Raw genomic sequence first — 55,037 nt, 5'->3', positions numbered from 1 at the left:
GCCGTCGACGAAGACGCGGCCGTCGGCGTCCAGGTGCCCGAGGTCGCCGGTCGCGAGCAGGCCGTCCCGGATCTCCTTGCCGGCACCGTTCGTGTAGCCCTCGAACAGCATCTCGTTGCCGACGAACAGGCGGCCCGGCTCACCCGGCGGCAGCCGGTTCCCGTCGGGGCCGAGGACGGCCACCCGCGTGCCGTGCGGCGGCCGACCGGCCGTGCCGGGTGCGGCCCGCAGGTCGGCCGGGGTGGCGATCGACGCCCAGGAGGCCTCGGTCGAGCCGTACAGGTTGTACAGGACGTCGCCGTGACGGTCCATGAATCTGGTGGCCAGACCGCCGGGCAGCGCCGATCCGCTGACCGCCACCACCGACAGCGGGGGCAGATCGCCGGGTGGGAGGTCCACGAGGCCCTGCAGCATGACCGGTACCGCGATCAGCGCCGAGCAGCGTTCCCGGGTCATCGTCGCGAGGGCGGCGGCCGGCTCGAAGCGGCGGCGCAGCACGACGGTCGCCCGCAGCGCGAGGGCGATCTGCAGCCCGGCGAGGCCCCACGTGTGGAAGAGCGGTGCCGCGATCATCATGCGCACGCCGGCCCGCAGTGGGATCCGGTCGATGATGGCGGCGAGCGGCCCGAATCCGCCCGGTGTCGGCCGTCGGGCGCCCTTCGGCAGGCCGGTCGTGCCCGACGTCAGCACGATCGTCCGGCCGGGGCGCGGTGGCGGGGCGGGCGCGCGGGAGAGGGCGGGCAGGGAGGCGCCCGGCGAGGCGGGGCGCGGCGGCGGGGCGGGCGCGTGGGAGAGGGCGGCCGGGGTGGCGCCGGGTGAGGCGGGGCGCGGTGGCCGGGCCGAGCCCGGCGGCGGAGCGGTGCTGGGTGGTGGCGTGGGTGCGGGGACGAGGTCGTCGAGGCAGACGGTGGGGGCGCCGGTGGGGGTGAAGTCGCGCGAGTGCAGGATCAGCCTCAGGCCTTGGTCGCGGACCACCGCGGACAGCTGGGGCGCCGACAGGCCGGTGTTCAGCAGCACCGGGTCGGCGCCGGCCGACGTCACCCCGACCATGGCCGCGACCATCGCCGCCGAGTTGCGGGACAGCAGGCCGACCCGGTCGCCCGCCTCGACGTCCAGAACCCCGGCCAGGTGCTGTGCGAGGTCGAGGAGCTGGGCGTACGTCAGGAAGCCGTCATCGTCGATGACCGCGACCCGATCGGGGTTTCGGGCCGCGGCCTGCCGCAGCTCGCCGGCGAGGCCGAAGCCCCAGCGCCGCAGGGAGAGCAGCTGGCGGAACACACGGGCCGGTGGTCCGGGGTCGAGGAGTCCCCGGCGGGCCAGTGTGGTCGCCTCGAAAATCAACGGATCTGCATGCCCGAGATGGCGCGGGCGATGACCAGGCGCTGGATTTCCGAAGTGCCCTCGAAGATGGTGTAGATCTTCGCGTCCCGGAACATTCGCTCGACCGGGTGTTCGCGCAGGTAGCCGGCGCCGCCGAGGATCTGGATCGCCTTTTCGGTGACCGCCACGGCGACCTCGCCCGCCTTCAGTTTGCTCATCGAGCCCTCGCCGGCGCCGAACGTCTTCTCGTTGCGGCCCATCCACGCGGCCCGCCACACGAGGAGTCGCGCCGCGTCGATCTCCATGCGCATGTCGGCCAGGGCGAACGCGATCGCCTGGTTCTCGATGATCGGGCGGCCGAACTGGACGCGGTTCTTCGCGTATTCGAGAGCGTATTCGTAGGCGGCGCGGGCGATGCCGATCGCCTGGGCGCCGACCGCGGGGCGGGAGAGTTCGAAGGTGCGCATCGCGGCCTGCGACGTGGCCCGCTTGCCTTCCCGGGCGCGGGCCAGCCGCTCGTCGAGGGCGTGCTTGCCGCCGAGCAGGCAGCGGCCGGGCACGCGTACGTCGTCGAGGAACACGTCGGCGGTGTGCGAGGCGCGCAGGCCGAGCTTCTTCAGTTTCTTGGGGCTGACCAGCCCGGGCGTGCCCGGCGGGACCACGAACGCGGCCTGCCCGCGGGAGCCCAGCGAAGGGTCGACCGAGGCGGTGACCACGTGGACGTTCGCTATGCCGCCGTTGGTGGCGTAGGCCTTCTGCCCGGAGATCACCCACTCGTCGGCGGCCTCGTCGTAGACCGCCCGCGTCCGCATCGACGCCACGTCGGAACCGGCCGACGGCTCGGTCGAGCAGAACGCACCCACCTGGGGGGACGCCTCGTCACCGAAGCACTGCGGCACCCATTCGACCATCTGCTCGGGGGTGCCCGAACCGTAGATCGCGGCCACCGACAGCGCGGTCCCGCCGAGGGCCATGCCGATGCCGCCGTCGCCCCAGAACAGCTCCTCGTTGACCAGCGGCAGCGACAACCCGGTCGGGTCGGACCACGCGTTGATGAGGAACTCGAAGCCGTACAGCCCGATCTTGGCGGCCTCCTGCAGGATGGGCCAGGGCGTCTCCTCGCGCTCGTCCCATTCGCTGGCGGCCGGGCGGATCACCCCGTCGGCGAACCCGTGCACCCACTGCTGCAGCTCGCGCTGCTCGTCGTTGAGGTCGAGCCAGAACTCCATGCGTCTCCCGCCTTCACCGCGCCGTACTCGCCGGTAACGTTACGGGTGCGTAACTTGGCCCGCAAGGTGTGGTTTCCGCGATCGCAGGCCGAATTCCCAGCCACCGTTTGCTTCGACGGCGGTGAATTCCACACGCGACGGGAGAAGCACCGGAGCCTTGAAGGTCACGTCCATCGTGTACCGATCCGGCAGTCGCCCCTCGAGCGCGGCCATGCACCGGGCGGCAGTCCACATGCCGTGCGCGATCCGCTGCGGAAAGCCGAAGAGCCGCGCGCCGATCCGCGACGTGTGAATCGGATTGCGGTCACCGGAGACGGCGGCATATTGCGCACCGACGGTGGTCGGCACCCGCCAGATCGCGGTGGCCGGCGGAGGCGCCTGGTCACGCTGGTCGCGCCGCTCACCCCGGCGTTCGATTTTGAGGTACGTCGAGACACCGTCCCAGACATCCTCGCCGTCGACCGTGGCCGTGGCGACGATGTCCAACTGGCGGCCGCGCTCATGGTCGCGGAGGTGGGCCGCCCGCACGGTGAGATCGAGCCGCTCGTCGGCGCGGACCGGCCGGCGCAGCGTGATGCGGTTGGCGATGTGGACCATGCCGACGATCGGGAACGGGAAGTCGGCCGCCGACATGAGGTGCATCGCCAGCGGAAAAGCGAGCACGTGCGGATAGGTGGCCGGAAGCGTGTCGGAAAGGCGGAACTCGCAGATCCGGGTGTACGCGGCGAGGTGATCGCGGTCAATGGTCTGTGAGCGACTGACCACTGCACGGTCGGGCAGCGTACGCGGCCGGCGCCGGCCCGGCAGCATGCCGGCGGCGGCCCTCAGATAGGGATTACCGGTGACCTCTTCGGTCGTCATGTTCACGCTCCGAGAAGGCTCTGGCCGCAGACCCGGACCACGTTCCCGGTGACCGCGGCCGAACCGGGCGACGCGAACCAGGCGATCGTCTCCGCCACGTCGACCGGCAGGCCGCCCTGGGCGAGGCTGTTCATGCGGCGGCCGGCCTCCCGCAGCGCGACCGGCATCTTCGCGGTCATCGCCGTCTCGATGAAGCCGGGCGCCACCGCGTTGATCGTGATGCCTCTGCTCAGGAGCGCCGGCGCCATCGACTGGACGAGCCCGATCACGCCGGCCTTGCTGGTCGCGTAGTTGGTCTGCCCCCGATTGCCGGCGATGCCGGCGATCGAGGCGACGCCGATCAGACGCCCGCCCGCGCGGATCAGATCGCGTTCCAGGAGTACGCGGTTGATCCGCTCCTGGCTCGACAGGTTGACGTCGAGCACCGCGTCCCACCAGCCCGGATCCATCTTGGCGATGGTCCGGTCCCGCGTGATGCCGGCGTTGTGCACGATGATGTCGACGCCGTCGCCGAGGTAGGCGGCCAGCCGCTCGCCGGCGTCCGACGCGGTCAGATCGAGCTGGAGGGCCCGGCCCCGCACGTCGTTGGCGACCCCGGCCAGCGCGTCACCGGCCGCCGGGACGTCGAGCGCGATCACGTCGGCGCCGTCGCGGGCCAGCACCCGGGCGATGGCCGCACCGATGCCCCGGGCCGCCCCGGTGACCAGGGCCGTCTTGCCGTCGAGGGGCTTCGACCAGTCGGGCGTGCCGGCTCCCGGGCCGGCCTTGATCCGGATGACCTGACCGGAGACGTAGGCGGAGCGGGCGCTGAGCAGGAAGCGCAGGGTCGACTCGAGGTTGTTCTCGCCGCTGTTCGACACGTACACGAGCTGGGCGGTGCTGCCCCGGCCGAACTCCTTGCCGGCGCTGCGGGTGAAGCCCTCGAGGGCCCGCTGGGCGGTGGCCTCGGCCGGCGTGGTGGCCTCCTCGGGCGGTGTGCCGAGGACGATCACCCGGCCGCCGCTCCGCATCGCCCGCGCGTTGGGGTGGAAGAAGTCGTAGAGGCCTCTCAACCCCGCCGAGCCGGTGATGCCCGTGGCGTCGAAGATCAGCGCCGCGTAGGGGCCGCCGGCCGCGTCGGCGAGTTCGACGCCGGCGTGGGTGAGGGTCTCGCGGAGCGTCTTGGCCAGACGCCCGTCGCTCGACCCGACCAGCACCGGCCCGTCCGCCACCGGGTCACCGGCGTGGTAACGCCGCAGCCGCGGCGGGTCGGGCAGGCCGAGCCGCTTGATCAGGACCCGGCCCGGACCGGAGTGGGCGAAACTCGCGTATCGATCGGCCATGAGCCGGAGCCTACTCGCCGGTAGCCAAACGGTAGAGGGTCAGCGCGGCCAGCGACGGCGCATCGACGATCGCGCCGCTCCGGAGCATCGCGTCGATCTCGGCGTCGGTGAAGGCGCGATGCACCATGTCCTGCTCGGTCACCTCCCGGTCCGGGAGCCCTTCGGACAGGCCGGTCGCCAGGTAGACGTCGAAACCCTGGGTCGAATAGCCGTACGCCTCGAAGAGATGCCCGAGGTGCGTCATCCCGGTGGCCCGGAGCCCGGTCTCCTCGGCCAGTTCCTGCCGGGCGAGGCCCTCCGGGTCGCCGCTCCGCCCCGAGCTGCCCTGCGGGAACTCCCAGGCCCGGCGTCCGATCGGGTAGCGGAACTGTTCCACCAGCCAGAACCCGTCCGGCCGGCGGGGGAGCACGAGCGCGAAGTCGGCCTTCTCGACGACGCCGTAGATGCCCGGGCTGCCGTCGGGCCGCCGGACCGCGTCCTCCCGCACCGTCATCCAGGGATTCTGATAGACGACCCGACTGCTCACTCGCTCCACGGGACAGAATCCTGCCATGGAGCCGCTGTCGTTTTCGTCCAAGACGGCCGCCGCGGCCGCGATCTAGCGTGGAGCCGGCAGCTTGGCCAGCATGAGGAGACGGCACAATGCGTGACCTGGTCTACACCGGTTTCATGTCGCTCGACGGCGTGGTGGACTCGCCTGGCGGCGGGCCGGGGGAGGGGCACCGCAGCGGCGGGTGGGTGTTCAAGGACCTCGAGTTCGTTCCGGAAGCCTGGTCGCTGAAGGGGGAGGAACTCGCCGGCACCACGGCGCTGATGTTCGGCCGCCGCAGCTACGAGGCGTTCGCGGCGGTCTGGCCCGGCTCGGAGGACCACGCCGACTATCGGGAACTGCCCAAGTACGTGGTGTCGTCCACGCTCTCCGACGACGCCCTCGTCGACGGGTGGGGGCCGACCACGATCCTGCGCTCGACCGCGGACGTCGCCGCGCTCAAGGAGGGCGAGGGCGGGGCCATCTTCATTCACGGGAGCGCGGAGCTGGCTCGGCGGCTGTCCGACGCGGGCCTGATCGACCAGTACAACCTGCTCGTCTTCCCGGTGCTGCTCGGTGCCGGGAAGAGCCTGTTCGGCCGGGCCGACCGGGACAAGCACATGCTGACGCTGCGGGAGTCGGAGAGCTACCCGAACGGGATTCTGAAGCTGGTTTATGCCGTCAAGCGCTGATCGAGGTCGAGGGCGATCGCGCCGCCGCCGCCCTCGCGCAGTTGCCCGGCGGTGCGTCCGACGTACGAGCGCAATGCCCGGGCGAGGTGCGGCTCGTCGAAGTAGCCGAGTTTGGCAACGACGTCGGCGGCCGTATCGCCGGCCGCGAGCCGCTGCGCCGCCGTGCGGGCGCGCTCGATCTGCCGGACGGCGCCCTGCGTCAGTCCGGTCGCGGCACGGAACCGGCGTTCGATCGTGCGTCCCGAGACGGCCGGGTGGTGACCCCGCAGCACCTCGGCCGGGAGCAGGTCACGAACCACGGTCCCGTCCCGGACGAGCCTTTCGACCAGCGCCTCGGCGTCGTCCGGGGCGGGGATCTCCCGAGGTCATCGTCGTGACCTGCTCGCTGGTGCACGTCCACACCGTGTCGACCCACGGCGAATCCGATCCGCGCGTCTCGAACCGGAGTCCCACGGGGCGAAGGATACGTTGCTTCCTAATCCTGCAGGGGTGTGCGGCGGGGGCGGACGATGCGGTGGGTGATGCGCCAGCCGGCCGGGGTTCTCCGGACCGTGTCGTCGTAGGTGACGCTGCCGGCTGTGCCGTCGGCCATGACGCCGAGACCTTTGGAGAGGGCGTGGACCGTGCCGTCCCCGGTCTCCTCGAGGACGATGTTGGTGACGTGGTGGGCGACCGGCTGGGAGTCGAGCCGGGCGTAGGCGGCCTCGCGGGCGCCGGCGAGACCGATCTGCACGCCGGCGCCGAAGGCGCTCACGTCGTAGACCACGTCGTCGGTGAACAGGGACGCGGCGCTCTCGAAGTCACCGCGGTCCATCAGGTGGCCGTGCCAATTGATGAGGTCGGAGATGGCGAACCGGTCGTCGGCGGTCAGGGCCACGGGGTTCCTCCCGATCGGAAGGTCGATGTCCAATGTAAGACGCACCGTTGCTCATGTACCGGTCGCCGCCGCTCGAAGGGAATCATCATGTCCGACGCCTTTCACCAGCGCCTGCACCACCGGACGCCTGGTGACCTGGTCTCCGACACCGCGCAGACCGCCGGCATGCAGCGTAAGGAGGCGATCAGCGGCCGGACCGTCGGTGCCCGGAACCTCTGGATGGGACAGACGCACGTGCCGGCGTCGACCGCCTCGGCCAATCATCATCACGGCGAGTCGGAGACGGCGATCTACGTGGTTTCCGGTCATCCGACCTTCGTCTTCCTCGACACCGACGGCGAGGAGCCGGTCGAGAGGCGCATCGAGGCAGGCCCGGGTGACTATGTGTTCGTCCCGCCGTTCGTGCCGCACCGCGAGGAGAACCGGGACCCCGACGGCGAGGCGGTCGTGGTCATCGCCCGGACCACCCAGGAGGCGATCGTCGTCAACCTGGACAGCCTTGCCCCGCCGGAGAATCGCTAGCCGCCGCAGAGGACGACGAGGCAGCTGTCCACGCGCACGTCGTCGATGACCGGGCCCCAGCCGACCGGCCGGGTGGTGCTCGCGAACTCGAGGCGCAGTTGCCGGGAGAGGGCGACCACGTAGAAGGTCCGGGTGGTGAACCCCATCCGGCTCAACGAGGTCAGCCTCGTGTCGGAGGTGAACCGGTGGACGGGCCGGCCGTTGACGCGTACCTCGCCGGTCTTGATCAGCGGCGCCGCGGCCGGGTTGCCGGCCAGGGCGAAGGTGATGCGGTACGTGGTCAGCGGCCGGGTGGTGACGGTGGTGGCGACCGCGCCGTTCGCGTCGCCGTCGAGGTCGAGGCTCTGCCGGCCCTCGGGGGTCTGCCACAGGCCGGCGGTGGAGAGGTCGACGTTTCCGGCGGTCACGGTCCACGGGCCGATGTGTGAGCCGGCGGGGAGGCGCTGGAGCTGGCCGCTCACCTTCGGGGACTCGAAGCCGTCGTGGAAGACCGGACCCGCGGCCGAGGCCGGGGCGGGCAGCACGAGGGTGGCCGCCAGTCCGGCGGTCAGGAACGGCTTCACAGGGAGTCCTCGGGCAGTCGGATCATCGGCATGAGATTAGCGGCTTTTGTCGGAATGGCCGAGCGTTGCCGAGCGGGCGCGCCGCGAGAAAGCTGAGTAGGCTACCGGTGAGTAGCAAAATCAGGGAGGCAACGATGGAACGACGCGTCGGCGTGCTCGGGGGCAACCGGATTCCCTTCGCCCGATCCAACGGGCGCTACACCCAGGCCTCCAACCACGACATGCTGACCGCCGCCCTGGACGGCCTGATCGCGCGGTTCGGGCTGGCCGGCCGGCAGATGGGCGAGGTCGTGGCCGGTGCGGTGCTCAAGCACTCCCGCGACTTCAACCTCACCCGCGAGGTCGTCCTCGGCTCGCGCCTCGACCCGCGCACCCCGGCCTACGACATCCAGCAGGCCTGCGGCACCGGGCTCGAAGCGGCGATCCTGGTCGCCAACAAGATCGCGCTGGGCCAGATCGAGGCCGGCATCGCCGGTGGAACGGACACGACCTCGGACGCTCCGCTGCAGGTGAACGAGGAGATGCGGCGTACGCTCCTGGAGCTCAACCGGGCCCGCTCGCTGGCCGACCGTCTGAAGGCGGCGGCGAAGCTGCGGCCGTGGCAGTCGTTCCAGCCGGAGATCCCGCGCAATGCCGAGCCGCGCACCGGCCTGTCGATGGGTGACCACGCCGCGATCACCGCCCGTCAGTGGGGGATCGCGCGCGAGGCGCAGGACGAACTGGCCCTCGCCTCGCACCAGCGCCTCGCCGCCGCCTACGACCGCGGGTTCTTCGACGACCTGGTCACGCCCTATCTGGGCCTGACCCGCGACCAGAATCTGCGGGCCGACACCTCGCTCGAGAAGCTGAGCACCCTGAAGACCGTCTACGGACGTGAGCAGGCCACGATGACGGCCGGTAACTCCTCGCCCCTCACCGACGGTGCCTCCACGGTGCTGCTCGCCTCCGAGGAGTGGGCGGCGGAACAGAAGATTCCCGTGCAGGCCTGGCTGGTCGACTGCGAGGTCGCGGCGGTCGACTTCGTGCACGGCGACGAGGGCCTGCTGATGGCGCCGGCCTACGCGGTGCCGCGGATGCTTGCCCGGCGCGGGCTCACCCTGCAGGATTTCGACTACTACGAGATCCACGAGGCGTTCGCGTCCCAGGTGCTGTCGACACTCAAGGCGTGGGAGTCGGCCGAATTCTGCAAGGAGCGCCTCGGCCTCGACCAGGCCCTCGGGTCGATCGACCGGGACAAACTCAACGTCAACGGATCGTCGCTGGCCGCCGGGCACCCGTTCGCCGCCACGGGTGGCCGCATCGTCGCCACGCTGGCGAAACTGCTGGCCGAAAAGGGCCAGGGGCGCGGCCTGATCTCGATCTGCGCGGCCGGCGGTCAGGGAGTCGTAGCGATCCTGGAACGCTGAGCCGAGCGCTGGGCCGAGCGCTGGGCCGAGCGCTGGGCCGAACTCTGGAACGCGCGCCGGTAGTCGTGCGGGTTCGTCCCGACGACCCGCTTGAACCGGTCGCGGAACGCGGTCGGCGAACCGAACCCGACCTGGCCGCCGATCCGGTCCACCGGGTGCGTCGTGGTCTCGAGCAGGTGCTGCGCCCGGCGGATGCGCGCCCGGTGCAGCCACTGCAGCGGGGTCGTGCCGGTCTGCTCGCGGAACCGCCGGTTGAGCGTGCGCGTGCTCATCCCGGCCCGGGCGGCGATCTCGGCCAGCGTCAGGTCCCGGTCCGAACTTTCCTCCAGCCACACCAGCAGCGGCTCGAAGACCGATCCGCGCGGCAGCGAGGGCGCGGACGGTGCGATGAACTGCGCCTGCCCGCCCTCCCTCTCCAGCGGCATCACCGACAGCCGTGCGGCGTCGGCCGCCATCGCGGACCCGAAATCCCGCCGGATCAGGTGCAGGCACAGGTCGAGCCCGGCCGCCGCGCCGGCCGACGTCAGGAACTGGCCGTTGTCCACGTAGAGCACGTCCGGGTCGATCACGACCTCCGGATGCATCGCCCGGAAAAGCTCGGCCCCGGCCCAGTGCGTGGTCGCCCGCTTGCCGTCCAGCAGTCCGGTCGCCGCCAGAACGAACGCGCCGGCACAGATCGACGCTAGCCGGGTGCCGCGCCGCGCGGCACTGCGCAGTTGCGCCACAACCCTTTCCGGTACGCCGCGAGCCGGGTCATGGCACCCCGGGAGCACGATGGTGTCCGCATCGTCCAGGGCTTCCAGCCCGTGGGCGACCTTCACCGTGAACAGTCCGGCATCGACCTCGGGGCGGGGCGCGCACACGCGTACGTCATAGGGCCGTGACCCATCGGGTAGCCGCACCCGGGTGAAGACCTCGAGCGGCGTCGCGAGGTCGAAAGCGACGACGCCGTCGAGCGCAAGAACCGTGACCCGATGCATCCTCGGACTCTAACCGATCTCTTGGCCAGAATCCGTTAGGGTATGGCATTTCAGCCACTTCCTCGGTGGTTCGGCCCCTTCTAGCCTCATGATCCGTGACAAAAGTCCTTCTCTCGCTCCACGTGCTGGCCGCGATCGTCGCCATCGGACCGGTCACCGTGGCCGCCAGCATGTTCCCGGCCGCGCTGCGCCGCTCCGACCGCCCGGCGATGGCGACCCTCCACCGCATCTGCCGGGTCTACGCCGCGCTCGGCATCCTGGTGCCGGTCCTCGGGCTGGCGACCGCCGGCGCCATGGGCGTGCTCGGCTCGGCCTGGCTGCTGACCTCGCTGTTCCTGACCATCGGCGCCGCGGTCGTCCTCGGCTTCCTGGTGCTCCCGGCTCAGGCCGCCGCGCTGGCCGCGCCCGCGGAGTCGCTGCCGGCCCGGCTGGGGATGACCGCCGGTCTGTTCAACCTGATGTGGGCGGTCGTCGTCGTGCTGATGGTCGTCCGCCCCGGCTCGACGACGGGGGCGTGAGGACCGTGCTGCTGCGCATCGCCGCCCGGGTCGAGGCCGCATCGCTGGTGATCCTGCTGGCCAACCTCGCGACCGTTCACATTCCATGGATAGCAACCCTCGTCGGCCCGCTCCACGGCTGCGCCTACCTGCTCGTGATCGGCACGGTCCTGCAGACCACCCGCCTTCGCTGCGCGCGGTGGCTCTCGCTGGTGCCGGGAATCGGCGGACTGCTGGCCGAGCGGAGCATCCGCCCCCGGGCGCGGCTATCCGAACACTGACCAGCACACCTCGTTGCGGAGGCGCTGATCGTCGAGGACCAGCTCACGGATCTCCGCCGGCAGCCGGGACCGCTGCCAGTCCCGCTCCCGGCGGCCGGCCTCGTCGCCGCCGGCCGCGCGGGCCGCGCGGATCGCGTACGCCGCGGCGCCCAGGTCGTGCGCCGCCACGTGCGGCACCGCGCCGGCCTGCCCGGCCGAGTGAGCCGCCTCTCTGGCGGGGCCGGTGACCTCCCGCGCGGCGGCGTTCGCGGCGAAGGCGGCATCGCGGGCCTTCATCATCTTTACCTCGCCCCGCACCCAGCCCCGGGCCATCTCGACCGCGGTGCGGGGCCGGTCGTCATCCGGCCGGACCTGCTCGAAGAAGGCGAGCACGTGCTCGGTGCACTCGGCCGCCCAGAGGGCCATCAGCTGATGGTCGTGATCCGACAGCGTGCCACCCCGCCGGACCGTCACCAGCCGCAGATCGCGCTCCTTGCTGAAGATCACCGCTGCCCCCTCCCGCCGGTCGCGAGCCAGTCTTCCAGGTGCCCGTCCACCTAGCCCAGCAGCTCCCAGCGCCGCCGTCCCTGCACGCCACGCCGCATGCATCGCACCAGCGTGCGCACGCTGATGCCGCCCACCGGAGCGGACAAAGCGGCGTCGTCCGTTGCGCGGCGGGGCGGCAGGACCAGCGAGAGCCGCGACCGTGGAGGCTCCAGCATGGACAGGCGGGCGTCGATGAAGTCGGCGATCAGCCGGCCGGGTCGCGATCGACGGTCAGGGGGCGCCGACCTGTTCGAGGCGTGCGCGGTTCGGCAGGCGGCGGGTCGGTGGGCGGGTGGCCCAGGAGATCAGGGTCAACGCGAGGAACGCGGCCGGGGCGACGGTGTTCGACGGGGACTGGTGCATCGCCACGTGCGAGGCGATGGCTCCGACGAGGTTGATGGTGATGCCCGCGTACGCCCACTCCTTGAGGCGCGGCAGTGCCGGGACCACGATGATGACCGCGGCGATCAGCTTCGCCGTGCCCATGATCGTGGCGAGGTAGGGCGGGTAGCCGAGGTCGATCATCACCGGGTAGAAGGGTGGCGTGCGGAGCAGGTCGGCGAGGCCGCCGCCGGCGCATTCGGCGGTGATCAGGGCGGTGGTGGTCCAGTAGAGGCGGGTCATGGGACCCTCCGATCAAAGCGGCTATCGACACGCTACCGTTTCGATAGGGGGTGGGCAATGCCGATCACGAGGGGTGCGGGCGCCCGGCGGCGGGTGCTCGACGCCGCGCTGGAGGTGCTCGGCGCCGACGGCCTGGCCGGGTTCACCATTCAGGCCGTGGCGCGCCGGGCCGGTGCCAGCAAGGCGACGCTCTATCGGCACTGGCCGACGACCGGGGCGCTGCTGGTCGACGCGATGGACGCGACGTTCCGGCCCTTTCCGGTCCCCGACTCGGGCAGCGTCACCGAAGACGTCCGTGAGCTGCTGAACGCCTTCGTCGCCCTGTTGAAGAACACCCCGTTCCCGCGGCTGATGGCCGCCTTCATCGACGCCGCCGAACGGGAACCGGCCCTGGGCGAGATGCACGCCGACCTGACCCGGCGGCGCCGCGAACCGCTGCTGGCCGTCCTCGACCGTGCCCAGCGCCGCGGTGAACTGTCCGACCGTCTCGACCTCGAACTGACCACCGACCTGCTGACCGCGCCGTTGTTCTACCGGCGTTTCGTCGCTCACCACCCGATCCCGCCGGCTCTGGTCGACGACGTGATCGGCCAGATTCTGGGCCCGCACCGGGTCGGCTGACACCGGTTCCGGTACCGGTACCGATGTCCTTTCGGGCAGTTCCGGTTCCGGAACCGAAGCGAGATGTCCGTACCGGTGGAGATTGGCCGCATCCGATGCGCGGGCGCACCTTGACATGGCCACCTCTCTATTGCTTTCTGTGATCCGGATCGTTGCATCCCTGTTACGGAAAGGCTTTCCGCATGTCGAAAATAGTCCGGCGCCCCCGTCGCCGGCTGCTCGCCATCGGCCTTGCGGTCGTCACCGTCGGCGCGCTCACCGCGACGACCGGAACGGCCGCCTCAGCAGCACCGGCGACACACCAGGCACCGGCTCCTAACCTGGGCGCCAACGTCACGATCTTCGACCCGAGCATGCCGGTCGCCGACATCCAGGCCAAGCTGGACGCGACGTACGCCAAGCAGGTCGACAACGAGATGGGCACCGAGCGCTACGCGTTCCTGTTCAAGCCCGGCACCTACGGCACCGACGACCACCCGCTGCAGATCAAGGTCGGCTACTACACCGAGATCTCCGGCCTCGGCGCGTCGCCCGACGACGTGGTGATCAACGGCAAGATCGAGGTCTACAACCGCTGCCTCGACAACAACGGCACCAGCAACTGCCTCGCGCTGGTCAACTTCTGGCGGACCACGTCCAACCTGTCGCTGCACGTCAACGGCAAGGGCCAGGACGGCTGCCGGGCCGGCGCCAACTTCTACGCGGTCTCTCAGGCCTCGTCGCTGCGCCGCGTCGACATCAGCGGCGGCGGCCTGACCTTCATGGACTACTGCACCGCCGGCCCGCAGTACGCCAGCGGCGGCTTCGTGGCCGACTCCAAGCTGCCCGCCACCACCAACGGCTCGCAGCAGCAGTGGCTCACCCGCAACAGCACGGTCGCCAGCTGGTCCAACGCGGTCTGGAACCAGGTCTTCTCGGGTGTGCAGGGCGCGCCCAGCGAGAGCGACTTCCCGAAGACGCCGTACACGACGTTGCCGACCACCCCGGTCAGCCGCGAGAAGCCCTACCTGTACGTGGACGACAAGGGCGCCTGGAACGTGCGGGTGCCCAGCGCCCAGCGCAACTCCTCCGGCGTCAGCTGGGCCAACGGCATCACCCCGGGCAAGAGCCTGTCGCTGAGCAGCTTCTACGTCGCGAAGCCGTCCGACCCGGACTGGCTGATCGAGGCGAACCTGCTGCTCGGCAAGAACCTCCTGCTCACGCCGGGCGTCTACAACATCGGTCACTCGCTGGACGTGCTCTGGCCCAACCAGGTCGTGCTCGGCATCGGCCAGGCCACGCTCACCTCGGTGAACGGCGCCACCCCGCTCAAGGTCGGCAACACGCAGGGCGCGATCGTGGCCGGCGTGACCATCGACGCGGGCACCAAGGCGTCGGCCAACCTGCTGCAGGTCGGCACCAAGGGCGGGTTCGATCTGACCTCGAAGAGCAACCCGACGCTGCTGGCCGACGTGTACTTCCGGGTCGGTGGACCGCACATCGGCAAGGTGGCCGGGGCGGCCCTCGAGGTCAACAGCAACAACGTGATCATCGACCACACCTGGGTGTGGCGGGCCGACCACGGCAACGAGGGCTTCGTCGGCGGGGACCCGCAGGGCGACGCCCAGCGGTGGGTGACCAACACCGCGCCTTACGGCGCGATCATCAATGGCGACAACGTGACCGCGACCGGCCTGTTCGTCGAGCACTTCCAGAAGTACAACACCACCTGGAACGGCAACAACGGCACGACGATCTTCTATCAGAACGAGCTGCCGTACGACCCGCCGACGCAGGCCGACTGGACGAACGGCAAGACGCTCGGCTACGCCGGCTACAAGGTGGGCGACAAGGTCAAGACCCATAACCTGTACGGCGCGGGCGTCTACGTCTTCAACCAGCTCAACCCGTCGATCCACACGGCGAACGGCTTCGAGGTCCCGACGCGTCCGGGCGTCAAGCTGCACCACATCATGACGGTGAACCTGTCCGCGGGCACGATCGACCACGTGGTCGACGGCGTCGGCGGCCCGGCCTCCGTCGAGGCGGGCGTGGGCGTGCCGGTCTTCGTGACCGACTACCCGACCCCGTAGCCCGACCTGTAACGAAGTGCGGCCGGGGCCTCGGACGAGGCCCCGGCCTTTTCAGGCAGCCGCTGCGGTGACCGATGACATCAGGAACGCCTCGAACTCGGTAGCCGGCAGCGGCTTGCTGATGTAGTAGCCCTGCACCGCCGGGCAGTCGGCGGAACGCAGCGTGTTCCAGTCTTCCTCCTCCTCGACGCCCTCGGCGGTCACCGACATCCCGAGCGACCGGGCCAGCCACAGCACCGCCGAGATGATCGACGACTTGCGCGGGTCGGTGGCCAGGCCGGCCACGAACGACCGGTCCAGCTTCACGACATCGGCCGGCACCGACTGGAGCCAGGTCAGCGAGCTGTACCCGGTGCCGAAGTCGTCGAGCGCGATCCGCATCCCGAGCGCCTTGATCATCCGCAGGCGGTCCTGTACGTCGACCGCGGACGAGAGCAGCGCGGTCTCGGTGATCTCGAGGACGAGCCGGGACGGGTCGAGGTCCGGGTACCCGGCGAGCAGTTCGGCCACCATCGGCACGAAGCCGGGTTCGGCCAGCTGGCGGGGGCTCACGTTGACCGACACGTACCCGAGCGCGTCGCCCCACTCCATCAGGTGGGCCAACGCGCGCCGCAGTACGTGTTCGCCCAGGGCCACCACGAGCCCGGTCTCCTCGGCCGCCGCGATGAAGTGGCCGGGGGCGAGGATCTCGCCCTCCGGCGTACGCATACGGACCAGGGCCTCGGCACCGACGATCCGCCGGTCGGCGGTCGACACCACGGGCTGGAACCATACCGGCAGCGTCTCGATCGTGTCGCCGGCGAGCGCCTCGCGCAGGCGCGCCTCGGCGACGACCCGCCGCCGTACGCTCACCCGCATCTCGTCGTTGAACACCTCGACCCGGCTGCCGCCGGAGCGCTTGGCCGCGTACATCGCGGTGTCGGCCGCGAGCACGGCCTCCTCGGCCTGGCCGGCGCCGCGGGCGACGGTGAGCCCGATGCTGACCGCGACCTGCATCCGGCTGCCGGCGATGTCCATCGGCTCGGCGAACGCGGACACCAGCGCCTCGGCGACGTCCGATCCGCTCTCCAGGGCGCCGGGGAGCGCGACCACGAACTCGTCGCCGCCCGGGCGGGCGACGAGAGCGCCGTCGGGCACGGTTGCCGAGAGGCGGCTTGCGAGCGTACGCAGAACCTCGTCGCCGGCCCCGTGGCCGGACCCGTCATTGATGGTCTTGAAGCGGTCGACGTCTAGGTAGAGCAGGCAGGCCGGTCCGTGGTGCCCGGCGAGCAGCGCGGCCAGGTCCTGTTCGAATCCGGCCCGCGACAGCAGACCGGTGAGCGAGTCGTGGCGCACCTGGTGGCGCAGTTCCTCGGCGTGCCGGCGGTTGCTGGTGACGTCGAGGCAGTGCACGAAGATCAGGCGCAGCCGGCCCTCGCGGTCGTGCAGGGCCGTGCTGTGCACCTCGATCCAGATGGTGGCGCCGTCGGAGTGCCGCCGGAACCGCCTCGTCACGGTGATCGGCTCGGCGCTGCGCAGCAGCAGGTCGAAGAGGGGTTCGGCGTCCGTGTCGAGCGGGGTGATCGGCACGTCGGCGACGGTGAAGCCGGTCGGCAGGCCGCCGGTCAGGCCGAGCCAATCCCGGTAGGCCTCGTTGCTGCGCAGGACGACCCCGTCCGGGGCGATCATGGCCATCGGCACCGGCGTCTCGTCGAACGCGACGGTCAGCTGGGCGTTGCTCTCGTTGAGGTCCTCCTCGGCCCGGCGCTCCTCGTTCTCGGTCAGGCGCCAGCCGATGACCTGGAACCCCGCCGCGAGCAGTACCGCGGCGCCGTGCAGGAACGCCCACATCCAGGGGTGGACCAGCGCGCTGTGGTGGTCGTACGTGTGGTCGCCGTGCGTGACGCCGAAGATCGCGTGCTGCGTGGTGGTGGCGAGCAGGAACATGCCGAACGGGGTCCAGTCGCGGTAGAGCGCCAGGGCGGCCACCGCGATGAAGTACGAGAAGTGCGCCTCGGTGAGCCCGTTGCACATGGTCACGAAGCCGGCGCATGCGATGGTGAAGCCGAGTGCGACGAACATCGACGGCAGGCGGCGGGGGCGCAACGAGACCGCCGCGACCACGCAGCTCAGTACCGCGAGGATGGTGAGCAGCCAGTCGGTGGCCAGGGCGTGCCGGAAGACCCCGAACGCGGTCAGCAGCGGCACGGTGGCGGCGAGCAGCAGAGTCAGCAGGCGGTGGCGGCCGGCCCAGGCGTCGTCGCGCAGTCCGCCGCCGGCCGGTATCCACCCTCGTATGGCGCTCAACCTGGTCAGCACACAATGAAGATCGGCCGGGCCGGGCGGGTCGGCCAAGGATTCGCGGGAAATTCCTGCGTTGTTGTAAGACGGTTGCCGGATCCCGGCAGATCCTGTAAGAAGTTTCACAGCGCATTGACCAGCTTGAAACAATCCCCGCTTTCAAGGAGCGCCATGAGAAGACTGCGAACCGTCCTCGCCGCCTCCCTCGTCGCCGTCGGCGGCGTGGCCGTGATCGCCACCGGCACGCCCTCCGACGCTGCCGCAACGCTCAACAACAGCGATGTCACCGCCAACCTCTGGGAGTGGAACTGGACGTCGATCGCCCAGGCCTGCACCCAGCAGCTCGGGCCGGCCGGCTACGGAGCGGTGCAGGTCGCGCCGCCCGAGGAATCCATCACGCTGGCGAGCACGTCGGACGGCGCCCACCCGTGGTGGGAGGTCTACCAGCCGGTGTCGTACAACCTCACCAGCCGCATGGGCAACCGCTCGCAGTTCTCGAGCATGGTCACCGCATGTCACAACGCGGGCGTGCGCGTCTACGCCGACGCGGTCATCAACCACACCGCCGGCTCCAACAACACCGCCTCGACCGGCTACGGCGGCTCGACGTTCAGCTCCACCGGCTACAGCTATCCCGCCGTGCCGTACTCGTACGACGACTTCCACCACCCGAACGACGGCTACTGCAACGACGCCGACGGCCAGATCGACGACTGGAACAACGCGGCCGAGGTGCAGAACTGCGAGCTTTCCTCGCTCTCGGACCTGAAGACCCAGAGTTCCTCCGTACGCGCAAAGATCGCCGGCTACCTCAACAGCCTGATCGACCTGGGCGTCGACGGGTTCCGGGTCGACGCGGCCAAGCACATCCCGCAGGCCGACTTCTCGGCGATCCGGTCGCTGCTGCACAACACCACCGCCTCGGGCACAGCGCCGTACATCGCCCAGGAGATCATGCCGGGCGGCAGCGGAACGCTCGCGCCCTCGGCGTTCACGTCCAACGGTGACGTCATCGGCTTCTCCTACGCCGACGGCCTCAAGGCCCAGTTCACCAACGGCACCCTCAACAACCTCTCCGGGATCCCCGGCTGGTCGCTCGACGCGACCAGCTCTCAGACGTACGCAATGGTGGCGAACCACGACACCGAGCGCGACGGGTCGACGCTGCGTTACCAGGACGGCAGCAGGTACCTGCTGGCCAACTACTTCCTGCTCGCCTACCCGTACGGCAAGCCGGTCCTCTACGACGGCTTCACGTTCTCGACCTCGGCGACCGGGCAGACCCCGCCGTCCGACGGCAGCGGCTTCGTCAGCAACACCAGCTGCTCCACCGGCGCCTGGCAGTGCAACACCCAGTCGACCGCGATGAAGGGCATGGTCGCCTGGCACAACGCGGCCCGCTCGGTCACGACCGTCTCCGACTTCACCGCCACCAACGCCGGCGTGATCGGCTTCCACCGCGGCTCGCTGGGCTGGATCGGGCTCAACGACACCTCCTCGGCGTCGACCGCCTCCTACGCGACCGGCCTCGCCGACGGCACCTACTGCGACCGCATCACCGGCGGCGTGTCCGGCAGCAGCTGTGCGGGCACCGCGGTGACGGTCTCGGGCGGCCGGGCCACGGTCACGATCCCGGCCGGCGGTGCGGTGGCGATCGACGTGAACGCCCGCGGCACGGGGGGCGGCTCGACGTGCACCACCGTGGCGGTCAGCTTCAACGCGACGGTGACCACGGTCTTCGGCGAGAACGTCTACGTGCTGGGCAACCAGGCGGCGCTCAGCAACTGGGACACGTCCGGCGGCGTGGCGCTCTCCTCCGCCGCGTACCCGGTCTGGAAGGGCTCGGCCGTGCTGCCGGCCAACACGAACGTCGAATACAAGTACGTGAAGAAGAACGGCTCGACCGTCACCTGGGAATCCGGCGGTAACCGCACCGTCAACACCGGCAGCGCCTGCACCCTGACCCTCAACGACGCCTGGAAGTGACGCGCTTCCCCCGGACGATGACGGCTCGTGGCCGGTCGAGCCGGCTCAGATCCGTCCGGGGATCCGCGTCGAACACCACCGCGTCGGCCGGAGCACCGTCGATCAGGCCGGGCAGCCCGAGGTAGGACCGGGCCGACCAGGATGCGGCCGCGAGCGCCTGGTGCGGCGACAGGCCGGCGGCCACCAGCGCGCGGATCTCCAGGGCGATGCCACCGTGCGGCCGGGTGTCCGTGCCGGCCAGCACGGTCACCCCGGCCTCGGCGGCGGCCGCGGTCAGCCGGGCGTGAGCCCGGGCTCCGGGCACGAACCAGCTCCTGCGGGCGCGTTCCGGATCAGCGTTGATCTCGTGCAGGGCATCGGTGATCACCGACAGCGTCGGGGTCAGCGCGATGCCCTGCTCGGCCATCCGCGGCAACAGGTCCGGACTCAGGCCCATCCCGTGCTCCACGGAGTCGACGCCGGCCTCGATCGCGACCGACCCGCCGGCCGCCCGCTGGGAGTGCACGGCGAGGCGCCCGCCGGCCGCGTGCACCCGCTCGACCGCGTCCCGGAGCACCTCGACCGGCACGACCGCGCCGTCGCGACCCCAGTCGATCACCACCTTGGCCCACCCGGTGCGACCGGCCTGTTCGGCCGCCACCGCGGGCAGGTCGGCCAGTTCGGGGCGCCGGCCCCACCCGTCCATGAACTGCCCCGGCTGAGCGAGCCACGGGCCGGCGTGGACGGCTCGCGGGCTGTCGTCCGCACGGCCGAACCAGTCGGGCGGGTCACCGGCGAGACCGGGCGCCCGGATCAGCGTGACACCGGCATCCAGATGAGCCCGGAGATCGTCCCGCAGGATGCCGTCGTCCAGCGGCCGGCCGGGCATCTCGGCCCCGGGGTGGGTATGCGCATCGACCAGGCCGGGCAGGATCCAGCCCTCGGCGACCAGTTCGCTGCCGGCGACCGGATCCGACGTCCACCGATCACCGTCGGCGTAGAGATCGACCGGTTCGCCGTCCGGAAGAGCCCGGCCCCGGACGCGCAGCACTGTCACCCGACGATCTAAGCAGGCGGGCCGGCGCGGGCCGCAACCACGGCGGCCGCCAGCCGGCGGGCCGCCTCGGCCAGGTCGCGCCCGGGCAGGCGGGAGAAGCTCAGCCGGGCCCGGTCGTCGCCGCCCGAGCCGTCGACCCAGAAATGCGGCCCGGGGGTGAAGGAGACGCCGTGCCGCTCGGCGACGGGGAGGAGAAGTTGGGCGGACGTCGGCAGGCGAAGCCAGACGAACCAGCCGCCGGCCGGGGACTCGACCGGTAAGCCGTACTCGCCGAGCGCGCCGACCAGGGCGTCACGCTGGGCGGCGTACTCCTGCCGGAGCCGGGCGACGTGCCGGCCGTAGAGGCCGTCGGCACCGAACATCGCCATGGTCATCGCGGTGGTGTGGTTGACGCCGCCGCCGCTGTGCACGTAGCCGAGGCGGGAGAGCCGGTCGACCAGGTCCGGCGAGCCGGTGAGCCAGCCCAGCCGCAGGCCCGGCGCGACCGTCTTGGCGAACGAGCCCAGCCGCACCACGCCGTGCCCGCCCGCCAGTGACCACAGCGACGGCGGGGCGGGGAAGTCGTAGGCCAGGTCGCGGTAGGTGTCGTCCTCGACCACCGTCACCCGCCCGCTCCGGGCCAGGTCGGCGAGCGACCGGCGGCGCTCCGGGGGCAGGCTGCGGCCGGTCGGGTTGGCGAAGGTCGGCACCAGGTAGAGCAGGGGAGCGGTCAGGCCCAGATCGGGCAGTTCGTGCGGCAGCAGACCGTGTTCGTCGGCCGGGGCCCGCACCAGCGTGACGCCCCGGTCGGCGAGGATCGGGAACGCCAGGTGGTAGGACGGCGAATCGACGAGCACCACGTCGCCGGGGCGGGTCAGGACCTCGGTCGCCAGGGCCAGCCCGTGTGACGCCCCGGCGGTGACGAAGACCTGGTCGGGCGTGGTGTCGCCGGCCCGCTCACAGAGCCAGTCGATCAACGGCGCCGGCCCGGCCGCATTGCCGTAGGTGAGGGCCTGCCATCCGTACGCCGAAAGCGCGCGCCCGCAAGCCCGGGCCCAGCCGTCGCCCGGAAGGAGATCGGCCCGCGGATGCCCCCAGCCCAGGTCGAGCAGGGGCCGGTCCTCGAACTGGACGATGGGCACGCTGACCATCGTAGAAGTGATTCATAGGAACCTCATATCCTCCGCTTCTTGGCGCTCGCAGCAATACCGCCGATGGTTGAAGGCGTGACCATCACTGCCGCCCGGCCCGCGCTCCGGATCAAGACCGCACCGCGGTGGTACCCGGATGCGGCCGCCAGCGCGGCCGGGGTGAGCCTGCTCCTGGTGGCCGCCCTCTGGCTCAGCAACGGCGGCTGGCAGCAGCTCGCCACCGACCCGCTCGACTCGACCGGCCGCCTGACCGGGCTGTTCTCCGCCGACCTGCTCCTGCTGCAGGTGCTGCTGATGGCCCGGATCCCGGTGGCCGAGCGCGCCTTCGGCCAGGACCGGCTCGCGCGGTGGCACCGGTGGACCGGGTTCACGTCGTTCTGGCTGATGGTCGCCCACATCGTGCTGATCACCCTGGGCTACGCGGCCGGCCGCAACGCGTTCGGCGAACTCTGGGACCTGATCCTTGACTACCCGGGGATGCTGCTGGCGACCGGCGGCACGATCGCGCTGATCATGGTCGTGGTCACCTCGATCAGGAGAGCCCGCCGCCGGCTGCGTTACGAGTCATGGCACCTGCTGCACCTCTACGCCTACCTGGGCGTCGGCCTCGCCCTGCCGCATCAGCTGTGGACCGGCAGCGACTTCCTGGCCTCGCCGGCCGCGACGGTCTACTGGTGGACGCTGTGGGCGGTGGCCGCCGCGGCGGTCCTCGGCTACCGGGTCGGGATGCCGTTGTGGCGCAACCTTCGGCATGGTCTGACGGTCGACAACGTCGTCCACGAGGGCGCCGGCCTGACGTCCATCTATCTGCGGGGCCGCCGGCTGGACCGCCTGCCGGTTCGGGCCGGCCAGTTCTTCCAGTGGCGTTTCCTCGACGGACCGGGCTGGACGCGTTCGCATCCGTACTCGCTGTCCGCGACCCCGCACGGCCACCTCCTGCGGATCACCGTGAAGGACCTCGGCGACGGGAGCTCCCGCGTCGCCGGGCTGCGGCCCGGCGTCCGGGCACTCATCGAAGGGCCGTACGGGGTGATGACCGGCGATTCCTGCACCGGTGGGCCGGTGGTGATGCTGGCCTGCGGGATCGGCATCACGCCGTTGCTCGCGTTGCTCGGCGAACTCCCGTACGCGCCGGGCCAGGCCACCCTGGTCTATCGCGCCCGGTCCGAGTCGGAGATCGCGTTCCGCGACGAACTGGAATGGTTCGCCCACCAGCGCGGCGTGCAGATCATCCATCTACTCGGCGGCCGCGCGTCCCGCCCGTCGTGGCTGCCCGCCCAGTACGCCGACCACGCCGACGCCGACGCGCTGAAGCAGGTCGCACCGCAGGTCGCCCAGGCGCACGTCTACGTGTGCGGGCCGGAGGCCTGGACCGCCGCCGCCGGTGCGGCCGCACGCGCCGCGGGCGTCCCCGACGAGCGTCTCCACACCGAACAGTTCTCCTGGTAGAAGGTCTGACCTGATGCGACGTATCACCCTCTGGCTGTTTTCCACCGTGGCCGCGGTCGTGCTGCTCTTCAGCTACCGCACCAGTACCGGCGGCGGCGCGGCCCCCGCGGTCGCGGCCGTAGCCCCGGCCACCCCGGCCACCTCGCCCACGGCAGGCACCTCGGGCGGCGACGGCAGTTCGGGCGGCTCGGCCACCGGCGGGAGCGACAACTCCGGCGCGACGCCGTCGCCGAGCGCCAGTGCCGGCGCTCAGAGCAGCGGCAGCAGCAAGGCGGCGAAGACCTACACCGGCTCGACGGCCGGCACCCGCTGGGGCGACGTGCAGGTCACCATCACGGTCGCCAACGGCAAGATCACCGACGTGCAGGTGCCGGTCTATCCGAACGGCAACGGCCGCGACCAGGAGATCAACGCCTTCGCCCTGCCGCAGCTCACGCAGGAGACCCTCCAGGCCCAGAGCGCCGACATCCAGACCGTCTCCGGCGCCACCGTCACCAGCGACGGCTATCTGCAGTCACTCCAGTCCGCGCTGGACGCCGCGGGCCTCTAGACGCCGCGAACCGGTCGAGGGCCGCCGCGCAGGCCTCGGCGGCGTACCCGTGGCCCCAGGCCCCGGGCCGGAACAGGTAACCCAGATCGACCTCCGGCCGGCCGCGACCGGGAGGCCCGAGGTCACGCCGCTCGAGCATCACCGCACCGATCATCGTTCCGCCGAGGTCGACGACGAAGACGCCGGGGCGGCGTCCGGGAACCTCGGGCATGCGATCGAGTTCGTCCGGCGGCCGCGGACCACCGAGGTAGGTGTTCACCTCCGGCGAGGCGGACAGCTCGACGAATGCCGCCCGGTCGCGCGCCTCCGACTCGCGCAGCACGAGACGTCCGGTCCGGATCGGGTCGGGCGGCCAACTGACAGACATCAGCGCACATTAATCGGCCGCCGCAAGGTGCAGGGCGCCCCGGAGCAGAGCCAGCGCCTGCGGTGCCGCCGTCGCCTCATCGAGCGGGTGCGCCGGGTCGGAGAGCATCAGGCTGGCCGTGACCAGCGAGCCGTCGGACGCCTGGGCCAGATAGTTGAGGGTCAGCACACCCGGTTCGGAGCCGCCCTTGAACCAGACCGTCGGGAAGCCGGCGGCCGGCATGCCGATGCCGCCGTCGTTGCGGGTCATCGCGGTGCCGACCTGCGGATCGTGGAAGGCCCAGAGGCCGGCCATCGCGCGGCACATGTCGAGCGGCGAGCCGAACCACTCCAGCTCGTCGATCATGCGGGGCTGGGCCCAGGCGCCGAGCGAGGTGAGCGGCACCCGGTCGAGAGCGGTCAGGGCCGGGCCGCGCAGGCGCGGCGACATGGCCGCGTACGCGGTGGCCACCAGCGGATAATGCCAGCTCCGCAGCACGAACAGTTCCCGCGTCGTGAGCACCGGGGCGTTGCCGGTCGCATGGTTGCCGAACAGCCCGAACTGCTCGCCGACGCGATCGCGCCCGACCTCGTGCAGCAGATGGTCGGCGGCCGTGTTGTCGCTGATCGAGATCATGTAGTCGGCGTACTGGGCCAGCGTGTAGACCTTGCCGTCCGGCTGATCCTGCAGCACGCCCGAGGGCAGCGATTTCCACGCCGGGTTCAGCGCCAGCGGTGTGTTCCACGACAGGTTGCCCGCGCCGATCGTGCGGGCGAGGGCTCCCAGCACGTACAGCTTGAAGGCCGAGCCGAGCGGCCGGGCCGTGCCCGGATCGACGCCGTGCACGAGCCTGCACCCGGAGGCGGTGACGCGGGCGGCGGCGAAGGAAACCCGGGGCGCGAGTTTCTTGAGCGCGGAGTCAAGTTGCGCCCACGAGGTGGGCGCCGGAAGGTACGGGGTGAGCGTGAACCCGGAAAGCAGCCCGCCGGCGTCGACGACCAGAGTGGCGAGCAGCCCGCCGGCCGAGGCCGCGGTGACCACCCGGCGCAACGTGTCCGCCGTCCGCGACACGACCGGCCCCGCCGTGAACGCCCCCAACGGCTGCACGACCTTGTTGAACCCGTCCGCCCCGCCGACCGCGGCCAGCATCGTGGCGTCCAGATGCTGCCCGAGTTCGGAGTCGGTGGCCGGAAGCCGGGACGTGACGTCGACCAACCAGGCGAACTGACTGTCGGCCGTGGCCACCGGCGCGGCCGGCGCCGGTGCCGGGGCCAGACCGAGTACCAGCGCGGCGACCGCGCCGGACGTGATGATGCGGCGGAACATGGGAACCCCCTCAGGCCGGGCGGATGAACGGGCCCGCAACCGTCCCTTCACGACGGAAGCTGACCTGGGCCACGGCCGTGCCGGCCTCGAAGTGCATCAGGACGTCGACCACGGTCAGGTCGCCGGCCGCGTGGGCGACCGGCTCACCGAAGCGTTCGAACGCGCCCACACTGCCGACGACCATCGCCCACACCGAGGCCAGCCGCTCGGTGTCGAGCTCACGCCGCATGATCTCGTCGAAGTCTTCACGCACCCGCTCGAACCGGGCCGCCGCGTACTCGCTGAGCAACGCCAGCGCGCGGTCGGCGGCGTCCGGCAGGCCGGCGGTCATCGCCTGCCCCGTACGCGGGTCGACCGGCTTGCCGAACCGCTGGAACGCAGCCTGCCGGGTGGTGCCCACGACCTCTCCGATCTCCTGCCACGTGCGGCCCTCGGCGCGGGCCCGCTCGACCGCGGCGCGCAGAAGGTCCTGGGCCTCGAGCACCTGCCGGTGCGCGGCCCCTACCTCCCCGAGCGTCCCGCCGGGCGCCGCCGATGTCAAGTCATCCTTGACAGCCGACCGCTGTCGGCGGGCCGCGCTCCGGCAGGTCGAATTGCAATACTCCTGGTGGCGGCCTACCCCCTCGCGGGGAGGGAGAGGTCGGCCACAGTAGCGACACCGCATAGCACGTAATCCTAATACGTGCGGCACGAAACGCCCAGCACGAATCCTCGACGACACCCTTGTGTTGCCGGAGTGGGCAAAGTCGGATGCCCGAGTCGCTCAAACCGCCGGGAGATTCTTTACAACCTGATCCGGCGGGACCGCGTCGAAGAGGCAGAGGGCGACCAACGAGGGCAGGTAACCGGATGGCGGGCGGGTCGGACAGTGAATACCTGGCATACGTCAATGGGCGGGTCACGGCGCTGCGGCGCACCGCCTACCTGTTGTGCGGCGACGCGCACGAGGCGGACGACATCGTGCAGGAGACGCTCACCAAGCTTTACGTACGGTGGCCGCGCCGGCACAGCGTCGACAACCTCGACGCCTACGTGAACACCATGCTGGTTCGGAACTTCGTCGACGGGCGCCGGCGCGGTTGGTGGAAGGTCGCGCTGACCAGCCACGTACCGGACCGTGCGGGGGCGGCCGAGCAGCCGATGGAGGAGCGTTCGGTGGTTCGCGCCGCCCTGGCCGAGCTGCCGCCGCGGCAGCAGGCCGTTCTGGTGCTGCGGTTCCTGTGCGATCAGCCGGTCCGCGAGGTGGCGGAGCTCCTCAACTGCTCCGAGGGCACGGTGAAGAGCCAGACCTCGGTCGGCCTCACGCACTTGAGGAAATTGCTCGGAGCCGACGCCGCCGGGCTGATTGCTACCCGTCCCGCGATGCGGGGCGCGCGATGAAGGGTGGGAACAGCATGACCGACAACGACCGAGAGGTTCACCTCTTGGAGTCGCTGCGCACCGAACCGGTCGCGCCGTCCAGGATCAACGTGCAGCGGGCGATGGCCGAGGGGCTGCGCCGCCGTCGCGTACGGCAGTGGTCGCGCACCGCGGCGATCGCCGCGGTGACCGTGGCCGCGGCCGTCGGGGGAACGGTTGCGGTGCGGGCGGCGGGCGCCAAGCCCGGGCCGCGGACCCCCGCCGCGTCGGTTCCGAAGCCGGCCGAGCCGAAGGACTGCACGATTCACCGGCTGCCCACCGGCGGGTTCAGCAAGGCGATCGTCACCGCCGGTGACGCGAGCGGGCACTACCTTGCCGGCCGCGTCTACCCACCCGGCCGCCATCCGAAGACGGTGGTCTGGAAGGACAGCCGGCTGCAGGCGGGCAACACGGTGCCGGGCGAGGACGCCGACATCTACGCCATCAACAGCACGGGCGTCGGGGTCGGTTCGTCGTACGCCGGCGACAACGAGTACCCGTACGTCGTCGAGAACGGCACCGCGACCCGGCTGAAGGGCGGCACCGGCTCGGCGGTGGGCATCAACGACGACGGCGTCATCATCGGCGGGCTCGGCAAGGACGGGGAGACGGCACCGGTCCGCTGGTCGCCCGCCGGCGCGGAACCCACGAGGTTGCCGCTGCCGTCGGGTGCCACCGGCGGCAAGGTCGTGGCCATCGGCGACGACGGCACCCTGGTGGGCAGCGTCGAGTTCAGCAAGAACCAGAAGGGCTACCTGTGGAACCCTGACGGCACCGGCCGCATCCTGCCGCCGGCCACGGTCAACGGCCAGACCGGCGAGTTCACGCCGTCCTCGATGAGTGCGGGCACGGCGTACGGAACCGTGTCGATCAATCTGCCCGGCGGCGGCGAACGCGTCACGTCGGTGCGCCTCCGCATCGCCTCGAACACCTACGAGAGCCTGCCGGTCAGCGCGGGCGACTCGGCGTTCGGCGCGACGAACGGCTGGGTCCTCGGCACGGACGCGGAAATGGGCCCCACGGCGTCCGCCCTCGTTCCGGTCATCGCCGTCGGCGGCCACACGGTGAAGCTGCCGCTGGACCACGACGCACACCACTACCTCGTGAGGAGCTTCAGCGCGGACGGCCACACCGCCGGCGGCTACAGCTCCGACAGCAGCTACCAGGAGAACGCGCCGGTGCTGAACCGGGCCTTCATGTGGACATGCCACTGACCGGTTGCCCCTGCCGGTCAGGACGGAGGAGGCGACGTGCCGGCCCGGCACGTCGCCTCCTCCATGTACGGCTCAGATCTCGCCGGTTCCCGCCGCGGGGGCATGAGGATTCCGCCATTCCTCGGGAAGTCGTTGCCCGGGCCCCGGCTGTATCCGGAGATGGCAGTCCCGTCCAGCGACTTCGCCCCGCCTGCTGTGCTCGAGTTCTGCTGCCCGGCGGTGACCACGACCGGTGCGGCTGTGCCGCCCAGGCTCGGCGCGCCGGCACCGGCGGGCACCTTCGCGGCGTGGATGTACACGTACGGGTCGCCGTTGGACAGGTTGCTGTCGACGTTGCGCTCCACGCGAGGTAGGTGTCGCTGGTGGCCTACTCCGGCCAGACCACGGCGGGGCCGGTGAGGTCGGCGGCGCTCAGTGCGCTGGGTTTGGCCGGCAGGTGAGCCCGTACCAGTTCGATCTGGCCGTTGCCGCTCTGACCGCCGTCGCCGAAGAAGAACCGGGTGTAGGAGACGGCCGCGGTACGCGTCGTCGGGTCGTACGCGAGCCACTCCTTGTCCGGCTGCGCGAGGTCCGGCGGCGGGTTCTCCGGGTCGTTGATCAGGCCGGGACCTGGTTGTTCGCGCCCACCGTGGCCACCTCGACGGCGGCCTCCAGCAGCTGCGGAGCCTTCGTGCACGCTCGACGGGCCGCGGGGCTTGCCGCCGGGTCTGTCCGGTGCGAGGGTCATCGATGTCTCAACGTCGACGCCCGGGGAGTGAGCATGCGCTCGATTCCATTCGTCGCCGGATCCGCCGGCCTTGCCGCCGCGCTGGTCCTGACCCTGAGCCCGCCGGTCAGCGCGGCCCGGCCCAGCCACGCCGCCGTCCTGGCGCTGAGCCAGGCGTCCCGCCAGGACGTACCGGCCGCGCCCGGCTCCGAGCCGGACACCCTGGTCGAGCCGGACGCCGCGGTGTCGCCCCGCGATCCCCGCGTCGCCGTGGTCGTCGCGCACGACGGCCGGTACTCCGACGGGGGTGCGGTCGGCATCACCCACGCCTGGACCCGCGACGGTGGCCGCAGCTGGCGGCACGCGCCGGTGCCGTACCTCACGACCGCGGCCGGGGGAGCCTGGGACCGCGCATCCGACCCGGTCCTCGGCTTCGGTCCGGCCGGCGACCTCTATCTCTCCACCATCGCGTTCAACAGCAGCGCGACCGACTGCCGCAGCGTGGTGCTGGTGTCCCGGTCCACTGACGGCGGTGCCACCTTCGGCCGCCCGTCGGTCGCACAGTCCACCGACGACTGCGAGGTCTTCAACGACAAGAACTGGCTCGCCGTCGACACCGGCGCCCGCTCGCCGCACCGGGGACGGGTCTACCAATTCTGGAGCTACTTCGTCGGCGACTTCGCCCAGCAGCGGGTGCGCTGGTCCGACGACCACGGCCGGACCTGGAGCGCCGCCGTGGTGATCACGCCCGGCGACCAGGAAGAGACGCAGGACTCGCAGGCCCTGATCCGGCCCGACGGCACGATCACCGATCTCTACCTCGACTACACCGGCACCGACCGGAGGCCGGACCGGGAACGGGAAGGTGCCGACCTGCGGGCCGCGGTGACGGCCACCGAGCCGGGCGTGCCGCTGCGGGCCCGCACCTCGTACGACGGCGGCCGTACCTGGTCGGGGGCGGTCACCGTGACCTCCGACGTGGGCGGGGACGTGCCCGACGTACGCTGCTGCCTGCCCTCGGCGGTGGTGGACCCGGCCACCGGCCTTTTGCACGCGGTGTGGTCGTCCACCGACCTGTCCGTGCTGCGGATCTCGTCCTCGAGCGACGGCGTGCACTGGAGCGCGCCGGTCACCGTAGACACCGAACGTACGGCCACCTCCCAGGTGATCAACGCCGACGTGGCGGCGTACGGCGGGAAGGTCCTCGTCTCCTACGGCCTGCGAGACACCTCGGTCGCCGCCGGCCGGTACGTGTGGCAGCGGGCCGCCGTGTCGCACGACGGCGCGCGTACGTTCCCCGACCAGCTCCGGCTGGGGCCGCCCTCCGACCTGCAGTACGCCGCGCAGGCGGGCGCCGCCTTCCCGGGCGACTACATCGGCACCGCGGCCGCGCCCGGCCGGTTCTACGCGGCCTGGGCGTTCTCCTCGCCGCCGCCCGGCGGCGGCACCTACCACCAGGTCGTCCTGGCCGCCGCGATCCGGCCGTAAACGCGAACCACCCCGGGAGGCGCCGCTGGACACGGCTCCTCCCGGGTAAGCGGCCCGGATGGCCGGAGTAGTTCCCACCGCCGGAGCGGACCACCGCAGCGCTCGCGGCGCGAGTAGCGCCTGTTGCAAGGATCTCGCGGATTGCGAACCGGCTTCCGCGTTCGGCCGGAGCTTCCTACTCCGACGATGCAGGATCTCGGAAGAACACGTAAGAACACCTGGCACGGCCTGCAGTTGGTGCTACCGAGGGGCGAGCAAGAGGTGAATGAGCCGAGACTTCGGATCAAGATCGGTGCCGACGAGCGGAGTAGCTTTACCGCGATGTTCGAGCCCAGACGCATGACCTATGTCCTTGAGGCTGGCACACATTCATGTACGCCAGTGCCGGGGCACTCCGTACCGAAGAGTTAGGCCGGTCGAAGCGTTACCCTGCGTCTCACTTGGATCGTTGCCGGTGCCACCCGCACAGGAGCAGAAGCCTGCCGTGTCGCTGAACCTTCGCACCTCCGCCCGCGCCATCATCCTCGACGAGAATGATCGCGTCCTGCTATGCCGATTCGTCTTCCCCCATCCGGCGGTGCCGAACGGAGCACAGGTCGTCTGGGCTGCCCCAGGTGGCGGCATAGAACGAGGCGAGGACGGGCTGTCCGCGCTTCGCCGCGAGCTGCGAGAGGAAACCGGCTTGGTCACCGCCATCGATCCGCCGCACGTCTGGCATCAAGTAGTGGTTACCGCGGATCATGCGCCCGGCTTCGACGGCATAGTCAACGACTACTTCCTCATCCGCTCTACCCACTTCCAGCCGCGAGGCGAGTTCACCGATGACCAACTCGCCGCTGAGCACATCGCCGCCTTTCGATGGTGGCAGCTTTCTGAAATCACAAATTACACCGGACCTGACCTGTTTTCGCCCCGTGACCTTGCCACGCCTCTGACCGACCTACTCGCGTTCGGAGTACCCGCCGAACCGGTCACACTCGGCTTATGAAGATCAGTGACCCGCTGCGCGCAAGGCGCTGCAGGCAGCCGTCGACAATACCGATCTTCTGCTTGACCTTCTGGGTTCAGTCGATCTTTAGCAAGGCGGGCATCGACGCGCAGTGCGGGAGAGCCGGACAAGCGCTTGACGGAGTCGGTATCCGGGTCTGATCGTCGCGAACCACGGTGCGTTCGACCTCGAAGTCGGCGGGTCCAAGTGGTGGCGATCGACGAGCATGTCGCATCTCCTAGGCCGACGGCGTCGTCGCTGAAGATCACCGCGTGGGTGTCGAAACGGAACGGACGCTGGCGTCGCCGAGTTCTCGGATGCGGTCGGTGGGTTCCAGCGGCGGAACGACACCGTCCCGCCGCGGCGAGGCCCGCAGGGGACGGGCCGCGTGTCAGTCGGTGGGTTCCTCGTCGATGCTCAGCGGGGAGGCGCCGGGCTTGGCGATCTGGGCGATGGCCTCGTTCAGCTCATCCTCGGCGTATTCGCCCTCGGGCAGCCGGTCGAGCACGGCCATGTCGTCGGACGGCAACCCGGCCGCGACCGCCCGGCGGTAGATCTCGTCCCGGTCGATCCGCTCCTGTGCGGCGTAAAGCTCGTCGACCAGCTCGGGAAGTGCCTCGGTAGTCGCCATGATCCTCTCCTCCAGCGTGCTCGCAGCCCCTGTTGTGCTGACTGATCTTGCTTACCCGGCCCGCCGCCGTTCATGTCACCCTTGCGGCTGAAGACACCATCGGTGCCGCGGCTCGGTCACTCCTCGAAGGACTCCAGCAAGGGCTCCGGCGTCCCCTGCGGCACTCGATGATCTCGTATGCTTCGCCACGAAAGTCGCACAGGCTTGACTGAACGGGGAGGACAAGTTCACATGCGATGGAAGATCCCTGCCGGCGTCACGTTGGCGCTGGCCCTGCTGATTCCGGCGGCACCAGCGGTGGCTCAAACCGGAACGCCGAGGGTGGAAACGGCATCGTGCCCGACGGTCGTCGTTTACACGGATGTCCGCCAGCTTGTCACCATCGACCTTGACACGGCGTCCGACCGGGCTGTGCGGGTGTTGGCCGGTCAGATTTTGACCGCGGCGAATGCGAATTCGCTGACCACGTTGCCGGGTGCTATTCAGACGCAGCTGGGCGCTACGCCGGATGAGCTGCGTACGTTCCTGAAGACGAAGGTGCTGACGGTCTGGTCGATGGATCTGCGGGTTGCGGTGGGCCGGACGCTGACCAATGCCGGTGCCCACGTGCAGGCGGCCGCGCAGCAGGTCCTCGGCACCGCGACCATCGACGCCTATCTGGCCTACCTGAACGACGGTCTGTACATCGCGCGCGCGTCGGACTCCGGGCCGGTCATGGTGTACACGGATGTCCGCCAGCTTGTCACCATCGACCTTGACACGGCGTCCGATCGGGCTGTGCGGGTGTTGGCGGGTCAGATTTTGACCGCGGCGAATGCGAATTCGCTGACCACGTTGCCGGGCGCTATTCAGACGCAGCTGGGCGCTACGCCGGATGAGCTGCGTACGTTCCTGAAGACGAAGGTGCTGACGGTCTGGTCGATGGATCTGCGGGTTGCGGTGGGCCGGACGCTGACCAATGCCGGTGCCCACGTGCAGGCGGCCGCGCAGCAGGTCCTCGGCACCGCGACCATCGACGCCTATCTGGCCTACCTGAACCACGGCCTGTACATCGCCCGCGCGTCCGACTGCGCGATCTGATCAACGGCACGCCGCCCAAGGTCGACTGCTCCTGATCCGGGTGTGGTCGACCCTGGGTGATTCCTACTCCCAGCGCTGGAACGCCCCGCCGTTGCATTCCAGGGCGTAGACCTTTCCGTCGGTGTTGCTGTCCAGGCACTTGCCCGTCGCTACGTTGATCCACTGCTGGCCGATGTGCTGCCAGTGCTGAAAGTTGCCGGCGTTGCAATTAAGCGTGTAGACGCGGCCCTCGGTGTTGCTGTCGAGGCAGAGCTGGGTCGCGTAGTCGCGTAGTCGCGGCGACGACACGTCCGCGCTTGTCCACACCTGGAAATTCCCGCTATTGCAGCCCGAGGTGTAGACCTGCCCGCTGGTGTTGCTGTCCAAGCATCGTTGAGTGGCTACGTCACGCCACCGGTGATTTGTTGCAGCCTGTGCCGGGCCACTCAGTCCGAACACGGTGACACCGGCCGCGGTGACAACGGTGGCTGCGACGCTGACGGCAGACTTTGCTTTGCTCACGTACGTGTTCTCCTCTGGTATGGCCCTGACGGTGGCCCGGCCAAGATTGATTCTTCGGGTACGAGGCTCGCCGGGGGGCGAAATTTCGGACGATTCCCCATCCCGTGGCGACGCTGTCACCGGTACGGGTTCGATTTCCGCTCGGCCGGCCGCGCCTGCAGGCGCGGCGCGGGTGACCATCGCGTCGGCGAAAGAACATTGGTCGCCAGATGACCCCGGGGCCGCGGAGATTTGCGCCGCCGCGATGTGGCAGTGGTCGCGGCACCGATGCCGACGTTGCTTCATGATGCTTCGGTGAGCAACCTGGCTGTCCGGCCCCTGACCATCCGAGCCCGGCGTCCCGAGGACGTCGACCAATGTGTGGAAGTGTTGCGTGCGGTACGCCTGGCCAACGGCTATCCGATGAAGTGGCCGTCGGATCCCCGGGCGTGGCTGGAACACCCGCAGCTCGACCAGGCGTGGGTCGCTGAGAGCTCACCGGGTGTCATCGTCGGGCACGTCGCCGTACAGAGCGGCCGGGAGGTCACCCGGTTGTTTGTCGCGCCGGCGGCCCGGCGCCTGCGGGTCGGCAGTGCTCTGCTGGACCACGTGACCGTGTGGGCGGGCGGCCGGCTGATCCTGAACGTCATCGACAAGCGGAATTCGCCTGCGGTCGCGTTCTATGAGGGCACGGGCTGGCGGTACACGCACACGACGACCGCTGACTGGACCGGACCGCGCGGGGAAGCGGTGCGAATGCGGCACTACGTCCGATAGAGCGACCGCAGGGCGTTGATTTCGGGTCTGTCCGCCGAGTCTTTCTGCGGCATAATCCGGCCGATGCGGGGGAGAATGAAGTGGATCGGGCTCGGCGCGACAGTCGTGGTGCTGGGCCTCGTGGCGGCGGGCAGGGGACGGTACGAGCAGCACGTCCACCGTCAGCCGGACTGGCAGATCCACCACACGGCGGTGCCCGACGCGGCGAAGAAGGTCGACGACGTGCTCGCGCAGTTCGGGCGTGACCATCTCTACAAGGCCGGCGACTACCTGCATTCGGCGGGCCAGCACCCCGACGTGCAGATTCTCTCGGTCACCGGGCAGACCCACTGGCAGACCGGGGTGACCCTGGTGCTGAAGGTGACGGGTCACGGCGTGGCTCGCGGCTTCGATCACGTGGTGATCCAGCAGCGCGACGTACCGATCTGCTTCCGCCTGCGGATGGGCCCGAAGGAGGACAGCCGCGACGACGACATCAACTGCCCGGCGGGAGCGCCGCTGCCGGTTCCCGGAGACCCGTCCCTGCAGGGCGTCGACGAGCGCCTCCGGAGCGTGCTGAACCCGGTCGGCCCGAACGAGGCCGCCGTCCGAGCCGCGGTGGCCGGACTGAAACTCGACCCGGCCATCCACCAGGATTTCACCGCTCAGGACGGCGCCGTCGGGGTTGCGCTGCGCGCCGGCCAGTACGACTGCGTCGTCGCCCGCGTCACTGCCCCGGGGAACGTGACGCTCTGGCGGCCGTCGCACACCCAGCTGGCCCCGGGGGAGTTGGGCTGCTCGGCCGGGCTGGCATTGAGCGGCGAGTTCAACACCTCCCCCCACTGATCGGTTTCCGCGTTCGCCGGACGACATCGAAGGCCTCCGCAATGCGCCGGGCCGTCATGGGCCATAGGCGCGGGCGTGGAGGCCGTACAGCCTGTCTCGAGGAGACCACTGGCTGGAGGCTAGCGGTGAGGACCATGCCGGTGACCGCGCTTCGTCCGGAATGGGAACGGCTGCGGCTGGCAAGCTGCTGGCCGAGGGGTACGCCGTGTATGCGGTGGCCCGGCGGACAGACCGAATGCAAGGGACGGTGATCAGGCCCTATTGTGACGGCCAGACCGAGCAGGGCGACGACGAACGAGGCAGCCGCCTGAGCGTAGAACGCGGCGGTGACTTTGGGCGCTGCGGAGATGTCCATGGCGCTCATGCTCGGACCGCGGGGGAGGAACCGCCTGAGTGCCGGTACTCATCCCCGGGCGGGGCGGCGGGCGGCCAGGTCGGCCAGCCAGTCGCGGCTGGCGGTGGCTATGCGCGGTGGTACGCCCAGTTCGTCGAGCAGGTCGGCGGCGGCCGCCATCTCCTCGCGGCGCCGGACCGCGTGCGTTTCCGAGCCGGTGACGAGACGGTCGAGCGTGGCCGCGTTGCTGTTCTCCAGCTCGTCGCGGATGTTGCCGGCCAGCCACTCCTCGAGCCCGGCTGCCCGCGCCGCCTCGAGTGCCTCGACCACCGCCGCCGCGAGTCCCTTGTAGTAGACGCTCCGCAGCAGCTTTCGGGTCGCGGCCTGACCCACCGGGCCGTCGATAACCTGCACCTGAGCGCCGTACTGCCGCAGCAGGCCGGCCGCTGCCGGTGCGGCCGGGCCACTCACCGTCAGCGGCGTGCGCAGGCCCGTCGGCGGCACCGGTGCCATCACCGCCACGTCGACCACCTGGACGGCGTCGGCCGCGACTCGCGCCAGCTCCTGCTTGAGCCCGGGCGCGGAGGTGTTGAAGTCGGCCCAGATCGCCTGGCCGTCGAGGGCCGGCAGCGACTGCTCGAGCGCGTCCAGCGCGTCGTGCGCGCTATTCACGCTGATCACGAGGGCGGCGCCGGCACACGCGTCGGCGTCGCTCGTCGCCGCCCGCACGCCGGCGGGCGGGGCGACCAGGGGGTCGAAGCCGCGGACCGTGGCGCCGGCCGCGGCCAGGTCGGCCGAGATCCGGCTCCCGGCCTCGCCGAGACCGAGCACGGCGATGACCGGGCTGACTGCTGAGCTCATGAGGGCACTCCGAAGTAGTCCGTCGACCGCAGAGCCTCGATGACGCTGGCGATGTGCTCGCGCATCGCGGTTTCGGCCGCCTTGGGGTCGCGGTCGCGGATCGCCGCGATGATCCGCTCGTGCTGGGGGAGTGACGTCGCCGGGCGGCCGGGCAGCAGCGACACCATGAACTGGTGCCGCACCAGCTGGCCGCGCAGCGTCTCGACGATGCGGTCGGCCGTGCCGTGTCCGGCGATCTGCCGGATCAGCCCGTGCAGACGCTGGTTGAGGTCGCTGTAGCGCCGGAATTCGCCCGCCTCGACCGCCCGCCGCATCAGCACGCCGATCTCGTCCAGTTCGGTCGCCTGGCCGGCGGTGACCTGCTCGGCCGCGCGGGCCGCGACCAGCCCTTCGACCACCATGCGCACCTCGGTGATCTCGACCGCCTCGGCCAGCGACACCTTGCGTACGTGGGCGCCCCGGTTGCGCTGCACCTCGACCAGGCCTTCGGTGGCGAGCTCCTGGATCGCCGCCCGCACGTTGAACCGGCTGGCCTGGAACCGCTCGATCAGCTGGGCCTCGATCAGCCGCTCGCCCGGGGTGTATTCGCCCTTGAGGATCGCCTCGCGCAGCGCCTGACGCAGCGGCGGTGACGGCGGTGCTGCGCCGGCGCGGGTTCTGCGCTCGCGCGCGCCGCCGGGCGCCTGTCGTCGGTCCTGGTCGCGCTCAGCCGGCATGTGTTTTCGCGTTCCTGTAGTTGTCGATGGTTCCGACAGTCTTCCGGTCGGACCCGGTCCGCGTCGATCATCCGTCCGTCGGGCGGGGACCGGCCACGTGGCGGGCAGATTCCGGGCCCAGGCCGGGCTACCCGGTGACCCAACGAAGCAAACCACGGCGGGTCGCGCCGGTCGGCGACGGCCCGGCCGGCAGCCGTACGGTGAAGGTCGCGCCCGCCCCGGGCCGGCTCTCGGCCGTGATCGTCCCACCGTGGCCGGTGACCACCTCGCGCAGCAGCGCGAGGCCGATCCCGAAGCGCCGCTCGCCCGCCCCGGCGCCCCGGTGGAAGCGGTCGAACAGCCGGGTGCCGTCGGCCGGGTCGAAGCCCTCCCCGGTGTCCGCCACCGCGAGCGTGACCTGGCCGGCTGACTGATGCAGGGCCACCGTGATGCGCCCGCCGGCCGGGGTGTGCGCGAGCGCGTTGGTGAGCAGTTCGGCGACCACGCGGCGCAGCGCCGATTCGATGCCGGTGACCGGCAGCGGCTCGCCGGGGCCGTCGACCACCAGTTTGACGTCCTGTTCGGCGGCCCGGTCGGCCTCGGTCGCGACGGTGGCCTCGACCAGGGTGGTCAGGTCGACCGACTGGTGTTCCGGCCCGGACGGGTCGGCGGCGAGGCGGGCCGAGAGCAGCAGTTCGTCGACGATCTCGCCGAGCCGGCGGGTGCTGCCCATGAGGCGTTCGAGGTCACCCTGGTCGGTCGGGGCGGCCGCGCGGGCCCGCCGGGCGAGCAGCTGGGCCCGGGTGTGCACCTGGGCGAGCGGCGTGCGCAGCTCGTGGCTGGCGTCGGCGACGAACCGGCGTTGCCGTTCGAGGGCCTCGGCGAGCGGGGCGACCGCCCGATGCCCGACGATCACCCCGGTGAGGCCGGCCGCGAGCAGGCCGATCAGCGCGGCGATCCCGAAGGCCATCAGCAGGTGCCGCCGGTCGGCGACCTGGTAGCGGGCGTCGAACACGACCTGCACGACGGTGTCTCCGCGCGCCTGGGTGAGCACGTGGTAGGTGGTGCCGTTGGCGGTGAAGGCGGTGGTCGAGGCGGGCCCGCCCGCGGCCACCCGGTCCATGGCCGGTCGCATCGGGAAGCCGGGCGGCGGGGTGACGGGCCCGGTGTCGAGCCGGGAGCCGGTCAGCCGGAAGAGCCAGTTGCAGCCGACCGGGCCGGCCACCGTCCCGTGTTCGGCACCCCAGGACAGCTCCTGGCCGATCTGCCGGTCCTGGCTGCGGACCAGGCTCGCGTACGCGACCACGCCGACCACGCCGAGCAGCGCGCCGACGGCGAGCCCGACGAACAGCCCCATCCGCAGGCGGGCGCGGCGGACGATGCCCCGCTCGGTGCAGTCCAGGGTCATAGCGTTCCCAGCCGGTAGCCGAGGCCGTGCACGGTGCGGATCACGGTCCGGCCCAGTTTGCGGCGCAGGTAGTAGACGTACGTGTCGACGATGGACGCGGCCGCCGCCTCGTCGAAGACCCGGCGGCGCAGCTGGGACCGCGAGTGCACGGCGGCCGGGCGGCCGGCCAGCGTCCGGATCAGCTCGAATTCGCGGGCCGACAGCGCGACTCGGGTGCCGTCGGCCCGCACGACCTCGCGTACGGTCAGGTCGAGCAGCCCGGCCCCGATCCGCAGTACGTCGGTCGATTCGCCGTTGCGACGGCAGAGCGCCCGCAGGCGGGCGCTCAGCTCGTCGAGGTCGAACGGTTTGATCAGGTAGTCGTCGGCGCCCGCGTCGAGTCCGGCGATCCGGTCGTCGACGGTGCCGAGGGCGGTCAGCATGAGCGCCCGGGCCGGCACCGCGCGCGATCTGAGCTTGGCCAGCACGTCGAGGCCGTCCAGTGCCGGGAGCAGCCGGTCGATGACCATCACGTCGTACGGCCGGGTGAGTCCGAGGTGCAGGCCGCGCTGGCCGTCGGTGGCCCGGTCGACGACGTATCCCTCGTCGGCCAGCGTCTCGGTCAGCATCTCGGACAGGTCGAGGTCATCCTCGATCAACAGCAGCCGGTTCGATCTTCCGCCTCGCATCCATCGACAATGGCATATATAAGAGGTTTTTGCCTAGGGAACATTTGCTGATGCAACAATCTTCGAGTCAAGCCCGGCCGGGCGCGGCGCGCGCCGCTCCAGCCAGGCCAGCAGCGGCGACGTCATGATCGTGGTGACCAGCGCGACCAGCACCAGCACCGTGAACAGGGCCGAATTGACGATGCCGGCATCCAGGCCGACGTTCAGCGCGATCAGCTGCATCAGGCCGCGGGCGTTCATCAGCGCGCCGACCCGCAGCGCGACCTCGTTCGACTCGCCGCGCAGCCGGGCCGCGCCCCAGCAGGCGCCGAACTTGCCGGCGATCGCCAGCACCACGCACGCCAGCGCGAACGCCAGCACCTTGGGGTCACCGAACAGCCCGAACTCGGTCCGCAGGCCGGAGTAGGTGAAGAACAGCGGCACGAACACGGTCGACGCGATCGGGGTGAGCGTGTCGACGACCCGGTCGGCCCGCTCGCCGCGCGGCATGATCACGCCGAGAATGAACGCCCCGAAGACCGCGTAGAGGCCGATCTCATCGGTGTACCAGGCCATCAGGAACAGCAGTGCGACCGTGCCGAGCAGGCGTCCCTGGTCGCCGATGCCCTCGCTTTCGAACAGCGCCCTGGTCACCCGGCGGCCGGCGAACCACACGACCAGGGCCAGCACCAGGACACCGCCCAGCGCGAGTACCGCCGGCCGGGCCCGGCCGGAGGCGAACGACAGCACGACCGCCAGGAGCAGCCACGCGGCGCCGTCGTCGACCGCACCGGCGGCCAGCGACAGCGATCCGTGCCGGGTGCCGGCGAGGCCGCGCTCGGTGATGATCCGGGCCAGCATCGGGAACGCGGTGATGGCCAGCGCGACACCCACGAAGGCCGCCGAGACGCCGAGCGAAACCCCCGGCTTCCGCATCGGCACCGCGTGGTCGGTGAGCAGCACGAGCAGCGCGCCGAGCACCAACGGGACGGTGACCCCGGCCGCGGAGATCGTTCCCGCGGTCGCGGCCAGCCGGCCCTGCCGGTGACTCATGAAGGCGTAGCCGGCCTGGAACATGTAGAGCACCAGCCCGATCTGGCCGACCACGTAGAGCACGGGCAGCAGCGCGGGTGGGAAGACGGCGTGCGACACCCCGGGCAGGAGCAGGCCGAACAACGAGGGGCCGAGCAGCACGCCGGCCAGCATCTCGCTGACCACCGGCGGCTGGCCGACCTTGGCCAGCAACCAGGAGACCACACGGCAGAAGGCGAGGATCACCGCGACCGCGATGAAGAACCTCGGTGCGAGTTCGGTCGGGGTCATCGCGGAGCCTCCTCGAAATAGGTCGCGCACAGCCGCTGCCGCCGGGCGTCGACCACCATGTAGGACCCGAGCACGAGCTGTTTGACGCTGCGCCCGGCGTCGCCCCAGCGGTCGGCCAGGCGCATCCCGGCCAGGCGGGCCGGTCCCGGGCGCCCAGTGCCGGGCGGTGCGAGGTACGCCGGTCCGCGGCTCGGCAACGACCGGGTGTGTGCTGCGCCGGAGGCCAGGGCGAACCGGCGCAGCACCTCGCGGGTGACCGCGCGCAGCATCACCGGTGCCGAGCCCCGGGCCGGGCAGGCCCGGTTGGCCGTCACCCCGAACGGGATGAAATGCGCCTGCGACGGCTTCAGGCGCAGCCAGCGGCCGGGGTCGAACCGGTCGTCGGCGGCCGGTCCGGTGCGCTGGAACGCCAGGTAGTTGAAGAGCAGCACCGACCCGGCCGGCAACGTGACCTCGTCGTCGACCACGATCGGCGCCGACGTGATGCGGTGCGCGACGCCGAACAGCGGGTGCACCCGTAGCGTCTCGTCGATGACCCGGTCGATCGCGTCGTCCTCGTCGGGCAGGCTCCGCTGCACGTCCGGATGCTGCGCGATCGCCAGCAGCACGTGGGCCATCGCCTCGGACATCTGCACGACCGCGGTGTTGAAGAATGCGCCCTGCAGGTACCAGGCGGTCTCCTGCAGGGTGAACTCCGGCGGCAGCGTGACCGGGCAGGTACCCTGCTCCAGCCGGGTGATCAGATAGTCGGTGAGCAGCGAGCGGCGCTGCATGTGGCGCAGACCGGTGCCCTTCAACGCGGTCACGACGTCGTCCGCGTTGCCGACGATCAGGTTGCGCACCTCCGGCGGGCAACGGTCGCCGAAGACGAGCTCGTAGTAGACCTCGGCCCAGATCGGCATCATCAGGTCGCGCAGGCGCACCTTGCTGATCCGGTCGCGCGGCAGCGTGCCGAGCACGCGCCGGGCCGCGCCGGTGGCCAGCCGTTCCGACTCGGCGTGCGGCACGGCCAGAACCTTGCGGGTCACCCGCGCCACCGAGCGGTAGCGCTCGCCCGGTTCCAGGTGCTCCTGATGCATCTGCGGGCCCGGGGCCAGCCAATACCAGAACAGGTCGGAGAGCCCGGCGCCGCGACTGCGCCCGTCGGCCGCGGGGTCCGCGTAGACCCGCTCGAAGTGCTCGGCGCCGACCAGCGGCCCGGGCACCGGGATGCCCTCGGTGCCGTTCACCCGGACGAAGATCTGCTCGCGCAGCCGGATCACGAGCGGCGGCAACCAGTGCGGAATGCTCCAGGCCGCGCCGAGGACGGCGAGAGTCGCAAGGACAGTCGCGATGACCGTCATGCGATCAGATCCGCGGTCAGATCGGCCGGTCGCTTCGCTCCGGCCAGGGCGAGCGCATGGTCCAGGTCGCTGCGCAGGTGCGCCAGCAGTTCCCGTACGCCCGGGGGCCCGCCCGCCGCGAGAGCCCAGATCACCGGTCGTCCGATCCCGACCGCGGTGGCGCCCAGCGCCAGCGCGACCAGGATGTCGGTCCCGCGCCGCACACCGCCGTCCATCAGCACCGGGATCCGGCCCTCGACGGCGGCCACGATCGGCCCGAGCGCGTCCAGGGTGGCGATCGCGCCGTCCAGCTGGCGGCCGCCGTGGTTGGACACCAGGATCGCGTCGGCCCGGCCGGCCGCGATCCGGGCGTCGGCCGGGTGCAGCACGCCCTTGACGACGATGGGCAGGTCGGTGAGCCCGCGCAGCCGGTCCACGACCGACCAGGTCAGCGTCGGATCCATCGCGATGTCGCGCCGCCGGCCCGCCGCGTCCCGCATGTTCTCGCAGGCCAGGCCGGGTGGCAGGTCGGTGAAGCCGTTGCGGAGGTCGCGCTCGCGGCGCCCGAACACCGGCGAGTCGGCGGTCACGACCAGGGCCCGGCAGCCGGCCTTCGCGGCCCGCTCGACCAGGTGCCTCTCGAACCCGGCGTCCGGCTGCGGGTAGAGCTGGAACCACAGCGGGGCGCCGGTCGCCGCGATCTGCTCGATCGGCTGGGTCGCGGCCATGCTGACCACCATCACGACGCCCTCGGCGGCCGCCGCCCCGGCCGTGCCCACCTCGCCCGACGGGTGCGCGAGCAGGTGGAACGCGGTCGGGGAGAGCAGCAGCGGCATCGACAGGCCGGTGCCGAGCAGGGTCGTGCGCAGGTCGCGCCGGCCGACTCCGCGGAGCACGCGGGGAACAATGCGCCGTCCTGCGAACGCGTCCTCGTTCCCGCGTACGGTCCGCTCCTCGCCGGCGCCGCCGGCGAAGAAATCCCAATGAGCCGGATCGAGGTTGGTTTTCGCCCTGGCCGCCGGCTCGGTCAGCGTGCGCACCTCACGCCCCGGCCAGCGCGCGGCCCACGAAGGCGGCCAGGGGAGCGACGTGCACGTCGGGCCGGTTCCACCGGTTCTCGAGGTTCTCGGCCAGGTGGTGGGTGGCCCGCACGGTGCCGCCCCGGAAGTGCCGGATCACCGGATGCAGGTACGCCGCGTCGTGGGCCTGCCCGGCCGAGTCCTGCGCGACCCGCTTCACCGTGATGTCGAACGGATCCACCTTGTCGTGGTCCGGGCCGTACTCGAGGGTGATCGCGAAGGCGTCGTCGTAGCCGCCGAGGCCGCCCTCGGCGAAGTAGTCCAGCGGCACCTCCTCGTGGTAGGCGGCCGTCCCGTTGTGGACGGTCACCACGTCGGCGAGGAAGCCGAACTGCTGCCAGAGGGCGGAGGTGCGGTTGACCCGTTCGACGATCGCCTCGGTGATCTCCGGCGTCTCCCGGGCCGGCCACGGCGTGCCGTTGTCGCGCTGCTCGAGGATCTTGTGGAGCGCGCGGGCGCCGTACCGGAAACCGTGAATGAAACCGCTTGTCGACTTCTTGAAGTCGCGGACCTGCGTGATCGTGCCGGCGAAGTACATGCCGGGCACGTTCACCGACTCCCAGGCCGACGTCTGGGCCGGGAAGCGGTCCTTGATGGTCAGCTCGGGTCGGCAGCTCTCGTCGAAGATGCCGGCGTCGAAGGCGAAGCCGGTGCAGAGCAGCACCCGGTCGTAGCGCAGTTCCTTGACCACCTCGTCGGCCCGGGAGAACGCGAACATCACCTTGAGGTGGTCGCCGTCCCGCTCGATCGACCGGACGTGGCCGTCCAGCACCGCGTTGCCGGCCTTCAGCTCGTAGGTGTCGAGGAAGTTGTTGTTCACCGCGCGCAGGTGGCCGACGAAGTGCGTCCGCCAGGCCAGGTGCACCGAGCTGGGGCCGGCCACGTGCAGCACCGACGTCGTCTCGATCAGGTTGTCGGCGGTCTCGAAGGCCGAGTTGGCCTTGCCGAGCACCAGCACCCGCTGGTCGGTGAAGTCCTGCGGGTCGACCGACATGGTGTCGTAGCCCTCGGCCAGCTCGAGGCCCTCGATGTCGGGCCGGTAGGTGCGGCTGACCCCGGTCGCCACGACCAGCCGCCTCGCCCGCCAGGTCTCGTCGGCCGACCGGACGACGAATTCGTCGCCCTCCTTGGAGACCCGCGTGACGTCCGTCCCGTACCGGACCCGGACGCCGGTCTTGGCCGCGAAATCGGCCAGGTAGTCGACGAACGCCTCGGCCGGCGGGAAGTACCGCACGCTGTAGTTCCTGAACAGCAGCGACGGGTCGTCGGTGAGCAGCGAGTTCCAGTCCATCCGCATGCTGAGCTCGGGGTCGTCGGTCCCGGTGTGCACCTTGTTCAGCGAGATCAGCGTGCGATGCCGTGGATAGCGGGTGAAGAACGTGCCCGGCGCGTCACCCCGCTCGAGCACCAGATAGTCGCGCTTGCCCTGGCCTTTGTTCGCTTGGTCCTCGAGCAGGGCGGCCAGCTGGAGGCCGGCCGGGCCGGCTCCGATGATCAGGTAATCGAGAGTCACCGGGCCGACGCTAGGAGTGCTATTTCAGAGAAATTTCAAGAAACGGCCTCTTTGCCGAGCTCGTGACCCTATCTCAGAACTCTCTGAGAACGCCCGGCTACGGTCCGCCCATGGATCTCTGGCCGCAGCCGCTCCTCGCTCTGCTCGAAGCCCGCGGGTCCGCGCCGATCTTCGAGCAGGGCGATCGCGTGGTCTCGGGAGACGAGATGATGTCCCTGATCCGGCGGATCGCCTCCGGGCTGCGGGCCGCCGGGGTCCGGCCGGGCGACGGCGTGGTGATGAGTCTGGGCGTCGCCCCGGAGACCTTCGCGGCGATCGCCGCGGCGTTCGCGGCCGGCGCGCGGGTGGCCGGGGTACGCGCGGACCAGTTGCCTCACGTCATGTCGACCTCGGGTGGCCTGCTGATCGACGACTCCCGTCTGCCGTCGCTGCTGTCGAGTCCCGACGAACCTCTCGTCGTCTCCGGCCGTCCGGGCGACATCGCCCGGATCGTCTACACCAGCGGCAGCACCGGCCTGCCGAAAGGCTGCTGCCAGACGTACGCCGCAATCAGTGCGCGAGAGCAGGCCGTCCCGTCCCGCTGGTCGCCGGGAACCCGCTCGTTCGCGGCGCGGATGAGCCGGTTCCTGGTCTTCGGGTCACTGTCGGCCCAGGTGATGTTCGAGTACTCCGTGCTGGCCATCGCCTCCGGCGGCGTGCTGGTGGCGGCCGAGCCGCCGATCTACCCGGAGGCGGTGGCCAAGCTCCGGGCCACCGCGGGAGTGATCACGGTCGGGCGGCTCCACCAGCTGGTGAAGGCGCAGCGGGCCGAACCGGCCGACCTGACGTCGCTGCAGGGCTTGATGGTGAGCGGCTCACCGATCGAGCCGGCCCGCCTGGCGGACGCGCTCGATGTGCTCGGCCCCGTCCTGTACAACGGGTATGGCCAGACCGAGGCCGGGCTCATCGCGATGATCACACCTGACGAACTGCTGAACTCGCCCTCCCTCCTGTCCTCGGTCGGAAAGCCACCGCCGGGTGTCGAGGTCGATGTACGTGGCGGTGAGCTCTACGTCCGCACGCCGTGGCAGTCCACGTTCTACTGGGACGACCCGGCCGAGACGGCCGAAGTCTTCGTGGACGGCTGGGTGCGCACGCGCGACCTTGCCTCGGTCGGCCCGGACGGCTACCTGCGACTGCAGGGCCGGGCCCGGGACGTCATCATCGTGCAGGCCGAACTGGTCTACGCCGGCCCCATCGAACGTGCGCTGGCCTCCTCCCCGACGGTCGCCGAGGCGTACGTGGTCGGCCGCCCCGACGAGGACACCGGCGAAGCGGTCCACGCGTTCGTGGTGGCCGCGCCCGCCAGGACGCCCTCCCTTGCGGATCTGCGGGCGTCGGTCGAAGCCCGCTTGGGACCCAAAGCCGTGCCTGCCACCATCACCCTCATCGACGCCGTACCGGTCGCGCCGAGCGGCAAACCCGACAAGAACGCCCTGCAGGTGCCGTGACGCCCGGTGAGCGCCGACAGCTGCTGAACAGCCTCGTAAAGCAGGGCCCGCGCCTCGGCCGGGGCAATGCCGAGGCGACGGGCGGCCTGCTGGGGAGTCCGCCTGCGGAAGAAGGTCTCCACAAGGATCTCCCGGTGCGCCGCCGGCAGGCCGCGAATGATCGTCTCGATCGGCGGCCCGTCAGCGTCACGGTGGGTGCGGGGGGCAATATGTGTGGTAGACACGAAAAGGACTCTGGCCTGCGCAGCCACCAAATTCCAGTGCGCAGCTGCGTCACGGACAGTGAGTACTGATGCCGCTCCACAGTGCGACGATTGCCCGCCTCACTCGTCGCGGCATGATTCGCTCCCGCCCGTCGCAAGGCGCTCACCCAAGCCCCGACACCTATCCCTGATCGCGCGGAGATCTCCGAGCCGAGGCCGGGGTCTGAACCGCGCCGCCATGCCGCAGGTGGCGGCCCCCGAGCGGCGCGGACAGCCGCACCGGCGCCGCGATGAAGCCGGGCGCAGCATCGGAGCAGGAGCCGAGCGACGCAAAAACCTGAACGGTGACGTCGGTCGGGGTTTCGGTGACGACGGTCCCTCTCAGCCGGGGGCAGCCCACCGCCGGGACCTCGATGAACAGGCCGGCGGGCGCGGTCTGAGCGAGGTGCCACGGCAGGCTGACCAGGCCGCGCGTCTGCGCGGCGCTCAGGGCCGGAAGGGCGGCGATCGACGAAACGGCGATCGGGGTCCCCATGTCATCGTGTTCGCAGCCGGCGGCGAGGGCCAGGGCCACGGCCACGGCCGCGGCGGCGCGGGGGAGAGACATGCTGCTTGGACGAGGCACTGCGGAGCCTGGTTCCTGGTGCCGGGGTGGCGCCCACGATGGCAGGATGGCGGGAACGATTCCTCCGGGAGGTCCGCGTGCCGAATGAGACCAATCTGACGGCCCGATTCCATGCCGCGCGTGATGTCCGGCTCGCCGAGGAGCCGATGCCGAAGATCCGGGACGGCGAGAGCCTCGTGCAGATCACGGCGGTCGGGCTGTGCGGCTCCGACCTGCACTGGTACGACGAGGGTGGCATCGGGGACGCCCGCATCACGAGCCCGCTGGTCGGCGGCCACGAGATGGCCGGCGTCGTGCGGGGCGGCGAGCTGGACGGCGTACGCGTCGCGGTCGACCCGGCGATCCCGTGCCACCACTGCGATCTCTGCGTCGCCGGTCACCCCAACCTCTGCCGCAACATGGTTTTCGCCGGGCACGGGACCTGCGACGGCGGTTTCCAGCGCTACCTGGCCTGGCCGACCGGCCGCCTGCATCCGCTGCCCGACGCCCTGAGCGACGCCGACGGCGCGATGCTGGAGCCCCTCGGGGTGGCCGTTCACGCGGTCGACCTGGGCCATGTGCGGCTCGGCGCGAGTGTGGCCGTGCTGGGGTGCGGGCCGATCGGGCTGCTGATGATCCAGGTGGCGCGGGCGGCCGGGGCGGCCCGGGTGCTGGCCGCCGATCCGTTGCCGCACCGGCGGCAGGTGGCGCTCGAGCGGGGGGCCGACGCGGTGCTCGACCCGTCGGAGCCGCGCTACTACGAGCGGCTGGCCGACTTCACCGACGGGCTGGGGGCGGACGTCGCGTTCGAGATCGCCGGGACCGACCCGGCGATCGACGCCGCGGTCGAGGTGGTGCGGCCGGGCGGGCGGGTCGTTCTGGCCGGCATCCCGAGCGCCGAGGTCTCGTCGTTCCCGGCCAGTGCGGCCCGGCGGAAGGGTCTGACCTTCAGCCTGGTCCGGCGGATGAAGGAGGTCTATCCCCGGGCGACCGCTCTGGTGACGGGCGGGCTGGTGGACGTACGAAATCTGGTCTCGCACCGCTTCCCGTTGGCCGACGTCTCGACGGCGTTCGAGACCGCCGTGGCTCGTCAGGGCCTCAAAGTTGTTTTAAACCCGTAATCCCGACATTTCTGGATGAAGCGACACATGTGAATCCAGACCACACGGAGGTACTTGCGCCACCACAATGAATCCGTGACTGCCCTGGCCCGCCGCACCGAGAGCCGGCCGCGACGCGTGCCTCCGGAGGGCTGCCCCATCCCGGTCGGCGGCGTGGAGGTCGTGCCCGGTGGCCTGGCCCGCTCGGCGGCCGACCGGCTCGCGGCGCTGACCGCCCGCGGCGCCGGCGCGGCGAGCGCGATGATCCATCTGGCCGACGGCCCGCACATGCGGCTGATCGGTGGTTACGCCCTCCCGCTCGGATTCCTCCCGATGCAGCAGGTCCCGATGCCGCTGTCCATGGCGGGTCTTGTCGTGCACAGTCGCTTTCCGGTGGTGATCTCCGATCTGTTGGCCGACAGCCGGGTTCCTCCCGAGGCGCCGGCCCGGTCGGTCGGCGTCCGCGCCTATGCGGGCTTCCCGGTCCGTGACCCGCTCGGCGAGGTGGTGGGCGTCTGCGCGGTGATGGACTACGTCCCGCGGGACTGGTCGTCGATGCAGCTCGCGGCGGCCGACGACGGTGCGCAGGCGTGTACGGCATTCGTGGCCGAGCGACGGGCCCGCGACGCCGAACGCGAGCAACGCCACTTCCTCGACACCCTGCTCAACAGCCTCGACACCGGCGTCGCCGCGTGCGACCCGGCCGGTCGGCTCGTGATCGTCAACCGTTCGCTGGCCGACCGGCTCGGGCCGGGCGGCGCCGCGGGGAGCCTGGAGGAATGGGCGGCCCGGGTGCCGGTCACCGACCCGGCCGGCCGGCCGGTCGCCTCCACCCAGCTGCCGTTGATGCACGCGCTGCAGGGCGAGCAGGTCCGCGGGGCCGAGCAGGCGCTTCGTCTTCCGGACGGCGGGTCGAGGCGGCTGCGGGTCAACGCCCACCCGATCACCGACGAGCAGGGCCGCCGGCTGGGTGCGGTGTCGGTCTTCCACGACGTCACCGAGGCCCGCCGGGCCGACGACCTGCAGCGGGCGCTGGGCCGGGCCAAGGACGAGTACCTCAACCTGGTCGGTCACGAGCTGCGTACGCCGCTGACCGTGATCGCCTCCTACCTCGACCTGCTGGCCGACGGCGACCCGGACAGCCCGCTCGCCGACAGCATGGCGATGGTCGACGCCGCCCGGCGCGGCAGCGACCGCCTCCGCCGCCTCGTCGAGGCGCTGCTCGACCTCTCGGCCCTGGACAGTGGCCGCGCCCGGCTGCACCTCGCCGACGTCGACCTGACCCACCTGGTCACCGACGCCGTGCGCCGCGTCGCCGACCGGGCCGCCGCCAAGCACGTCACCGTCGTCGAGCGCCTGCCCGACATGGTGCCCATGCACGCCGACCCGGACCGCATCGCCCAGCTGCTCGACGCCCTGCTCGACAACGCGCTCACCTACCCGCCGGCGGGCGGGACGGTGACGGTCACGCTGGGTGTCACGGGCAGCGAGGCCTGCATCGAGGTCGCCGACGACGGTCCGGGCATCCCCGACACCGAGCAGCCGCTGGTCTTCGAGCGGTTCTTCCGCGGCGCGATCGCCACCGAACGGGCCATCCCCGGTGCCGGTCTCGGTCTGGCCGCCGTCCGGCTGATCGCCGAACGCCACGGCGGTACGGCCGTCGTCGTCCTTCAGAGCGGCCGGAGCGGCGCGTCCTTCCACGTAACGCTGCCCTGTTAGCCGCCGATGTGGCGCAGGACGGCCAGGACCCGGCGGTTGTCGGTGTCCGAGGGCGGCAGGCGAAGCTTCGCGAAGATGCTCGCCACGTGTTTTTCCACGACGCCGGGCGTGATCACCAGAGCCGCCGCGATCCCGCCGTTGGATCGGCCCTCGGCCATCAGCGACAGCACCTCGCGCTCCCGGGGGGTCAGCGAGGCCACCCCGGTCGTCTCCCGACCGGCCCGCATCAGGTGGCCGACCACCTCCGGATCGAGTGCGGTGCCGCCGGAGGCCACCCGGGTCAGGGCGTCCACGAAGTCGGCGACGTCGGCGACCCGGTCCTTGAGCAGATATCCGACGCCGGTCGGCCGGTCGGCCAGCAGACGGGTCGCGTAGCGGGTCTCCACGTACTGCGAGAAGACCAGCACGCCGACGCCGGGATGGTCGCGCCGGATGTCGATCGCGGCGCGCAGCCCCTCGTCGGTGTGCGTGGGCGGCATCCGGATGTCGACGATCGCGACGTCCGGTGCGTCGGTGTCGACCGCGGACCGCAGTGCGTCCGCGTCGGCCACCGCGGCGGACACCTCGAAGCCGCGGTCGGTGAGCAGCCGGACCAGCCCTTCGCGCATCATCGCGGCGTCCTCCGCGATCACCACCCGCATGCCGTCGCCTCCGTTCACACGTGTGTCGGCAGTTCGATCTCGACCCGGGTCGGACCGCCGGCCGGGCTGTGCACGCGCATCCGGCCGTCCACGACGGCGATGCGGCGGGCCAGGCCGGACAGGCCGGGGCCGTCCGGGTCCGCGCCGCCGACGCCGTCGTCCTCGACCGCAACCGTCACCATCGGACCGGACCGGGCGACGCCGAGCCCGATGCGGGTCGCACGGCTGTGTTTGGCCGCGTTCGCCAGCAGCTCGGAGGCGCAGAAGTACGCGATGGTCTCGATCGCGGGCGCCGGCCGGCCGGGCAGCTCGACGTGCACCGCGACCGGGATGGCGCTGCTCGTCGCGAGCGTCGCCAGCGCGTCGCCGAGGCCGCTGTCGAGGACCGGCGGGTGGATGCCGCGCACGAGGTCGCGCAAGTCGGCGAGGGCGTCCTTGGCGCCGCGGTGGGCGAGCGCGACCAGCTCCCGGGCCTGCGCGAGGTCGGGCGGCGGGCCGTCGGCACCGAGCTTCTCGGTCGCCATGCCGAGGTTCATCGCCAGCGTGGCCAGCCGGATCTGCGCGCCGTCGTGCAGGTCGCGCTCGAGCCGGCGCATCATCGCGGCCGCGTCGTCGATCGCGCGGGCCCGGCTGACCTGCAGTTCGCGGACGCGCTCGGCGAGCCGGCGCGGACCGAGCAGCCGGCGCATCGCGGCCACGTCGAGGGTGGTGCCGGCCCGCATCAGCCACGGCGCGACCAGCAGCATGGCGAGGCCGGCCGCGGCGATGAGGAACGTTCCGGGGAATGTCCGCGTGGCGATGGTGCCGAACGGGGTCAGCGCACGCACCGGCCCCAGGACCGTGCCGGGCGGATGGTTGCGGAACAGCGGCCACCACACCGGGTAGCTGAGGTTGACCACGCCGAACACGTAGCAGAACGCGCCGTAGCCCTCGGGAATGGCGATGGGCACCTTGAGCAGGGCGTACCCGATGGCGCCCCAGGAGCGCCGAGGCAGGGGTGCGTCGACCTGTTCGTCGAGCAGCCGCAACGCCAGTGCGCGCTGCACCGCCCCCAGCGCGCGCCCGAGCGGCGCGGCCAGCACGACCAGGAGCACGACGGTGAGCGGGAACAGCACCAGGAACAACGGTGCGACCGTGGGCGCCGGCTGCCGGGACATCGCTCCGGTCGCCCAGAGGATGAGGGCGCCGGCGGCCGGCACGATCGCCGGTGCGGCCAGGACCGCGACCGCGCTGACCACGCCGGCGAGGCAGAACACCGCCCGGCGCAGGGCCAGCGTGGTGAACGGGGCGCGCAGCGCGGTCATCGGCCCATTCTCGCCGGTCACACGTCGCGGTGGCGTAGCAGTACGCCGCCGAGAAGAACCGCCGCCGCCGCGTACCCGCACATCAGCAGCGCGCTGACCCAGCCGGCGAACAGCCCGGGGATGGGTGAGGTGACCGCGATCGAGTTGAGCAGCATCAGCAGCGGGACGAAGCGGCCGACCCCGATGCCGTTCTCCCCGAACAGGCCGGCCACGATCATCGGGACGAACATCAGCCCGAACAGCGTGCCGATCGCCGCTCCCGAGTGCCGCAGGATCGCTCCGATGCCGACCCCGATCAGCGCGGTCGCGCCCAGATAGACCGCGGTCAGCAGGACGGCGCGCAGGACCGCCGGGTCGCCGGGGGAGGCGGCCGGGATGGCGGTGCCGCGGATCGCCAGCTGCCCGCCCAGATAGCCGGCGAAGCTCGCGACCAGGCCGGCGGTGAGAGCCGCGCCGCCGCACACGGTGGCCTTCGCGGCCAGGACGGTCCGGCGCCGCGGTACTGCGGCGAACGTCGAGCGGATCATCCCGGTGCCGTATTCGCCGGTCACCGTCAGGACGCCGAGCGCACCCAGCAGCAACTGGGCCAGGATGGCGCCGCTGAGGCTGTTGTCGAGGATCTGGGCGGCGGTGGCGACCGGGGTGTGCGAGCGGTAGCCGAGCCCCACCCCGACCCCGGAGGCGACCATCGAGAGCACCGCCGCGATCGCCAGCCACCACGTCGAGCGCACGCTGCCCAGCTTGATCCGTTCCATCCGGGCCGCGTGCCGGAATCCGTACCGGTTCATGACGCTCCCACTCCGCGATAGTCGGTGGCCTGCGCGGTCAGCCGGAAGAACGCGTCCTCCAGGCTCTCGGCGCCGGAGGCGAGTTCGGCGACCGTCGTCTCGGCCAGCAGGCGGCCGCGGCCGATGACGATCAGCCGGTCGGCGGTCAGCGCCATCTCGGCGATCAGGTGGCTGGACACGAACACCGTCCGGCCTTCGGCGGCGAGCCCGCGCAGCAGGTCGCGGATCCAGCGGATCCCTTCCGGGTCCAGCCCGTTGACCGGCTCGTCGAGCAGCAGGACGGCCGGGTCGCCGAGCAGGGCCACGGCGACGCCGAGCCGCTGGCGCATGCCGAGCGAGTACGTGCCGGCCCGCCGGCCCGCCGCCTCGGACAGGCCAACCGTGCGCAGCACCTGCTCGACCCGGGAACCGGCGATGTCGTTGCTCGCGGCCAGCGCGGACAGGTGCGCCCGGGCGCTGCGGCCGGGATGGAACGCCCCGGCGTCGAGGAGCGCGCCGACGGTCCGCAACGGCCGGTCCAGGTCGCGGTAGCGGACGCCCCCGACCAGGGCCTGGCCGTGGTCCGGGGCGTCCAGGCCGAGGATCATCCGCATCGTCGTCGACTTGCCGGATCCGTTCGGGCCGAGGAAGCCGGTCACCGCTCCCGGCTGGACCTCCACGCTCAGCCCGTCGACGGCCACCCGGTCGCCGTAGCGTTTGGTCAGCTCACGTAGTTCGATCACGCGTTTGACGCTAGGCAGCGCCGCCGGCGCCCGGAAGCCGGAAAGCATCCACCTTTCCCTGGGGGTTTTCCGCCCCCTGGGAGATCAGCGGAGGGAGTCCCAGAACGAGCACTGGTGTTCCGCGGCGAACGAGGCGTCACTGATCAGGCGGCTCCGGCCACCCGCCCGGAGCGAATAGAACCCGTGGGACGGCCAGCCCGGCGTACCGAACGAAGCGAAACCGGCCCACTCGGCCTTCATCTGGAGGGCCAGCCGCCGTTCGGCGGCGTTGAACGTCGGCGCGATCGGGGTGCCGTTGTCGAAGCTCGGGAACAGATAGGCCAGCTCTGCGGCGTGCCCGGCGCCCCAGACGTAGCCGGGGATCGGCGTCAGGCCGGGGCCGGTGCGGTGGTCGAACTCGTAGGCGTAGACCCGCGTCCAGCGGTCCAGGGAGTGGGTCAGGCGGCGGTCGGGACAGCCGCCGATGCCGGCCACCGCGCCCGAGTCGGTCATGATCGCGCCGACCAGGTAGGCCGCGGTGAACCGGTCGGCCTTCGCCGGCCACGGATAGTGCGCCAGCACGGCCGGCGCCGACGCGCCGAACGACGACGTGACGTAGTCGGTGTAGGCCGACCGGGACTGGCCGATGAAGCCCTGCGCGAAGGTCCGGCCCTCGTCCCGGTTCGAGCCGATCACGATCGGCACCCGCGCGAAGCGGCCGGACGCCACCGCGACGGCCGGGTCCACCGGCAGCGTCGGCGTGCCCCGGACCAAACCGATGGACGGTTGCGGTGCGTCGATCAACGCGCTCGCGGGCGTACGCCGTAGACAGGCCACATCCGCACAACCGACCGCCGACTCGAGGGCCGCGCCCGAAGCCTCGGCCTGCGCCTGGCTCACCGTCGTGCACGAGCCGCTCTGCATCATGGCCTGCGCGAACAGCCCGCGCGACCCGGGCGCGACCAGATGCCCGCACACCGACCAGCCGCCGGCCGACTCGCCACCGACCGTGACCCGCCGGGGGTCCCCGCCGAACGCGGCGACGTTGCGCTGGACCCACCTCAGCGCGGCCTGCTGGTCCTGGAAGCCGTAGTTGCCGCTCTCGCCGCCCTCCGCGGTCAGGCCGGGTAGCCCGAGGAAGCCGAGCACCCCGAGGCGGTAGTTGAAGCTGATGCCGATGATGCCGGTCTGCCGGACGATCGCGGCCATGTCGGCCTGGTTGGAGCTGCCGTTGACCAGGCCGCCGCCATGGACGAAGACGTAGACCGGCCGGTGATCGCCGGCGCGGACTCCCGTGGGGCGCTGCACGTTGACGAACAGGCAGTCCTCGGCTTCGGTGCGGGCGCCGTTGCTGCTGGCCGCGGCCGCGCACCGGTTGCCGTAGGCGGTCGCCGGGGCCACGCCGGGCCAGGGCGCGGCCGGCTGGGGCGGCCGCCAGCGCAGGTTGCCGACCGGCGGTGCGGCGTAACGGATGCCGAGGAAGCTGTCGACACCCTGGTCGCGTACGCCCTGAACCGCACCCTTGTCGGTGTGCGCGACCAAGTTCGATGAATGGGAGGCGGTGCCGCCGGGAAAGACCAGCACAGCGGCCAAAGCCAACGACGCAAGTCTATGCATTCCTTTACCTGACGCCTGCCGACGCCGTGCTGTCAAGAACTGAGCTGCACCCGAAGGACAACCGGTGGCGGCTGGAATCGGTCCCGGAACAGCCGATGTTCATGACCTCGCTCCGATGAAAGTGGGGAACCGGTGGAACCACGGGCAGAGGAAGCGCGCCTCGTCGCACTGCGCAGCTACGGGCTGCTCGACGCGGCCCGGCCGGCGGTGCTGGACGATCTGTCCCGGCTCGCCGCGTCGGTGTTCGACACGCCGATGTCGGCGGTCACCCTGGTCGACACGGACCGGCAGTGGTTCGCCGGCAGGACCGGCCTGGCCAACGACCAGGACCCGCGGGACATCTCCTTCTGCGCGGCCGTGGTCGAGCAGGGCACGCCGCTGGTCGTGCCGGACGCCCGCGCGCATCCGGTGTTCCGCGACTACGCCAACGTGACCGGCCGGCCGCACATCCGCCTGTACGCCGGCGCCCCGTTGATCGACCAGGACGGCCACCTGCTCGGCGCGGTCTGCGTCCTCGACGACGCGCCCGGCCCGATCAGCGACCGCCAGGTCGACGTGCTCGTGCAGCTGGCCGGGCAGGCGGCCGGGCACCTGGCCGGCCTGCGCTCCCGCCTGCTGCTGGCCGACCTGGGCGACGAGCTGTCCCGCGCGGTCAGCCGCGAGGAGGATCTGATCGCGGCGGTCTCGCACGAGCTGCGTACGCCGGTGACCAGCATCCAGGGCTACCTCGAACTGCTGACCGAACAGGAGGATCTCGCACCGTACCGGCGGTACATCGACCCGATCCGGCGCAACGGCGAACGTCTCGTGAAGATGGTGGACCACCTGCTGGCCGGCACCCGGCCGTCCGAGAGCCTGACCATCGACAGCACCCCGATCGACCTGGTGACGGTGGCCGAGGCGGCGATCGGCGCCAGCCAGGGCCACCAGGCCCACCGGGACATCCGCTGCGTGCTCGAGGTCACCGGCCGCCCGGCCCCGGTCCGGGGCGACTTCACCCGCCTCACCCAGGCGGTCGGGCAGCTGCTGCGCAACGCGATCGGGTTCTCGCCGGCCGGCCGGCCGGTGCGGGTGGCG

The 55,037-nt window shown here is 71.2% G+C and carries 55 protein-coding genes and 2 pseudogenes (2 of these 57 only partly in view); 22 read left to right on the top strand and 35 right to left on the bottom strand.

Annotated elements, in window-relative coordinates; all coding sequences use genetic code 11:
• The 5 genes in view from ACIA5C_RS10355 to ACIA5C_RS10335 are tightly spaced (at most 39 nt apart) and all read right to left on the bottom strand, a layout consistent with a single transcriptional unit that may run on beyond the window.
• A protein-coding gene (locus ACIA5C_RS10355; RefSeq protein WP_396053019.1) for an AMP-binding protein crosses the window boundary here: on the bottom strand, window positions 1-1,341 show its 5' portion. The gene continues 315 nt to the left of window position 1, outside the view; the window shows 1,341 of its 1,656 coding nt (coding positions 1-1,341); it begins with the start codon at window positions 1,339-1,341; its stop codon lies beyond the left edge, outside the window.
• The gene (locus ACIA5C_RS10350) at window positions 1,338-2,549 is read right to left on the bottom strand and encodes an acyl-CoA dehydrogenase family protein (RefSeq protein ID WP_396053018.1); all 1,212 of its coding nucleotides are present in this window, start codon (window positions 2,547-2,549) and stop codon (window positions 1,338-1,340) included. Before ACIA5C_RS10350 ends, ACIA5C_RS10355 begins: the two co-directional genes overlap by 4 nt.
• Window positions 2,550-2,588: 39 nt before the next feature.
• Window positions 2,589-3,410, bottom strand: a complete 822-nt coding sequence (locus ACIA5C_RS10345) for a MaoC family dehydratase (protein ID WP_396053017.1) — start codon at window positions 3,408-3,410, stop codon at window positions 2,589-2,591.
• Between the two features lie 2 nt (window positions 3,411-3,412).
• Window positions 3,413-4,732 (bottom strand): 3-oxoacyl-ACP reductase, encoded by a 1,320-nt coding sequence (locus tag ACIA5C_RS10340; protein WP_396053016.1) that lies wholly within the window; start codon window positions 4,730-4,732, stop codon window positions 3,413-3,415.
• 10 nt (window positions 4,733-4,742) lie between these two features.
• The gene (locus tag ACIA5C_RS10335) at window positions 4,743-5,225 is read right to left on the bottom strand and encodes an NUDIX domain-containing protein (protein WP_396053015.1); all 483 of its coding nucleotides are present in this window, start codon (window positions 5,223-5,225) and stop codon (window positions 4,743-4,745) included.
• A 149-nt stretch (window positions 5,226-5,374) separates the two neighbouring features.
• On the opposite strand from ACIA5C_RS10335, the gene ACIA5C_RS10330 reads away from it, so the two are divergent.
• A complete protein-coding gene (locus ACIA5C_RS10330) occupies window positions 5,375-5,953 on the top strand; it encodes a dihydrofolate reductase family protein (protein ID WP_396053014.1) in 579 nt (192 codons plus the stop codon).
• Here the strand turns inward: ACIA5C_RS10330 and ACIA5C_RS10325 are convergent.
• Both ACIA5C_RS10325 and ACIA5C_RS10320 read right to left on the bottom strand, forming a co-directional pair.
• Window positions 5,935-6,312 (bottom strand): annotated as a pseudogene (locus ACIA5C_RS10325) (helix-turn-helix domain-containing protein); the annotation flags it as partial. The gene ACIA5C_RS10330 and the pseudogene ACIA5C_RS10325 sit on opposite strands and share 19 nt — an antisense overlap.
• Before the next feature lie 116 nt (window positions 6,313-6,428).
• Window positions 6,429-6,830, bottom strand: coding sequence for a nuclear transport factor 2 family protein (locus ACIA5C_RS10320; RefSeq protein WP_396053013.1), 402 nt, complete (start codon window positions 6,828-6,830; stop codon window positions 6,429-6,431).
• A gap of 87 nt (window positions 6,831-6,917) precedes the next feature.
• Between ACIA5C_RS10320 and ACIA5C_RS10315 the strand changes: the two genes are divergently transcribed.
• Window positions 6,918-7,352, top strand: a complete 435-nt coding sequence (locus tag ACIA5C_RS10315; RefSeq protein ID WP_396053012.1) for a cupin domain-containing protein — start codon at window positions 6,918-6,920, stop codon at window positions 7,350-7,352.
• Here ACIA5C_RS10315 and ACIA5C_RS10310 read toward each other — a convergent pair.
• Window positions 7,349-7,915, bottom strand: a complete 567-nt coding sequence (locus ACIA5C_RS10310; protein ID WP_396053011.1) for a DUF642 domain-containing protein — start codon at window positions 7,913-7,915, stop codon at window positions 7,349-7,351. The genes ACIA5C_RS10315 and ACIA5C_RS10310 overlap by 4 nt on opposite strands.
• 134 nt (window positions 7,916-8,049) lie before the next feature.
• Between ACIA5C_RS10310 and ACIA5C_RS10305 the strand changes: the two genes are divergently transcribed.
• The gene (locus ACIA5C_RS10305; protein ID WP_396053010.1) at window positions 8,050-9,321 is read left to right on the top strand and encodes an acetyl-CoA C-acetyltransferase; all 1,272 of its coding nucleotides are present in this window, start codon (window positions 8,050-8,052) and stop codon (window positions 9,319-9,321) included.
• Here ACIA5C_RS10305 and ACIA5C_RS10300 read toward each other — a convergent pair.
• Complete coding sequence (locus tag ACIA5C_RS10300) at window positions 9,291-10,301, bottom strand: GlxA family transcriptional regulator (RefSeq protein ID WP_396053009.1); 1,011 nt, start codon at window positions 10,299-10,301, stop codon at window positions 9,291-9,293. The two genes, ACIA5C_RS10305 and ACIA5C_RS10300, sit on opposite strands and share 31 nt — an antisense overlap.
• Before the next feature lie 95 nt (window positions 10,302-10,396).
• On the opposite strand from ACIA5C_RS10300, the gene ACIA5C_RS10295 reads away from it, so the two are divergent.
• Complete coding sequence (locus ACIA5C_RS10295) at window positions 10,397-10,819, top strand: hypothetical protein (protein WP_396053008.1); 423 nt, start codon at window positions 10,397-10,399, stop codon at window positions 10,817-10,819.
• On the top strand, window positions 10,816-11,079 hold the full coding sequence (locus ACIA5C_RS10290) for a DUF3817 domain-containing protein (RefSeq protein ID WP_396053007.1): 264 nt from the start codon (window positions 10,816-10,818) through the stop codon (window positions 11,077-11,079). The genes ACIA5C_RS10295 and ACIA5C_RS10290 overlap by 4 nt, the downstream gene beginning before the upstream one ends.
• Here ACIA5C_RS10290 and ACIA5C_RS10285 read toward each other — a convergent pair.
• Complete coding sequence (locus tag ACIA5C_RS10285) at window positions 11,065-11,565, bottom strand: putative immunity protein (protein ID WP_396053006.1); 501 nt, start codon at window positions 11,563-11,565, stop codon at window positions 11,065-11,067. The two genes, ACIA5C_RS10290 and ACIA5C_RS10285, sit on opposite strands and share 15 nt — an antisense overlap.
• 270 nt (window positions 11,566-11,835) lie before the next feature.
• Window positions 11,836-12,228 (bottom strand): DoxX family protein, encoded by a 393-nt coding sequence (locus ACIA5C_RS10280; protein ID WP_396053005.1) that lies wholly within the window; start codon window positions 12,226-12,228, stop codon window positions 11,836-11,838.
• A 57-nt stretch (window positions 12,229-12,285) separates the two neighbouring features.
• Here ACIA5C_RS10280 and ACIA5C_RS10275 point away from each other — a divergent pair, with 57 nt between their 5' ends.
• The gene (locus ACIA5C_RS10275; RefSeq protein ID WP_396053004.1) at window positions 12,286-12,849 is read left to right on the top strand and encodes a TetR/AcrR family transcriptional regulator; all 564 of its coding nucleotides are present in this window, start codon (window positions 12,286-12,288) and stop codon (window positions 12,847-12,849) included.
• 182 nt (window positions 12,850-13,031) lie between these two features.
• Entirely contained in the window at window positions 13,032-14,921 is a 1,890-nt protein-coding gene (locus tag ACIA5C_RS10270; protein ID WP_396053003.1) for an adenylyl cyclase, read from the top strand.
• A gap of 51 nt (window positions 14,922-14,972) precedes the next feature.
• On the opposite strand, the gene ACIA5C_RS10265 is transcribed toward ACIA5C_RS10270, so the two are convergent.
• The gene (locus tag ACIA5C_RS10265) at window positions 14,973-17,207 is read right to left on the bottom strand and encodes a putative bifunctional diguanylate cyclase/phosphodiesterase (RefSeq protein WP_396053002.1); all 2,235 of its coding nucleotides are present in this window, start codon (window positions 17,205-17,207) and stop codon (window positions 14,973-14,975) included.
• Between the two features lie 126 nt (window positions 17,208-17,333).
• Here ACIA5C_RS10265 and ACIA5C_RS10260 point away from each other — a divergent pair, with 126 nt between their 5' ends.
• Window positions 17,334-19,187, top strand: a complete 1,854-nt coding sequence (locus tag ACIA5C_RS10260; protein ID WP_396053001.1) for a carbohydrate-binding module family 20 domain-containing protein — start codon at window positions 17,334-17,336, stop codon at window positions 19,185-19,187.
• Here the strand turns inward: ACIA5C_RS10260 and ACIA5C_RS10255 are convergent.
• On the bottom strand, window positions 19,168-20,223 hold the full coding sequence (locus ACIA5C_RS10255) for an amidohydrolase family protein (RefSeq protein WP_396053000.1): 1,056 nt from the start codon (window positions 20,221-20,223) through the stop codon (window positions 19,168-19,170). The two genes, ACIA5C_RS10260 and ACIA5C_RS10255, sit on opposite strands and share 20 nt — an antisense overlap.
• Before the next feature lie 8 nt (window positions 20,224-20,231).
• Window positions 20,232-21,344 carry a PLP-dependent aminotransferase family protein gene (locus tag ACIA5C_RS10250; protein WP_396052999.1) on the bottom strand — a complete coding sequence of 371 codons (1,113 nt, stop codon included), beginning with the start codon at window positions 21,342-21,344 and terminating at the stop codon, window positions 20,232-20,234.
• A gap of 84 nt (window positions 21,345-21,428) precedes the next feature.
• Here ACIA5C_RS10250 and ACIA5C_RS10245 point away from each other — a divergent pair, with 84 nt between their 5' ends.
• On the top strand, window positions 21,429-22,802 hold the full coding sequence (locus tag ACIA5C_RS10245) for a ferric reductase-like transmembrane domain-containing protein (RefSeq protein ID WP_396052998.1): 1,374 nt from the start codon (window positions 21,429-21,431) through the stop codon (window positions 22,800-22,802).
• Between the two features lie 13 nt (window positions 22,803-22,815).
• On the top strand, window positions 22,816-23,352 hold the full coding sequence (locus ACIA5C_RS10240; protein ID WP_396052997.1) for an FMN-binding protein: 537 nt from the start codon (window positions 22,816-22,818) through the stop codon (window positions 23,350-23,352).
• Here ACIA5C_RS10240 and ACIA5C_RS10235 read toward each other — a convergent pair.
• Genes ACIA5C_RS10235 through ACIA5C_RS10225 form a run of 3 tightly spaced genes read right to left on the bottom strand, consistent with a single transcriptional unit; the run spans window position 23,294 to window position 25,565 of the window.
• Window positions 23,294-23,719: a GNAT family N-acetyltransferase gene (locus tag ACIA5C_RS10235; protein WP_396052996.1), complete on the bottom strand. Its 426-nt coding sequence runs from the start codon at window positions 23,717-23,719 to the stop codon at window positions 23,294-23,296. The genes ACIA5C_RS10240 and ACIA5C_RS10235 overlap by 59 nt on opposite strands.
• A 9-nt stretch (window positions 23,720-23,728) precedes the next feature.
• Window positions 23,729-25,024, bottom strand: coding sequence for a serine hydrolase (locus tag ACIA5C_RS10230; protein ID WP_396052995.1), 1,296 nt, complete (start codon window positions 25,022-25,024; stop codon window positions 23,729-23,731).
• Between the two features lie 10 nt (window positions 25,025-25,034).
• Entirely contained in the window at window positions 25,035-25,565 is a 531-nt protein-coding gene (locus ACIA5C_RS10225; protein ID WP_396052994.1) for a DUF3887 domain-containing protein, read from the bottom strand.
• Between the two features lie 308 nt (window positions 25,566-25,873).
• Between ACIA5C_RS10225 and ACIA5C_RS10220 the strand changes: the two genes are divergently transcribed.
• Entirely contained in the window at window positions 25,874-26,404 is a 531-nt protein-coding gene (locus ACIA5C_RS10220; RefSeq protein ID WP_396052993.1) for a SigE family RNA polymerase sigma factor, read from the top strand.
• 14 nt (window positions 26,405-26,418) lie between these two features.
• Entirely contained in the window at window positions 26,419-27,636 is a 1,218-nt protein-coding gene (locus ACIA5C_RS10215) for a hypothetical protein (RefSeq protein WP_396052992.1), read from the top strand.
• A 17-nt stretch (window positions 27,637-27,653) separates the two neighbouring features.
• Here ACIA5C_RS10215 and ACIA5C_RS10210 read toward each other — a convergent pair whose 3' ends face one another.
• Entirely contained in the window at window positions 27,654-27,980 is a 327-nt protein-coding gene (locus ACIA5C_RS10210; protein WP_396052991.1) for a hypothetical protein, read from the bottom strand.
• A 23-nt stretch (window positions 27,981-28,003) separates the two neighbouring features.
• Window positions 28,004-28,363, bottom strand: coding sequence for a hypothetical protein (locus ACIA5C_RS10205; protein ID WP_396052990.1), 360 nt, complete (start codon window positions 28,361-28,363; stop codon window positions 28,004-28,006).
• A gap of 33 nt (window positions 28,364-28,396) precedes the next feature.
• Between ACIA5C_RS10205 and ACIA5C_RS10200 the strand changes: the two genes are divergently transcribed.
• From ACIA5C_RS10200 to ACIA5C_RS10190, 3 genes and pseudogenes are all read left to right on the top strand, one after another.
• Window positions 28,397-29,830 (top strand): sialidase family protein, encoded by a 1,434-nt coding sequence (locus ACIA5C_RS10200; protein ID WP_396052989.1) that lies wholly within the window; start codon window positions 28,397-28,399, stop codon window positions 29,828-29,830.
• 484 nt (window positions 29,831-30,314) lie between these two features.
• Window positions 30,315-30,818, top strand: coding sequence for an NUDIX hydrolase (locus ACIA5C_RS10195; RefSeq protein ID WP_396052988.1), 504 nt, complete (start codon window positions 30,315-30,317; stop codon window positions 30,816-30,818).
• Window positions 30,819-30,840: 22 nt separating this feature from the next.
• Window positions 30,841-30,909 (top strand): annotated as a pseudogene (locus ACIA5C_RS10190) (hypothetical protein); the annotation flags it as partial.
• 300 nt (window positions 30,910-31,209) lie between these two features.
• Here the strand turns inward: ACIA5C_RS10190 and ACIA5C_RS10185 are convergent.
• Window positions 31,210-31,449 (bottom strand): hypothetical protein, encoded by a 240-nt coding sequence (locus ACIA5C_RS10185; protein ID WP_396052987.1) that lies wholly within the window; start codon window positions 31,447-31,449, stop codon window positions 31,210-31,212.
• A 231-nt stretch (window positions 31,450-31,680) separates the two neighbouring features.
• Here ACIA5C_RS10185 and ACIA5C_RS10180 point away from each other — a divergent pair, with 231 nt between their 5' ends.
• Window positions 31,681-32,529, top strand: a complete 849-nt coding sequence (locus ACIA5C_RS10180) for a cell wall anchor protein (protein ID WP_396052986.1) — start codon at window positions 31,681-31,683, stop codon at window positions 32,527-32,529.
• A gap of 63 nt (window positions 32,530-32,592) precedes the next feature.
• Here ACIA5C_RS10180 and ACIA5C_RS10175 read toward each other — a convergent pair whose 3' ends face one another.
• Window positions 32,593-33,210 (bottom strand): RICIN domain-containing protein, encoded by a 618-nt coding sequence (locus ACIA5C_RS10175; protein WP_396053106.1) that lies wholly within the window; start codon window positions 33,208-33,210, stop codon window positions 32,593-32,595.
• A gap of 114 nt (window positions 33,211-33,324) precedes the next feature.
• Between ACIA5C_RS10175 and ACIA5C_RS10170 the strand changes: the two genes are divergently transcribed.
• Both ACIA5C_RS10170 and ACIA5C_RS10165 read left to right on the top strand, forming a co-directional pair.
• On the top strand, window positions 33,325-33,786 hold the full coding sequence (locus tag ACIA5C_RS10170) for a GNAT family N-acetyltransferase (protein ID WP_396052985.1): 462 nt from the start codon (window positions 33,325-33,327) through the stop codon (window positions 33,784-33,786).
• 63 nt (window positions 33,787-33,849) lie between these two features.
• Window positions 33,850-34,611: a hypothetical protein gene (locus ACIA5C_RS10165; RefSeq protein WP_396052984.1), complete on the top strand. Its 762-nt coding sequence runs from the start codon at window positions 33,850-33,852 to the stop codon at window positions 34,609-34,611.
• A gap of 403 nt (window positions 34,612-35,014) precedes the next feature.
• On the opposite strand, the gene ACIA5C_RS10160 is transcribed toward ACIA5C_RS10165, so the two are convergent.
• From ACIA5C_RS10160 to ACIA5C_RS10125, 8 genes are all read right to left on the bottom strand, one after another.
• A complete protein-coding gene (locus ACIA5C_RS10160; RefSeq protein WP_396052983.1) occupies window positions 35,015-35,806 on the bottom strand; it encodes a DUF1932 domain-containing protein in 792 nt (263 codons plus the stop codon).
• On the bottom strand, window positions 35,803-36,522 hold the full coding sequence (locus ACIA5C_RS10155) for a GntR family transcriptional regulator (protein ID WP_396052982.1): 720 nt from the start codon (window positions 36,520-36,522) through the stop codon (window positions 35,803-35,805). Before ACIA5C_RS10155 ends, ACIA5C_RS10160 begins: the two co-directional genes overlap by 4 nt.
• A gap of 127 nt (window positions 36,523-36,649) precedes the next feature.
• The gene (locus tag ACIA5C_RS10150; protein ID WP_396052981.1) at window positions 36,650-37,909 is read right to left on the bottom strand and encodes a sensor histidine kinase; all 1,260 of its coding nucleotides are present in this window, start codon (window positions 37,907-37,909) and stop codon (window positions 36,650-36,652) included.
• Window positions 37,906-38,577 (bottom strand): response regulator transcription factor, encoded by a 672-nt coding sequence (locus ACIA5C_RS10145; RefSeq protein ID WP_396052980.1) that lies wholly within the window; start codon window positions 38,575-38,577, stop codon window positions 37,906-37,908. The genes ACIA5C_RS10150 and ACIA5C_RS10145 overlap by 4 nt, the downstream gene beginning before the upstream one ends.
• A gap of 33 nt (window positions 38,578-38,610) precedes the next feature.
• Window positions 38,611-39,879, bottom strand: a complete 1,269-nt coding sequence (locus tag ACIA5C_RS10140) for a cation:proton antiporter (RefSeq protein WP_396052979.1) — start codon at window positions 39,877-39,879, stop codon at window positions 38,611-38,613.
• A complete protein-coding gene (locus tag ACIA5C_RS10135) occupies window positions 39,876-41,222 on the bottom strand; it encodes a cytochrome P450 (protein ID WP_396052978.1) in 1,347 nt (448 codons plus the stop codon). The genes ACIA5C_RS10140 and ACIA5C_RS10135 overlap by 4 nt, the downstream gene beginning before the upstream one ends.
• Window positions 41,219-42,241 carry an alpha-hydroxy acid oxidase gene (locus ACIA5C_RS10130; protein WP_396052977.1) on the bottom strand — a complete coding sequence of 341 codons (1,023 nt, stop codon included), beginning with the start codon at window positions 42,239-42,241 and terminating at the stop codon, window positions 41,219-41,221. The genes ACIA5C_RS10135 and ACIA5C_RS10130 overlap by 4 nt, the downstream gene beginning before the upstream one ends.
• Before the next feature lies 1 nt (window position 42,242).
• A complete protein-coding gene (locus ACIA5C_RS10125; protein WP_396052976.1) occupies window positions 42,243-43,793 on the bottom strand; it encodes an NAD(P)-binding domain-containing protein in 1,551 nt (516 codons plus the stop codon).
• Between the two features lie 110 nt (window positions 43,794-43,903).
• Between ACIA5C_RS10125 and ACIA5C_RS10120 the strand changes: the two genes are divergently transcribed.
• The gene (locus ACIA5C_RS10120) at window positions 43,904-45,283 is read left to right on the top strand and encodes a class I adenylate-forming enzyme family protein (protein ID WP_396052975.1); all 1,380 of its coding nucleotides are present in this window, start codon (window positions 43,904-43,906) and stop codon (window positions 45,281-45,283) included.
• 384 nt (window positions 45,284-45,667) lie between these two features.
• Here ACIA5C_RS10120 and ACIA5C_RS10115 read toward each other — a convergent pair whose 3' ends face one another.
• Entirely contained in the window at window positions 45,668-46,066 is a 399-nt protein-coding gene (locus tag ACIA5C_RS10115) for a hypothetical protein (protein ID WP_396052974.1), read from the bottom strand.
• Window positions 46,067-46,188: 122 nt separating this feature from the next.
• On the opposite strand from ACIA5C_RS10115, the gene ACIA5C_RS10110 reads away from it, so the two are divergent.
• Both ACIA5C_RS10110 and ACIA5C_RS10105 read left to right on the top strand, forming a co-directional pair.
• Window positions 46,189-47,211 (top strand): zinc-binding dehydrogenase, encoded by a 1,023-nt coding sequence (locus ACIA5C_RS10110; RefSeq protein ID WP_396052973.1) that lies wholly within the window; start codon window positions 46,189-46,191, stop codon window positions 47,209-47,211.
• 75 nt (window positions 47,212-47,286) lie between these two features.
• On the top strand, window positions 47,287-48,909 hold the full coding sequence (locus ACIA5C_RS10105; protein WP_396052972.1) for an ATP-binding protein: 1,623 nt from the start codon (window positions 47,287-47,289) through the stop codon (window positions 48,907-48,909).
• Here the strand turns inward: ACIA5C_RS10105 and ACIA5C_RS10100 are convergent.
• The 5 genes from ACIA5C_RS10100 to ACIA5C_RS10080 all read right to left on the bottom strand — a co-directional run bounded on the left by ACIA5C_RS10100 (window position 48,906) and on the right by ACIA5C_RS10080 (window position 53,942).
• The gene (locus ACIA5C_RS10100; RefSeq protein ID WP_396052971.1) at window positions 48,906-49,550 is read right to left on the bottom strand and encodes a response regulator; all 645 of its coding nucleotides are present in this window, start codon (window positions 49,548-49,550) and stop codon (window positions 48,906-48,908) included. The two genes, ACIA5C_RS10105 and ACIA5C_RS10100, sit on opposite strands and share 4 nt — an antisense overlap.
• Window positions 49,551-49,564: 14 nt before the next feature.
• Entirely contained in the window at window positions 49,565-50,854 is a 1,290-nt protein-coding gene (locus ACIA5C_RS10095) for a histidine kinase (RefSeq protein ID WP_396052970.1), read from the bottom strand.
• A gap of 17 nt (window positions 50,855-50,871) precedes the next feature.
• Window positions 50,872-51,642 (bottom strand): ABC transporter permease, encoded by a 771-nt coding sequence (locus ACIA5C_RS10090; protein WP_396052969.1) that lies wholly within the window; start codon window positions 51,640-51,642, stop codon window positions 50,872-50,874.
• Window positions 51,639-52,364: an ABC transporter ATP-binding protein gene (locus tag ACIA5C_RS10085; protein WP_396052968.1), complete on the bottom strand. Its 726-nt coding sequence runs from the start codon at window positions 52,362-52,364 to the stop codon at window positions 51,639-51,641. Before ACIA5C_RS10085 ends, ACIA5C_RS10090 begins: the two co-directional genes overlap by 4 nt.
• 84 nt (window positions 52,365-52,448) lie before the next feature.
• Entirely contained in the window at window positions 52,449-53,942 is a 1,494-nt protein-coding gene (locus tag ACIA5C_RS10080) for a carboxylesterase/lipase family protein (RefSeq protein ID WP_396052967.1), read from the bottom strand.
• Between the two features lie 150 nt (window positions 53,943-54,092).
• Here ACIA5C_RS10080 and ACIA5C_RS10075 point away from each other — a divergent pair, with 150 nt between their 5' ends.
• A protein-coding gene (locus tag ACIA5C_RS10075) for a sensor histidine kinase (protein ID WP_396052966.1) crosses the window boundary here: on the top strand, window positions 54,093-55,037 show its 5' portion. It continues 255 nt past the right edge of the window; only the first 945 of its 1,200 coding nucleotides appear in the window; the start codon lies at window positions 54,093-54,095; its stop codon lies beyond the right edge, outside the window.

It is taken from the genome of Actinoplanes sp. NPDC051343, assembly GCF_044455125.1.
Classification (GTDB): Bacteria; Actinomycetota; Actinomycetes; order Mycobacteriales; family Micromonosporaceae; genus Actinoplanes.
Note: the sequence above shows the minus strand (reverse complement) of the source record. Positions and strands in the feature narration are given on the sequence as shown.

Coding starts and splice junctions, on each gene's coding strand:
- ACIA5C_RS10305 (WP_396053010.1), top strand. CDS start 8,050: ATGGAACGACGCGTCGGCGTGCTCGGGGGCAACCGGATTCCCTTCGCC.
- ACIA5C_RS10155 (WP_396052982.1), bottom strand. CDS start 36,522: ATGCCGGCTGAGCGCGACCAGGACCGACGACAGGCGCCCGGCGGCGCG.
- ACIA5C_RS10160 (WP_396052983.1), bottom strand. CDS start 35,806: ATGAGCTCAGCAGTCAGCCCGGTCATCGCCGTGCTCGGTCTCGGCGAG.
- ACIA5C_RS10280 (WP_396053005.1), bottom strand. CDS start 12,228: ATGACCCGCCTCTACTGGACCACCACCGCCCTGATCACCGCCGAATGC.
- ACIA5C_RS10100 (WP_396052971.1), bottom strand. CDS start 49,550: ATGCGGGTGGTGATCGCGGAGGACGCCGCGATGATGCGCGAAGGGCTG.
- ACIA5C_RS10350 (WP_396053018.1), bottom strand. CDS start 2,549: ATGGAGTTCTGGCTCGACCTCAACGACGAGCAGCGCGAGCTGCAGCAG.
- ACIA5C_RS10150 (WP_396052981.1), bottom strand. CDS start 37,909: ATGACCCTGGACTGCACCGAGCGGGGCATCGTCCGCCGCGCCCGCCTG.
- ACIA5C_RS10205 (WP_396052990.1), bottom strand. CDS start 28,363: ATGACCCTCGCACCGGACAGACCCGGCGGCAAGCCCCGCGGCCCGTCG.
- ACIA5C_RS10340 (WP_396053016.1), bottom strand. CDS start 4,732: ATGGCCGATCGATACGCGAGTTTCGCCCACTCCGGTCCGGGCCGGGTC.
- ACIA5C_RS10140 (WP_396052979.1), bottom strand. CDS start 39,879: ATGACCCCGACCGAACTCGCACCGAGGTTCTTCATCGCGGTCGCGGTG.
- ACIA5C_RS10120 (WP_396052975.1), top strand. CDS start 43,904: ATGGATCTCTGGCCGCAGCCGCTCCTCGCTCTGCTCGAAGCCCGCGGG.
- ACIA5C_RS10135 (WP_396052978.1), bottom strand. CDS start 41,222: ATGACGGTCATCGCGACTGTCCTTGCGACTCTCGCCGTCCTCGGCGCG.
- ACIA5C_RS10090 (WP_396052969.1), bottom strand. CDS start 51,642: ATGAACCGGTACGGATTCCGGCACGCGGCCCGGATGGAACGGATCAAG.
- ACIA5C_RS10145 (WP_396052980.1), bottom strand. CDS start 38,577: ATGCGAGGCGGAAGATCGAACCGGCTGCTGTTGATCGAGGATGACCTC.
- ACIA5C_RS10095 (WP_396052970.1), bottom strand. CDS start 50,854: ATGACCGCGCTGCGCGCCCCGTTCACCACGCTGGCCCTGCGCCGGGCG.
- ACIA5C_RS10270 (WP_396053003.1), top strand. CDS start 13,032: ATGTCGAAAATAGTCCGGCGCCCCCGTCGCCGGCTGCTCGCCATCGGC.
- ACIA5C_RS10175 (WP_396053106.1), bottom strand. CDS start 33,210: ATGGTCACCCGCGCCGCGCCTGCAGGCGCGGCCGGCCGAGCGGAAATC.
- ACIA5C_RS10345 (WP_396053017.1), bottom strand. CDS start 3,410: ATGACGACCGAAGAGGTCACCGGTAATCCCTATCTGAGGGCCGCCGCC.
- ACIA5C_RS10165 (WP_396052984.1), top strand. CDS start 33,850: ATGCGGGGGAGAATGAAGTGGATCGGGCTCGGCGCGACAGTCGTGGTG.
- ACIA5C_RS10215 (WP_396052992.1), top strand. CDS start 26,419: ATGACCGACAACGACCGAGAGGTTCACCTCTTGGAGTCGCTGCGCACC.
- ACIA5C_RS10180 (WP_396052986.1), top strand. CDS start 31,681: ATGCGATGGAAGATCCCTGCCGGCGTCACGTTGGCGCTGGCCCTGCTG.
- ACIA5C_RS10330 (WP_396053014.1), top strand. CDS start 5,375: ATGCGTGACCTGGTCTACACCGGTTTCATGTCGCTCGACGGCGTGGTG.
- ACIA5C_RS10300 (WP_396053009.1), bottom strand. CDS start 10,301: ATGCATCGGGTCACGGTTCTTGCGCTCGACGGCGTCGTCGCTTTCGAC.
- ACIA5C_RS10185 (WP_396052987.1), bottom strand. CDS start 31,449: ATGGCGACTACCGAGGCACTTCCCGAGCTGGTCGACGAGCTTTACGCC.
- ACIA5C_RS10230 (WP_396052995.1), bottom strand. CDS start 25,024: ATGTTCCGCCGCATCATCACGTCCGGCGCGGTCGCCGCGCTGGTACTC.
- ACIA5C_RS10235 (WP_396052996.1), bottom strand. CDS start 23,719: ATGTCTGTCAGTTGGCCGCCCGACCCGATCCGGACCGGACGTCTCGTG.
- ACIA5C_RS10315 (WP_396053012.1), top strand. CDS start 6,918: ATGTCCGACGCCTTTCACCAGCGCCTGCACCACCGGACGCCTGGTGAC.
- ACIA5C_RS10220 (WP_396052993.1), top strand. CDS start 25,874: ATGGCGGGCGGGTCGGACAGTGAATACCTGGCATACGTCAATGGGCGG.
- ACIA5C_RS10335 (WP_396053015.1), bottom strand. CDS start 5,225: ATGACGGTGCGGGAGGACGCGGTCCGGCGGCCCGACGGCAGCCCGGGC.
- ACIA5C_RS10240 (WP_396052997.1), top strand. CDS start 22,816: ATGCGACGTATCACCCTCTGGCTGTTTTCCACCGTGGCCGCGGTCGTG.
- ACIA5C_RS10275 (WP_396053004.1), top strand. CDS start 12,286: ATGCCGATCACGAGGGGTGCGGGCGCCCGGCGGCGGGTGCTCGACGCC.
- ACIA5C_RS10200 (WP_396052989.1), top strand. CDS start 28,397: ATGCGCTCGATTCCATTCGTCGCCGGATCCGCCGGCCTTGCCGCCGCG.